44 protein-coding genes, 1 tRNA gene and 1 riboswitch (1 of these 46 only partly in view) are annotated in these 43,062 nt (G+C 37.8%); of the genes, 19 read left to right on the forward strand and 26 right to left on the reverse strand.

What is annotated here, in order from left to right; all coding sequences use genetic code 11:
* The 5 genes from CH354_RS13720 to CH354_RS13740 all read left to right on the forward strand — a co-directional run.
* Positions 1 to 350, forward strand: partial view of a hypothetical protein gene (locus tag CH354_RS13720; RefSeq protein WP_238761721.1) — the 3' portion only. It extends 169 nt beyond the left edge of the window; 350 of the gene's 519 nt are visible here — the last part of the coding sequence; the start codon falls outside the window, past its left edge; it ends in the stop codon at positions 348 to 350.
* A 61-nt stretch (positions 351 to 411) separates the two neighbouring features.
* Positions 412 to 485, forward strand: a tRNA-Ile gene (locus CH354_RS13725).
* Positions 486 to 511: 26 nt separating this feature from the next.
* A complete protein-coding gene (locus CH354_RS13730) occupies positions 512 to 1,087 on the forward strand; it encodes a bifunctional nuclease family protein (protein ID WP_100727504.1) in 576 nt (191 codons plus the stop codon).
* Between the two features lie 189 nt (positions 1,088 to 1,276).
* Positions 1,277 to 1,642 (forward strand): phasin-related domain-containing protein, encoded by a 366-nt coding sequence (locus CH354_RS13735; RefSeq protein WP_100727505.1) that lies wholly within the window; start codon positions 1,277 to 1,279, stop codon positions 1,640 to 1,642.
* 83 nt (positions 1,643 to 1,725) lie between these two features.
* Positions 1,726 to 3,006 carry an MFS transporter gene (locus tag CH354_RS13740; protein ID WP_100728737.1) on the forward strand — a complete coding sequence of 427 codons (1,281 nt, stop codon included), beginning with the start codon at positions 1,726 to 1,728 and terminating at the stop codon, positions 3,004 to 3,006.
* Here the strand turns inward: CH354_RS13740 and CH354_RS13745 are convergent.
* Both CH354_RS13745 and CH354_RS13750 read right to left on the reverse strand, forming a co-directional pair.
* A complete protein-coding gene (locus tag CH354_RS13745) occupies positions 3,003 to 3,626 on the reverse strand; it encodes a hypothetical protein (RefSeq protein WP_100727507.1) in 624 nt (207 codons plus the stop codon). The genes CH354_RS13740 and CH354_RS13745 overlap by 4 nt on opposite strands.
* 121 nt (positions 3,627 to 3,747) lie before the next feature.
* Positions 3,748 to 4,905, reverse strand: a complete 1,158-nt coding sequence (locus tag CH354_RS13750; protein WP_100727508.1) for an Lsa36 family surface (lipo)protein — start codon at positions 4,903 to 4,905, stop codon at positions 3,748 to 3,750.
* Positions 4,906 to 5,014: 109 nt separating this feature from the next.
* On the opposite strand from CH354_RS13750, the gene CH354_RS13755 reads away from it, so the two are divergent.
* Complete coding sequence (locus tag CH354_RS13755; protein WP_100727557.1) at positions 5,015 to 5,386, forward strand: PilZ domain-containing protein; 372 nt, start codon at positions 5,015 to 5,017, stop codon at positions 5,384 to 5,386.
* Between the two features lie 44 nt (positions 5,387 to 5,430).
* Positions 5,431 to 5,543, forward strand: a riboswitch (TPP riboswitch).
* Positions 5,544 to 5,651: 108 nt separating this feature from the next.
* On the forward strand, positions 5,652 to 7,160 hold the full coding sequence (thiC, locus tag CH354_RS13760; protein WP_100728736.1) for a phosphomethylpyrimidine synthase ThiC: 1,509 nt from the start codon (positions 5,652 to 5,654) through the stop codon (positions 7,158 to 7,160).
* 138 nt (positions 7,161 to 7,298) lie between these two features.
* Here thiC and CH354_RS13765 read toward each other — a convergent pair whose 3' ends face one another.
* The 6 genes from CH354_RS13765 to CH354_RS13790 form a co-directional block, all read right to left on the reverse strand.
* The gene (locus CH354_RS13765; protein WP_100728735.1) at positions 7,299 to 7,661 is read right to left on the reverse strand and encodes a DUF5615 family PIN-like protein; all 363 of its coding nucleotides are present in this window, start codon (positions 7,659 to 7,661) and stop codon (positions 7,299 to 7,301) included.
* Entirely contained in the window at positions 7,651 to 7,875 is a 225-nt protein-coding gene (locus tag CH354_RS13770) for a DUF433 domain-containing protein (RefSeq protein ID WP_100727511.1), read from the reverse strand. Before CH354_RS13770 ends, CH354_RS13765 begins: the two co-directional genes overlap by 11 nt.
* A gap of 266 nt (positions 7,876 to 8,141) precedes the next feature.
* Complete coding sequence (locus CH354_RS13775) at positions 8,142 to 9,272, reverse strand: acyl-CoA dehydrogenase family protein (RefSeq protein WP_100727512.1); 1,131 nt, start codon at positions 9,270 to 9,272, stop codon at positions 8,142 to 8,144.
* A gap of 51 nt (positions 9,273 to 9,323) precedes the next feature.
* Positions 9,324 to 11,477 carry a cAMP/cGMP-dependent 3',5'-cyclic-AMP/GMP phosphodiesterase gene (locus CH354_RS13780; protein WP_100727513.1) on the reverse strand — a complete coding sequence of 718 codons (2,154 nt, stop codon included), beginning with the start codon at positions 11,475 to 11,477 and terminating at the stop codon, positions 9,324 to 9,326.
* 18 nt (positions 11,478 to 11,495) lie between these two features.
* Positions 11,496 to 11,834 (reverse strand): thioredoxin, encoded by a 339-nt coding sequence (gene trxA, locus CH354_RS13785; protein ID WP_083930036.1) that lies wholly within the window; start codon positions 11,832 to 11,834, stop codon positions 11,496 to 11,498.
* 45 nt (positions 11,835 to 11,879) lie between these two features.
* On the reverse strand, positions 11,880 to 12,689 hold the full coding sequence (locus CH354_RS13790; RefSeq protein ID WP_100727514.1) for a hypothetical protein: 810 nt from the start codon (positions 12,687 to 12,689) through the stop codon (positions 11,880 to 11,882).
* A gap of 84 nt (positions 12,690 to 12,773) precedes the next feature.
* Between CH354_RS13790 and CH354_RS13795 the strand changes: the two genes are divergently transcribed.
* Positions 12,774 to 12,986: a hypothetical protein gene (locus CH354_RS13795; RefSeq protein WP_100727515.1), complete on the forward strand. Its 213-nt coding sequence runs from the start codon at positions 12,774 to 12,776 to the stop codon at positions 12,984 to 12,986.
* A gap of 220 nt (positions 12,987 to 13,206) precedes the next feature.
* Here CH354_RS13795 and CH354_RS13800 read toward each other — a convergent pair whose 3' ends face one another.
* The 3 genes from CH354_RS13800 to CH354_RS13810 all read right to left on the reverse strand — a co-directional run bounded on the left by CH354_RS13800 (position 13,207) and on the right by CH354_RS13810 (position 15,013).
* Positions 13,207 to 14,061, reverse strand: a complete 855-nt coding sequence (locus CH354_RS13800) for a hypothetical protein (protein WP_100766515.1) — start codon at positions 14,059 to 14,061, stop codon at positions 13,207 to 13,209.
* Between the two features lie 65 nt (positions 14,062 to 14,126).
* Positions 14,127 to 14,483 (reverse strand): aspartate 1-decarboxylase, encoded by a 357-nt coding sequence (gene panD / locus CH354_RS13805; RefSeq protein ID WP_100727517.1) that lies wholly within the window; start codon positions 14,481 to 14,483, stop codon positions 14,127 to 14,129.
* Positions 14,480 to 15,013, reverse strand: a complete 534-nt coding sequence (locus CH354_RS13810; protein WP_100766516.1) for a type II toxin-antitoxin system antitoxin SocA domain-containing protein — start codon at positions 15,011 to 15,013, stop codon at positions 14,480 to 14,482. The genes panD and CH354_RS13810 overlap by 4 nt, the downstream gene beginning before the upstream one ends.
* Between CH354_RS13810 and lipB the strand changes: the two genes are divergently transcribed.
* From lipB to murJ, 4 genes are read left to right on the forward strand one after another with little or no spacing between them, the layout of a single operon-like run.
* Complete coding sequence (gene lipB / locus CH354_RS13815; protein WP_100766517.1) at positions 14,996 to 15,652, forward strand: lipoyl(octanoyl) transferase LipB; 657 nt, start codon at positions 14,996 to 14,998, stop codon at positions 15,650 to 15,652. The genes CH354_RS13810 and lipB overlap by 18 nt on opposite strands.
* Positions 15,653 to 15,708: 56 nt before the next feature.
* Entirely contained in the window at positions 15,709 to 16,698 is a 990-nt protein-coding gene (locus CH354_RS13820) for an LIC_12071 family protein (protein WP_100766518.1), read from the forward strand.
* Positions 16,699 to 16,701: 3 nt separating this feature from the next.
* A complete protein-coding gene (locus CH354_RS13825) occupies positions 16,702 to 17,577 on the forward strand; it encodes an STAS domain-containing protein (protein ID WP_100766519.1) in 876 nt (291 codons plus the stop codon).
* 11 nt (positions 17,578 to 17,588) lie between these two features.
* Entirely contained in the window at positions 17,589 to 19,220 is a 1,632-nt protein-coding gene (murJ, locus tag CH354_RS13830) for a murein biosynthesis integral membrane protein MurJ (RefSeq protein WP_100727521.1), read from the forward strand.
* Positions 19,221 to 19,303: 83 nt separating this feature from the next.
* Here murJ and ileS read toward each other — a convergent pair whose 3' ends face one another.
* The 3 genes from ileS to CH354_RS13845 are packed head-to-tail and all read right to left on the reverse strand — an operon-like array spanning position 19,304 to position 24,928.
* Positions 19,304 to 22,054 (reverse strand): isoleucine--tRNA ligase, encoded by a 2,751-nt coding sequence (ileS, locus tag CH354_RS13835; protein ID WP_100727522.1) that lies wholly within the window; start codon positions 22,052 to 22,054, stop codon positions 19,304 to 19,306.
* A 59-nt stretch (positions 22,055 to 22,113) separates the two neighbouring features.
* Positions 22,114 to 22,743, reverse strand: a complete 630-nt coding sequence (locus tag CH354_RS13840; protein ID WP_100727523.1) for a leucine-rich repeat domain-containing protein — start codon at positions 22,741 to 22,743, stop codon at positions 22,114 to 22,116.
* A 13-nt stretch (positions 22,744 to 22,756) separates the two neighbouring features.
* Positions 22,757 to 24,928, reverse strand: a complete 2,172-nt coding sequence (locus CH354_RS13845; protein WP_100727524.1) for a ligand-binding sensor domain-containing protein — start codon at positions 24,926 to 24,928, stop codon at positions 22,757 to 22,759.
* Positions 24,929 to 25,207: 279 nt separating this feature from the next.
* Here CH354_RS13845 and CH354_RS13850 point away from each other — a divergent pair, with 279 nt between their 5' ends.
* A complete protein-coding gene (locus CH354_RS13850; RefSeq protein ID WP_207762707.1) occupies positions 25,208 to 26,740 on the forward strand; it encodes a methyl-accepting chemotaxis protein in 1,533 nt (510 codons plus the stop codon).
* Positions 26,730 to 27,281, forward strand: a complete 552-nt coding sequence (locus CH354_RS13855; protein ID WP_100727526.1) for an SCO family protein — start codon at positions 26,730 to 26,732, stop codon at positions 27,279 to 27,281. Before CH354_RS13850 ends, CH354_RS13855 begins: the two co-directional genes overlap by 11 nt.
* Positions 27,282 to 27,292: 11 nt before the next feature.
* On the opposite strand, the gene speD is transcribed toward CH354_RS13855, so the two are convergent.
* Positions 27,293 to 28,054: an adenosylmethionine decarboxylase gene (gene speD / locus CH354_RS13860; protein WP_100727527.1), complete on the reverse strand. Its 762-nt coding sequence runs from the start codon at positions 28,052 to 28,054 to the stop codon at positions 27,293 to 27,295.
* 81 nt (positions 28,055 to 28,135) lie between these two features.
* On the opposite strand from speD, the gene CH354_RS13865 reads away from it, so the two are divergent.
* Entirely contained in the window at positions 28,136 to 29,755 is a 1,620-nt protein-coding gene (locus tag CH354_RS13865; protein WP_207762708.1) for a glycoside hydrolase family 13 protein, read from the forward strand.
* Positions 29,756 to 29,767: 12 nt separating this feature from the next.
* Here the strand turns inward: CH354_RS13865 and CH354_RS13870 are convergent, their stop codons facing one another.
* From CH354_RS13870 to CH354_RS13885, 4 genes are all read right to left on the reverse strand, one after another.
* Positions 29,768 to 30,061, reverse strand: a complete 294-nt coding sequence (locus CH354_RS13870) for an STAS domain-containing protein (RefSeq protein ID WP_165780363.1) — start codon at positions 30,059 to 30,061, stop codon at positions 29,768 to 29,770.
* A 120-nt stretch (positions 30,062 to 30,181) separates the two neighbouring features.
* The gene (locus CH354_RS13875; protein WP_100727529.1) at positions 30,182 to 30,940 is read right to left on the reverse strand and encodes a polyprenol monophosphomannose synthase; all 759 of its coding nucleotides are present in this window, start codon (positions 30,938 to 30,940) and stop codon (positions 30,182 to 30,184) included.
* Positions 30,941 to 30,964: 24 nt separating this feature from the next.
* On the reverse strand, positions 30,965 to 31,279 hold the full coding sequence (locus tag CH354_RS13880; RefSeq protein WP_100727560.1) for a hypothetical protein: 315 nt from the start codon (positions 31,277 to 31,279) through the stop codon (positions 30,965 to 30,967).
* The gene (locus tag CH354_RS13885) at positions 31,276 to 32,883 is read right to left on the reverse strand and encodes an ArnT family glycosyltransferase (protein WP_100727530.1); all 1,608 of its coding nucleotides are present in this window, start codon (positions 32,881 to 32,883) and stop codon (positions 31,276 to 31,278) included. Before CH354_RS13885 ends, CH354_RS13880 begins: the two co-directional genes overlap by 4 nt.
* A 271-nt stretch (positions 32,884 to 33,154) precedes the next feature.
* Between CH354_RS13885 and CH354_RS13890 the strand changes: the two genes are divergently transcribed.
* Together CH354_RS13890 and CH354_RS13895 are read left to right on the forward strand one after the other, a co-directional pair.
* Positions 33,155 to 33,622, forward strand: a complete 468-nt coding sequence (locus tag CH354_RS13890; RefSeq protein ID WP_243396093.1) for a DinB family protein — start codon at positions 33,155 to 33,157, stop codon at positions 33,620 to 33,622.
* Positions 33,623 to 34,105: 483 nt separating this feature from the next.
* A complete protein-coding gene (locus tag CH354_RS13895) occupies positions 34,106 to 34,909 on the forward strand; it encodes a transposase (RefSeq protein ID WP_243396094.1) in 804 nt (267 codons plus the stop codon).
* Here the strand turns inward: CH354_RS13895 and CH354_RS13900 are convergent.
* From CH354_RS13900 to CH354_RS13920, 5 genes are read right to left on the reverse strand one after another with little or no spacing between them, the layout of a single operon-like run.
* Positions 34,896 to 36,416 carry an SDR family oxidoreductase gene (locus tag CH354_RS13900; protein WP_100727532.1) on the reverse strand — a complete coding sequence of 507 codons (1,521 nt, stop codon included), beginning with the start codon at positions 36,414 to 36,416 and terminating at the stop codon, positions 34,896 to 34,898. The two genes, CH354_RS13895 and CH354_RS13900, sit on opposite strands and share 14 nt — an antisense overlap.
* Positions 36,417 to 36,462: 46 nt before the next feature.
* Positions 36,463 to 37,143 carry a hypothetical protein gene (locus CH354_RS13905; protein ID WP_100727533.1) on the reverse strand — a complete coding sequence of 227 codons (681 nt, stop codon included), beginning with the start codon at positions 37,141 to 37,143 and terminating at the stop codon, positions 36,463 to 36,465.
* Between the two features lie 7 nt (positions 37,144 to 37,150).
* Positions 37,151 to 37,408: a hypothetical protein gene (locus CH354_RS13910; RefSeq protein ID WP_100727534.1), complete on the reverse strand. Its 258-nt coding sequence runs from the start codon at positions 37,406 to 37,408 to the stop codon at positions 37,151 to 37,153.
* A 15-nt stretch (positions 37,409 to 37,423) separates the two neighbouring features.
* Positions 37,424 to 38,548, reverse strand: coding sequence for a methyl-accepting chemotaxis protein (locus CH354_RS13915; RefSeq protein ID WP_100727535.1), 1,125 nt, complete (start codon positions 38,546 to 38,548; stop codon positions 37,424 to 37,426).
* Positions 38,549 to 38,608: 60 nt separating this feature from the next.
* A complete protein-coding gene (locus CH354_RS13920) occupies positions 38,609 to 40,411 on the reverse strand; it encodes an ABC transporter ATP-binding protein (protein WP_100727536.1) in 1,803 nt (600 codons plus the stop codon).
* Between the two features lie 113 nt (positions 40,412 to 40,524).
* Between CH354_RS13920 and CH354_RS13925 the strand changes: the two genes are divergently transcribed.
* On the forward strand, positions 40,525 to 41,256 hold the full coding sequence (locus CH354_RS13925) for a pseudouridine synthase (RefSeq protein ID WP_100727537.1): 732 nt from the start codon (positions 40,525 to 40,527) through the stop codon (positions 41,254 to 41,256).
* Here CH354_RS13925 and CH354_RS13930 read toward each other — a convergent pair.
* Together CH354_RS13930 and CH354_RS13935 are read right to left on the reverse strand one after the other, a co-directional pair.
* Positions 41,246 to 42,076 (reverse strand): acyl-CoA thioesterase, encoded by an 831-nt coding sequence (locus CH354_RS13930; RefSeq protein ID WP_100727561.1) that lies wholly within the window; start codon positions 42,074 to 42,076, stop codon positions 41,246 to 41,248. The two genes, CH354_RS13925 and CH354_RS13930, sit on opposite strands and share 11 nt — an antisense overlap.
* A 75-nt stretch (positions 42,077 to 42,151) precedes the next feature.
* A complete protein-coding gene (locus CH354_RS13935) occupies positions 42,152 to 42,592 on the reverse strand; it encodes an LIC_13387 family protein (RefSeq protein WP_100727538.1) in 441 nt (146 codons plus the stop codon).
* Positions 42,593 to 42,680: 88 nt separating this feature from the next.
* Here CH354_RS13935 and CH354_RS13940 point away from each other — a divergent pair.
* A partial coding sequence (locus tag CH354_RS13940) for a DUF6597 domain-containing transcriptional factor (RefSeq protein ID WP_338092390.1) occupies positions 42,681 to 43,062 on the forward strand: 382 nt, incomplete at its 3' end.

The following is a 43,062-nucleotide window of genomic DNA, read 5'->3' on the forward strand; positions in this document are numbered from 1 at the left end:
TCAAAACAGAGTCCACTAGCCAAAAAAAACTCACGATTTATCCAGCCAAACGAGATGGATTTTTTATGGTAGTCAGGATATTGCCCTGGAGTGAACCGATGACTGACAAAAACCTTTGGGTTGGGTCCGTTTTTCATAATCCGATCGAGCCAAAACAATATGAAAGAGTCATACTAGGCAAAACCTTCCAAGTATATGAGGCAGGCCAAGTTCGAAACCAAAATGCGTTGCGTAACCAAGTTTGGGTGCGAATGGATGCGAAACCATACCTTTGGATTTGGATCCAATGGAAATCCGATCGTAAGGACCTTGCCGATTTTTTTGAATCCAACCGCTTTCTTACGCTTTAATGACCAGTCACTTGTTTTGTGCTTGTCTCTCCTTATTTCCTCGAAAGATTGGAAGTCAGTGGGGCCTATAGCTCAGTTGGTTAGAGCAGCAGACTCATAATCTGCGGGTCGAAGGTTCGAGCCCTTCTGGGCCCACAAAACAGGAAAGGGAACGATATTGTATGGAGTTTTATGAAGTAAAAATTTCTGATATCAGCCTGACCAATGTTGGTTTTGCCGTTTTCCTACGCCCAAAGGATTCGGAAGACAAACGTGTGGTTCCGATTTTCATTGGACCCCTCGAAACCCATTCGATCACTACCGTCATTGATGGTACAAAACCACCACGACCTATGACACATGATTTGATGTTGTACATGTTAACTTCACTTGGTGCCACAGTTCTAAAAATCACAATTGAAGAGATTGTAGATAGTACGTTTTATGCAAAAATCCAACTGCGCCGAGATGAAGAAATCATCACTTTGGATGCAAGGCCTTCTGACTCAATTGCCCTTGCTTTACGAGCGAATGCACCGATCTTTATCGCAAAATCTGTGTTAGATGAGACGGGAATCATCATGAAAGAAGATGAAATCCAAGGGGAAAACATCTCTTCTGAGAAAAAAATCCAAGCCCTTCCTAAATCGAACCTTCAGATTTTAGAAGAGACTTTGGAAAATGCTCTCAAAACCGAAGATTATGAAACTGCCGCAAAAATTCGCGACCAAATCAAAAAACTCATCGAAAACAGTTGATTCGGTATAACTGAATCAACCTGACCATCATCTTGGTCGTCAATCAGACCAAAAGCCAAGTCAATGAACCGATTTAACTATGTCCCATAGAAATCGAAAGAGGTGGAATTTTTTTATTGTAATCCCCGTTTTTCCTTCGTAAACTTGGAATCCAAAATCTAGGGTTTATCCCTTCGATAGGAATGTTGTATGGAAAAATTGGTTATGGATGTCGTAAACGCTGGAATCGCATTGTTTCGTTCTGGTGAAGAAAAATTAAAAACTGCAGTTGTGGATTTAGAAAAAGTCTATAATGAGTTAAAATCAAAAGGGGAACTTGATAAATCAGCGGAAACTCAAAAAATCCGTGACCTATTGAGTAAAACCATTGCTGATGCGCAAGGTGCGCTTGGAAAAACTAACGCAAGTTATGATGAAATTGTGACAAAATTACAAACAAACTACCAATCAATTTACCAACAAATTGATACTGCAATCCCTCCTCAAGTGAAAGAGAAGTTGAAACAAACGTTAGATGAACTAAAAGTTCTAATCGACAAAGCAAAATCAAAATAGTAGTTTCAAGAAATTGATGAAAATCACCAAAAGCCACAGAGTTTTCTGTGGCTTTTTTTATTTGTTCTCAGAGAGTAGCCCTGATGAGTCAGTCTCCTAGAAAAATACAATTCATTCTGTTTTTAATTGTTTTTACCGATATGATGGGGTTTTCCCTTTTGTTTCCTCTGTTCCCAAAGACCTTAGAGTTTTTTCTATCAAAAGGAGACGATAGTTTCTTTCGAACATTTTATTCATTCGCAAATATCTTATCATTTGGTGGTGAAACCAAATACACCTTTGTATTGTTTGGTGGAATTTTAGGAAGTATTTATAGTTTTTTACAATTTTTAGCGGCACCTGTTTGGGGTAGGTTGTCAGACCATTCTGGAAGGCGTGCCATATTACTTTTAACAACCTTTGGAAATACCTTAGGGTATGTGTTATGGTTGTTTTCTTCCCAATTTTGGATGTTTGTGGTAAGCCGAGTCATCACAGGGATGATGGGAGGAAATTTATCTGTCGCATCTGCTGCAATGGCTGACCAAACGGACGAAAAATCAAGGGCCGCTGGAATGGGATTTTTAGGAGCAGGGATTGGCCTTGGTTTTGTGATGGGCCCACTTCTTGGTGGCATTAGTTCCCAATGGACGTTTATGGATTCACTCTACCAGGAAGGGACCTTTGTGATTTTCCCTGCGTCTGCATTTTTTTCCATTTTAGTTTCATTAGTTTCTATGGTGCTTGTGTATTTGTTTTTACCTGCCACCAAACCAGAGAAAGTTCAAGAAAAAGAGATCCATCCATTTTTATCCTTAAAGAAAATCGAATCTAGAAATTTGGTTCGGATTTCCTTACTCAATCTTTTGTTTGTATTAAGTTTTTCTGGATTTGAATTTGTTGTGAATTTTTTTCTTTCCGATACCTTTCAGTTTTCCCCCAAACAAATCGGATTTACGTTTTTGTACATTGGAATCATCATCATACTGGTGCAAGGTGGTGTTGTGCGACGTTTGTCTGGCAAAATTTCAGAAAAGAAAATTTCACTTTATGGTGGGGTTTTAGTGGTATTGGGAATGGCCCTTCTCGTGTTTTTTGGAACTGAATCTATCGGGTTATTTGTTTCGCTTTTCTTTTTAGCATTTGGAAGTGCCCTAGTGAATCCAGGGCTTTCTTCTTTTGCTTCTTTAGAGAGTGGTAAAGGGGATCTAGGAAGGTCACTTGGACTCTTTCGGAGTTTTGGATCCTTGGGTAGAGCCGTTTCTCCAATCGTCTTTTCTTTGTTATACTTTCAGAAAGGACCTAGTTTTGCCTTTTTTGTTTCCTTACTCCTTCTCTGTGGGTTTACGATTTTACTCGGGAAACAAAAAGAACGAACCACTTAGAGAAAAGATTCTAATTTAGCACGTAACATGGGGAACATGAGTTTTTCATCTAACTTCTCTCCTGTGAGAGAAGTACGGAGTAAAAAACTATCTCGAATTTTCCCATCAAAACTATTTGCAGTAAAACTAATGATATCAATTCCCAAATGATACAACGCTTCTGTAATTTGGAATAAAATCCCAGGAGTGTCTTTCATTCGTAAATCCATGACTGTAAAGTCAGAAGAAATGGGATTGTAGAGTTTAAGAGAGGCTTCTGAGTCTCCAATTTTACGAACAAGGATTTCTTCTTTTGCATTTTCACGCAGGTACATCGCTACCGATTTGCCTTCATAAAATAGAGCATATAAATCAGAACGAATCTGGGACAGGAGACTTTCTGTCATCTCAGCACCATCCCAACTGCGGATCACAAATAAGTCCTGGACATGCCCATCACTAGCGGTCTCTGCGACGGCTTCCAAAATATCCCAGCGGTGGTTGAAAAGAACCGAAGTCACTCGGTACAAAATCCCCAAATCATCTTGGGAAAGGGAGATTTTCAGGAGAGTTGTGTCCTTTCTTGGGACACAGGATATATGGAGGATCGGTTTTTTGATTTCTTGTATGACTTGTGCCATAACGCTCTCCTAAAATTTTTGCATTTTGCTTAGAACTTAAACAATCCGTGCCAGGAAATGCCTGCACTGGTTCTAAAACGGAATCAATCCATAAGATGCAAAAAGAATGCCAAAGACTCGTTTAAAAGGTAAATTTTGCCCCTACCATTACGGATTGGACATTTTGTGCGACAACTGCTTCTACCGTGAGTTTGGTGATGAGTGCATTGATTTCCACACCGGCAATGAGAAAGTTTGTGGTGTTAGGTGCTTGTGCCTTTCCACTGATATCCATTGATAAGGTCCCCGTCTTTGTTTGGCCAAGAGCAGAGGTTGGAATGAGAGCAGCGATCTCTGGAGAGAGGGAAGCCGTGATCGCATTGGAATCAAGAGCTAGGACAAGTGGTCCCGAACGAGTTAAGTTCAGAGAGGAACTTCCAAAATTCATGGATGTTCCCCCTCCTGCAAATAGGGTAAAAAAGTAAAACAAACGAAATCCTGTACGGATGTCTATGGGAACACTTGTGACGGTACTCGAATAATTAAAGGTAGTTGAGCCACCCCAAGTACCAACAGCGGGACCTAATGTGAGTGATTGTGTTTTATTGTCGTTATAAGTGACATCAATGACTTGCCTTTGGTAATGTAACCCAAGTCCCATGGAGATTCCTGAAAATTCAAAGAGTCCAATTCCGTCAGAATAGTTTTCAATTAAATGGTAACGAAGGGTAAATCCACCAGAAGTGATGTCTCCCCCTAAATCTACATTTTTGTTTTGTGCTTCAATTGCTTTTTGTACATCACCTTGGGCAAAATTAAATTTAAAACCATGCAAATACAAATTAAATCGGTGTAAAAAGGTTTTGAGTTCTGGTTCGGTGTCAGAAGGTCCACCACCCATAAGCCAACCTAGGTTGACCGCAACAACAAAGTTAGGTGCAAGTGATGCACCCACATTTGGTAATTTTTGAAAACTTAAGTTTTGGTAAGCTACGTTGATGTCTTCTTTTTGTTGACCTGCAAGTGCAACACCAAGTCCCACTTGGAATCTGTTCACAAGCCCTGGCCCCATCATGGAGGAATTGATATTAGAGACAACCGCTGCTTCTGACATTGTTGCTAGCACTTTGTCTGTGTATTGTAATTTTAAAGCTTGGTCTAAGTTGTTGATTTGGGATTGGATGGAGGCTGGTAAAATCGTACAGGCATCCCCTGAACAGGTAACACCTGCATCCATTCGGTTAGGAGAAACCAAAGATGTTCCCAGAATTAGAAGGATTGTCAGCGTACGATTTCTCATGAGGGTCCTATTTTACCATATATCGGAGTCTGGTCTACGTTTTCTTAACAAGTGGGAAGCAGAGAATTTCCGAGTTTACAAGGAAGAAAATCCATGCCAAATTTCCCATATGGCTCCTATCCAAGAAAAACGGAAATATGTCCGCGTAAAACCCCTAGAAAACGAACCCATTGAGATCCATTTAATGGGAACGGCGTTATTAGATGTTTTGCATGCAAGTGACATCAGTATGGGTGGGGTGGGGATTGTGGCTCCTAACCATTTTGATGAATGGGATATGAATGAAACTGTGGAAATCCTTGTGGCACTCCCTGGAGATTTGGCAGACTTTTTGGCAAAAGGTGTGATCAAACAAATTGGCAAAAAATCAAAAGAATCAGGAGTATACGGTGTCCAGTTTACTGCCATGGGCCCCAAAGGCAAACAAGACTTACAAGTGTACATCAACCGCATGGTAAGGCAAAATCGTGTTTTGAATTAAACATATATTTTGTTGTCAAAAAATTTGAATCTCATAGGATAAGAGATAACCGTTAGGGGTGCCTAAGGTTTTTGGTTTACCAAAAATTCGGCTGAGAAATACCCTTTTTGAACCTGATCTTGGTAATGCTTGCGAAGGGAAACGGAAAGTAACTTTGCAATAGCCAAATTCGTTTGGTGGATTGATCCAAGATCAATGAACAAAAGTTACATGCCATTTCTCCTTCAAGAATCCAAACATCAGAGATACCGGCCAAGGAAGTCTCATGAATCCAAACCAAATCGAAGAAATCAAAGTCCCTGAAACAACCATTCCTTTATCGAATGGGACCGAATACAAAGGTTACCGCACAGAAGGAATGTTTTGTATCCACGAAGAAACATACGATTATAAACAAGGCATCCCCAAATTGCGCAAATCCTGGATCAGTTCTCGTGAATCTAGGGGAGATCAAAATTTTTCCCAACTCTATTATGCAAAACGAGATATCATCACAGAAGAGATGTTATACGTGGCAAAACGAGAAGGAATGTCACCAGAATTTGTAATGAATGAAGTAAAAATTGGTAGAGCGATTATCCCATCGAACAAACGCCATCTGGAACTCGAACCCATGATCATTGGGAAAAAGTTTTTAGTGAAAATTAATGCCAATATAGGTAACTCTGCGATTCTTTCTTCGATAGAAGATGAGGTGGAAAAACTCCGTTGGGCATTACATTGGGGAGCTGACACTGTGATGGATTTGTCTACAGGCAAAAACATCCACGAAACAAGAGAATGGATCATTCGAAATTCTCCTGTTCCCATCGGAACCGTTCCATTGTACCAAACCTTAGAGAAGGTAAAAGGGAAAGTAGAAGATTTAAATATCAATGTATTTTTAGAAACACTGGAAGAACAAGCAGAACAAGGTGTTGATTATTTTACCATCCATGCTGGAGTATTACGCGATTACGTTAGACTGACTGAAAAACGAATCACAGGCATTGTCTCCAGAGGTGGTTCTATTTTAGCGAAATGGTGTAACCACCATAAGAAGGAAAACTTTCTGTATGAACATTTTGATGCCATTTCCAAAGTGATGCAAAAATATGGAGTCTCTTATTCATTAGGTGATGGTTTGCGACCAGGTTGTATCAACGATGCAAACGATGCAGCTCAATTTGCAGAATTAAAAACCTTAGGTGAGCTGACAAAAAGAGCTTGGGCAGACGACATCCAAGTGATGGTGGAAGGACCAGGCCATGTTCCTATGCATCTCATCCAAGAAAACGTACGTCTGCAAGAAGAGATTTGTATGGAAGCACCATTTTATACGCTTGGACCACTGGTGACTGACATTGCTCCTGGATACGACCATATCACATCTGCCATTGGTGCAGCGATGATTGCTTGGTATGGAACGGCTATGCTTTGTTATGTGACGCCAAAAGAACATTTGGGACTTCCAAATAAACAAGATGTAAAAGATGGAGTGATTGCTTATAAAATTGCAGCCCATGCTGCCGATCTTGCCAAAGGTCACCCTGGTGCCAAAGAACGAGATGATTTACTGAGCAAAGCTCGTTTTGAATTTCGTTGGGAAGACCAGTTTGCTCTTTCTCTTGATCCAGAACTAGCTAGGTCGTATCATGATGAATCTCTTCCACAAGATGGAATGAAAAAAGCTCATTTCTGTTCGATGTGTGGACCTCATTTTTGTTCTATGCGACTCACTTCAGATTTACGGAAAGATTCGGTGGGAGTTGGTGTGGAAGATTTGAATGGTTAATTTGTAGAGATAGTTTTACAGGTGTAAGCAAATCAATCTTTACAACCCGAAGTTCCTCATGGAACTTCGGGGCTTTGCTACGATCTTTTATATAGAATCTACGTTGAAGAAAACTGATTTAACTTTCAGATTTTTATACTATAAATGAATATCTCTGATTCTAAGTTTATTTTTAGAGAGAACTACGAATTTTCCAATTAAATCACTGAATCTTTCTTTTAAAATTAAGTTAAGAGATTGAAAAATAGCGAATAATTCTTTTGAGTTGTAGCGAAGGAGATAAATCCCTTTGGAGTATTCTTTGTGAGCAAAAACCCATTCGCCAAAATCCTTATCCAATGTAAGGAGAATGGAATCAAGTTTCATTGCAAGATTGATCACTTCTAAATCTGTAATGCCATGGTGTTCTTCTAAAACAGAGAAAACATTGTGACCTTCTTGTCTAAGGAGTTTGATCAGACGAAAGTCGATGTTTTCGTCAGCAAGGATCTTAACTTGCAAGTAAACTTTCTCTGCTTATCACCTGGCTAGAATAGGAAATACAAGCTAGAATATCCTCTCTCTCGATTCCTGGAGTAGCCTCAAGGATTTCTTCGATAGACATTCCATCACCTAATCTTTCAAGAATCAAATCTACTGGAATTCTTGTATTTTTAATCACTGGCTTTCCGAGTAAGATATCAGGTGAGGAAGAAAGTCGAGATTTATAGTCCATACCTTGGATTTAACCGAATTTTTGTTCAAAAGTCAAGTGTTCTTATCCATGAAGTTATATGAAATTAGTGATCTTTCTTATTTTGCAAGTTTAGTTCTTGGTTTAAAATTTAATTCCAAGGTTAACTGAGAGACAGTAATTGAATATTCCCTGCAAAGTTTCCATTCCAATAGCTAACAAAAAACCCGGGCATTCGCACCGGGTTCCCATAAAAGACTCTCGCCTGATTTGAATTTGAAACTAGTAAAGTGTGGATGAGCGAAACACTATAAACCCAAACTTCTACCAATGATTTCTTTCATGATCTCAGTGGTCCCTGCATAAATGGTTTGTATCCTTGCATCGAGGTATGCTCTTGCAATTGGATACTCCATCATATAACCATAACCACCAAAGAATTGTAGGCATTCGTCTGTATGGCGTTTTTGCATCTCTGTCGCATACCATTTGCACATAGATGCTTCTGCAGTCGTGTTTTCACCTTTCATGTGTTCCATGACTACTTTGTCACAGAATACTTGTGCCATTTCTAACTCAGTTGCCATTTCTGCCATTTTGAATTTTGTGTTTTGGAAAGACCCAATTTTTTGACCGAATGCTTTTCTTTCTTTGATGTATTGGAGGGTAATGGTTTGGACAAGTCTTGTTGCTTCCACTGCTGCCACTGCAAGAACCAATCGTTCTTGTGCCAATTTTTGCATGAGGTAACGAAACCCTTGCCCTTGTTTTCCGATGAGGTTTTCTTTCGGAACAATTACATCATTAAAATACAATTCAGATGTATCTTGTGCTTTGAGACCAATTTTATCTAAGTTACGACCACGTTCGAAACCCTTCATCCCTTCTTCAATCATCACTAGGGAAATGGTTCCGTTATCATGTTTCACTGCTGTGATGATGAGGTCTGCCAATTGTCCGTTCGAGATAAAGGTCTTTTGTCCATTTACAACAAAGTGATCACCCTTATCAACTGCACTGGTGCGAAGGGATTTTAAATCGGATCCCGCACCTGGCTCAGTCATTGCAACTGCAAGGATGGATTCCCCTGAGGCACATTTTGGCAACCAACGTTTTTTTTGTTCGTCACTCGCATAGGTCGAAATGTACGGAGCGATCACATCATTGTGAAGGGAGATAAAAAATCCGCTGTTCCCGACACGAGAGGATTCTTCGATGATGATGATGTTGTAAAGAAAGTCTGCTCCAGACCCGCCATATTCAGTTGGGACATCGGGGCAGAGTAGTCCGTTTTCTCCGGCCTTTCTCCATACTTCTTTTGGTACGATATGGTTTTTTTCCCATGTTTCGTGGTGAGGTTTTACTTCTGTTTCAAAAAATTTCCGAGCCATCTCGCGGAATTGGTGGTGTTCTTCAGTAAAGGGGAGGATACGCTCCATAAAATTTGTGACTCCTTGATATGGAAATGTTACAGAAATGGCGAAATGAGGTCAATTATAAACAGTGTTCAGCTTCATGTAGACACCAGGATTTTTCTTGATGTACTGGATGGCATCTTCTTGGGAAAGGACGTAGAGTTCTGTCCCTGGCCAAGCAATGAAACTAAAATGAGATGGAAGGCCTTTGGTAAGGGAATAAATTTCTCCCACAAAATCGCCAGCACCGAGTTCTCGGATCGTTTTGTGGTTTTGCATGACGACAACCGTTCCTGAACGAACAATGTAGGCATTTTGAAAGGTTTGCCCTTCTTCAATCAGAACCGCTTCCTTTTTCACTGTTTCCAGTTTGAGTATGAGTTCCAGTTGGGTGACTTGGTAACTGGTGAGGCCTCGGAAGGTTTGGGATTCCGTGAGGGTTTTCCAAGTATTGGTCTCTCGGATGCTATTCAGTTTGATTAGGTTTTCGTGGAGTTTTGATCCGCGGATGAACTGAAAAAATCGTGTTTTTTCAATGGTGAGGGCGAGTACATCGGTTTCTGCATACACATCAGCTTGGCGTACGGTGTCGAGGATGAGAGAGGCTTCTCCAAAATACTCATAAGTTCCGTAACGTTTCACTGCGGAATTGTCACTGGAAAGTCCTTCAAATCGTACATTCCCAGAAGCGATGATAAAAAATCTGTCACCATGGGTTCCTTTTTTGATGATTTGTTCCCCACGCCGGAATCGTTCTTCTTTGACAATTTGTAAGAACTCTTTTGCCTTTTCGATGGGGAATCCTGAGAAAATATCAATCTGCGATAAAATTTCTAACAGTTGGAATGCTTCTTGGTGTTTAGGAGGAGTGATTTCCGGATACAAAGTATTTTCGATACCAAACTTTGCAAGCGTTAGGTGGTTTCCAGTGGGCATATCTTTTGCGGCAATGTGATAAACCGTAATTCGTTTTTGCACTTCTTCCGGAAGGGATGCTAAATAACTGATTTTGGTATGAAGGGGAGGGACTCCTGCTTCGTGGTAAATGATTTTACGATCCCAAGGAAAGTCTTTTAGGAATTGGTATCTTGTTTCTGGCAAAACACCTTTTTTGTACATATCTTCAAAAGCTTCTGGGTCATTTAAATGGTCTGAAGTGTAATAAAAAGATTGGTCTTGGAAAAAGAATTCAAAACCGACGGATGGAATGGAATGTAGAGCATAATGAAAATAAAACTCACCACCATTGATGATGGTGGGTCTACCAATGACAACTGGGATAAAATCAAATAAGTCAGTGATCTCTTTTCGCGGAATCTTTGTTAGACTGCAGTATTTTTTGAGGAAAGATTCCATCACAGTCGCGGTCGCATAAATTGTGATCTTAGATTCTTCTAAGATTTTTTGGAAGGTTCCCGCATCATGGTCTGCATGGCAGTGGGTGAGAATGATGGAGTTGATGAACTTGGGATTTACATTTGATTCTCGTAACCACTCAGTTGAGTTTACAGGAGGATCGACCATGATCCCTTGGCCATTCAGCCAAATGATAAACCCTGATGTGTTGTCAGATGGATCAAAACCATGAGAGGGTCCAAGGCATGTGATTCCAATGAGAGGTGGTTGGAATGGTTCTTCCAATCGTTTTCCAATATCATATTTGACATGGAAGTCCACTTCACCCGGAATTTTGATTTTTTTCTCTCCATCCACAACAAGGAATTCGTTTGAAGGCAGTTGTTCGATGGTGATCCCACCAAACTTTGCTTTGTGGGAGTCATCAAACAAAACAAACTCCACCACTTCTTCCATCGTTTTATAACTTCGAAAGTATGCCATTTCTGCTTTGATATCAGGGAATCCAAAACTTTCTGCACCATCGATGAATTCGGAAGATAAGTTTACTTCTTGTGGTCCCATAAGAGATTCCCCAAGAACAATGGTTAGCTGCTCTTTTTGTTCAGCTGAACAGATGATGAAGGTTTTTTTGCCACCACGAAAGAAAAAATTGAAATAAATGGGGAATTCAAGTTCGGCAATGGAGATGCCTTTTTCAACATGAAAGAACTTATTAGGGAGGACAAACACCAAAGGGGTCTTTTTTTCGAGCCCCATGGTGTCCTTAATTGTCTCAGGAGGGGATCCAAATTGGATGTACCCTTCTGAAGTATCGACTAAATATCCCCCTCTAGGGAGTGCTGTAAAACCATTCGGTTCGGAACTGACCATTAGGGGATAATTTATTTCCTACTTGTGATTTTCTATAAATTTTTTAATTTGCGGTTTTGGTAAAGCACCAATTGCTTTGTCTACTAAAACTCCATCTTTATAGAGTAGAAGGGTAGGGATGGATTGGATTCCCAACTCTTGCGCTGTCTTTTGGTTGAAATCAACATTGAGTTTTGTAATTTTGATATCCGCCATTTCTTGCGAAAGTTCGTCAAGAACCGGAGCCACCATTCTGCATGGTCCACACCATTCTGCCCAACAATCTACTAAAACCACGCCATTTGCAGTTTCTTGTTTGAAATTGGCGTCATTGATTTCTGTAAGTGCCATATTTCGAAATCTCCTTTTGAAACGTATAACCTTTCTATAAACTAGACTGGATATTCTAGGGAAAAACGTCGATTATTGTTTCTTTTTTTTCTTTTTATCGTCGGATTCGAGGTCGGCGATCTTTTGTTGGAAGGACTCAATCAGTGTTTTGGTTTTTTCCAAATCCTCTGTTTCGCCTGTAATTTGGAATATTTTACGGTTCATCTCCAACATTTCCACAGAATGTTTCAAATCTGTGGAATCTTGTGTTGACATTTCAAATTTGGAACGATAGTCCTGCGCTGCTTGGTTGGCAAGTTCGATGATGAGATTAAAATGTTCCTTACGGATATAATAATAAGGATTTTCTAAATCTTGTTCTTTTTCGTAGGCAATAAAATCAAATAAATTCTTTGTACAAGCGGCAACACGGAAATTGATATCGGGCCAAGACCATTTCCATTTCGAATTGGAACCAAAGGCAGTTACTGTTTTTTTCATTGCTTGCAGTAATCCTTTGATGAGATTCAAACGTTGGGTAGGTGTGAATCTTTCGATTTTGGAAAGTTGTTCTTTGTTTTCGGATAAAGAACCATCCACATTATTCCCTACTGTTTTTTCAATGTAGGAAATACAGTTATAAATTTCTTTTCTGGCAGTCTCTAAGTAGTTGTTATTGTTGATCTCTAAAATAGCTGTGGATAGTTCATTGATCACAATACACGTGTTAATTGTTTTGATGGAATTAATCGCGAGGGAAATATTAAAATAAGGTTCCATGTCCTTACTTTTTTTGGCTTGTACTTTGAAAATATTGGCTTCTTTTTTTAACTCTTCCAGGTAGTTTTTGAAATCTACCAATTTGTCATTGAAGTCAGCTTTTTTTTCCTTCGTGATTGCCATGTCTGTTTCATTTTCGGCAGAAAGACCTGGTTTTGTCCATAAAAAACGTCGACCTGGACTAGAGTTTGCCGAAACTGGAATAGAATGGACAATACCCCCCGCAAACGAAGGGACCTGCTCGATTTACTCGACACCTACAAATACATGAACCAGGCCATTTTCTGGGATTTTTTGGATTTGGACGGTCGTTGGGACTTTGCCAATGGTTGGTTGCACCTAAACCACCCTGAGGACGAGTGGAGGGTTCGTGCATCGGAACAATTCCCACCTATCCGCCCAGAAGGCACAGACCACTAAATTCTATTTTTTTCTAGATTCGGTTCAATCAATCTCTCGAACGTAACGATATCTCTGTCTTCTGGAACTCTTGATTCCAATTCTACTTGGAAATCTAAAAATTCGCTTTTCTCTCATGGGATTTTTTCTGAATCAGAATGATTGGAAAAAGAGTGGGGCAGGTGTCCTCTCCAAGACTAGAGTTTAGCCTTGGAGGTCTGGAACAGAATACAAAGTGTGCTTAGTAGGTAATCTTTAAATCAGAAATATCAATGAACTTACGGAATAACAAACTGTTTGTTGGTTTTTTTGTATCAAACACGAGAACCGCTACTTTGTTAAAACTGAGGAAATTTGGTCTATACTGAGTGTAGTGGGGGCTTGTGATGGTTGTTTTGTATTTATTATTATAAATTGTATACGTGTGTTTTGGTAACGTTTCGTGTACTTGGCGCTTTTTTTCATCTGCAGTTTGAGCCACGTAGTTATAAATCACTTGTTTTTCTTTTGAAGGTCCTGTTTCACCAAACAGAGTGAAGGGGAGTGCTTTTGCGTTGTTTTTGCAAAGATAATCTACCACTTCTGTGAAAGTAGGTTCTGGCATTTCTGCTTCAAATCCAGCATAATGGCGTTTTTCCATTTCTGCTTTTTTCTTTGCATACGTTTCTTCACCCCAAATTTCTTTTGCAGTGAAAGGAGTTGGCATGATGTTAGAGAAGTATAATGTTCGTTCGTCTTTTTCGGGGTCTGCTTTACGCCAAGCAGGGTAAGGAACAAGTCTTCTTTCGTCCTGATTCACACGGTCCCCTTCAAAACCAGCTAAGACAAAAATCGAATATTCATTGTCTTCTGGAACTCTTGATTCCAATTCAACTTGGACATCTAAAAATTCGCCTTTCCCTGTGTCAGCATGTCGTCTAACAAAACTTACGTTTTTTAAACGGATCCTTGCATCATACATGGAAAGAGGGTAAAGATCCCTGTTGTCCTTGGAAGAAGTCGCGGAAACTTGTGTCCCTTGTTGGTTCCCTGATTCTTGGGCAAAAAGTGCACAAGTGAGGAGGGTGAATGAAAGAGCGAATATTGTTTTGTTCATGTTCCGACTACCAATTTGGTTTATACAGTTAGTATCGAAGAAATGCCTTAGAAAAATTAGGGAATTTAGGCTTTTTTCGGCCGATTGTTCTCATCCACGAAGACAACTTTCGGTTTGTAGTCACTTGGGAGGTCCTTTTCTTCCACTTGGCCATAAGTGATGATGATGACCTTGTCTCCTTTCATCCCAAGCCGAGCTGCAGCTCCATTCAAACAAATGGTCCCCGAACCCCTTTCTCCGACGATCAGGTAGGTTTCGAACCTGGCACCGTTATTCACGTTCACCACACTCACTTGTTCATACGGTTTCATTCCGGCCATTTCCATTAAGTCTAGGTCAACAGTGAGACTACCTTCGTAGTGGAGTTCAGCCTCGGTAACGACGGCTCTATGGATTTTGCCTTTGCAAACAGTGATGATCATTCTGACCTCTCAAATAAAACTCTAAACATTTTGCCCGATAGATTCAAAAGGCTTTTTTGTACAAGGACGTGGATTTTCGTATTGATCCTTGCGACCGAAAACGGAATGGAATCAAATAAGGGTGTAACGACATAATTTTCATATAAATTGGGATAATGGCGGTTTTCGTCTACCACTCGTCCCCGGAAGGCTTCCACAACTTTCATCATCACTCGTTTTTCTTCCTTAGAAATGATGAGTCCATCGATTGGTTTTAGAAAACGTAAGGCAAAACCTTGGATGCCATTCCCCTCAATTTTCGGGACCACCTCAATATGGCCTTTCTCTTTTAAATACAAAAGGGCTTCGTTCAGTTTGACGGGGTAGGGAGAGTCTTCTAAGTGGATATAGTCTCCTCTTGTGATCATTTCCGCATGTTTTTGGAAATGAACACCATCCGAATAGTAGAGGAGCTTCGCCAAATCCAAGCGGGCTCTTCCATTCGGTGATTTTTCGAGGATCCAAAGGATCGCATGCAAAAGTTTCTCCATCAAAAAGGACTACCTTCCTATCTGTTTCCTTCGATTGTTTCGTACCAACGATACTTGGATTTCCAGGAAAATGCCAGGAAAAATCGAAGAGAATCCATGCTCTTTTTAGAACACAGTCCATGTTTGACAGGGGGCATAGGTGCGAAAGCGGAAAATCTTTTGGTACCAGAGGTGAGACTTACGGAACTTGGTGTGGACTTTGTCAGTCTGCCTAGAGGTGGGGATTTTACAGCCCATGAACCAGGGCAAATTGTCGGTTACCTCCACATTGACTTAAAAAAAAGGGGCTTAAGTTTAGGAGATTTTTTGCGAAACTTAAACGAAAGTTTGGTGGTAGCTGTTAAAGATACTTGGGGTTTAGATGTGGAAGAGAATCCAAAATCTCCTGGTTTGTATACAAAGGATTCGAAGAAAAAACTGATCTCAGAAGGGATTTATGCGAAATCCTATTTTACGAGTTTTGGTTTTGCCTTAAACGGAATCAATTCTCTCTTTACTTTCTCTCTCATCAACCCATGTGGGGCAAGGTCTGAAGACATGGTTTCCTTATCAGCCTTGGGACTTTCCGCAGGCTATCCCGAGAAACGAAAAGAATTTGTGTTCCGATTTTCAAAACACTTCCTTTCCCTTCTCCCATAACCTCGAATTTCTTATGTCCTTTTTGTGGATTTGGCCGAAAAGTAAAAGGGGGATCCATGAAATATTCACGTTTTTTTCTATCCTTTATACTCTTTTTTATCCTCTCGGAAACCCTTGCGCTGAGTGGGGTGGTTTGGACATTTTATGAGTCCTTACAAAATGCTCTTATCCAGGAACAGTTTATTTCTGACCACAGAGCAAGGGACTTAAGCCTTGCACTTGCAAAAAGTGCAGAACAAAGGTTGAATAACGATGGTTATGTGGAAATCGAAAAGATGTTCCATCGTTATGTAGAACAATCCAAAAAGGATCCAGAAGAGTTTCGTTTTTTAAAGATAAGTTTGTATGCTCCAGATGCCACGTTACTTGTTTCTACTGATACTATTTATACTTTGGAAGAACTCCGAAAACGAAAACCTGATGATGAGTTAGCAAAATCTACATTCTTTCGCAAAGGCATTCGGTTGAAAAAATGGGAATGGTCTGAACCAGAAAATGGTGAGAATCCCATTCTCAATTCCAAACGAGATCCAAAGGTTCGGGATGGTTTTGAATGGGTATTAAATTACCTTCCATTAGCAAAATCAAATACGGTTCGTCTGACAACACCATTGTACAAACCAGGGACATTGGATGTATCTGGCCTTGTGATCCTTGTCTATGAACGAGGGAACTTAGGTTTATTATTCCAAAACCAATGGAAACTTGTGGAATGGATGGTATTGAATTACCTATTGATTGCACTTGTTGTGAGTTTACTCCTTACATGGGCATTTGTTGTGTATTCCTTAGTCCTCACAAAAGACCAGTTAACGGAAAAAGAATCAGGTGAAACCTTACCACTGGTTCAGAAAAAAACATTAGAACCAATGGAAAGTTCCATCCAAGCTGTGAGTGAGTTGAAAGAACAAAATCCATCAACAGAAGCGAATCAAACAAACCTTTCAACGGACGTTGAAGTATTACCTGGTGGTCCCGTGTTTGACCAAATGAATGCAGAACCCAAAGAAACTAATACAGTAAGAGATGCAATTTTCTTAGGATAAATTATGGAATCAAAAGACAAAGTATTTTCTATTCAATTAAAAGGTGGTTTAGACGGAAGTAGTGCTGATGATTTTTATCGTTACTTCGAATCACAATTGAACAAAGGGTATCGAAAATTTTTATTCCAGTTAGGATCACTTGAATTCATTACATCCAATGGAATTAGTACCCTTGTCAAAATTCACAAACAAATTGTGAAATCAAACGCAGTGTATGCAATTTATGGATTAAAATCGGAAGTGGAAGATGTATTAAAATTGGTAGGTCTTTTTGATAAATTTCCTATCTTTCGTAACCACAACTCTGCTGAATCCTTTTTGTTACAAATGGATGTTTCTGGAATGGAACCAAGTACAAAGGAAACTTCTTCCCTTTCCGAAACCTCGGATCACAATAAAAGAGGAGAGGAATCAAAATCAGACAGTAACAAAATTCGATTTTATTTTTCAGGTAAGTCCAGGGAAGAAGGAAAACCGAACCTAAGAAAAGAACCTGTTTCTATTTTAGAATCATTGAAAGACGAAACAACGGACTCAAAACCCACTCCTTCTCCCATGGAAGTTGTGCTCGAAGAAAAAATAAACCAACTCCGTCTGGAAATCAAAGAATCATTGAGTTCCGAATTGGAAAGGCGATTCTCTCATTATAAATCAGGGGCATCTGCTCAAGAATCGGCTCAATTGGATAAAATTCCAAATTACATCCAATCGAAAACCAAACAATTGGAAACAGTCGAAAGGATCATCCAATGTGAAGTGTGTGGGACACGGCTACGGCTTTTTAAATTTGGTAAACATGAATGTCCAAGTTGTAAAACGCAGTTCCAGTTGAGTCCCAATGGTTCTATCCGTTTTCTTGAAAAATTAAATCCCATCTAAAATCTGGTCGTATGACAAACAAAGTCCCAGGGAACGAATCGAGTACAAAACGATCCCTTGCTTTATCTTTTTATACATTCTTATCAAGAATTTTAGGGCTCATTCGTGACCACTTTATGGCTGTTAGTTTTGGAACAGGAATGGTGGCATCCGCCTTTAGTGTTGCCTACAGACTTCCCAATATGTTCCGAAATCTCCTGGCAGAAGGAACCTTAAGCCAGTCCTTTATGCCAATATTCTCCGAGTATGAAAAAATGGGTGTGATGGAAGCTCGTGTGATGGCAGGAACTGTCCTTAGTTTTCTTTTCCTTTGTTTGTCTATTTTTGTGACTTTTTTTTGGCTGTTTGCAGCTCAGTTTTTGCCTACTCTTGTTGGTGGTACACCCGAATATGGGAATTTAGTCGTAGAACTTTCGTTAGTTCTATTTTTTCTCATCATGACGGCCAGTCTCTCTTCGATTTTTATGTCGATTTCCAATTCCCATCACAAATATTTTGTTCCGTCATTATCCCCAATCATCCTTAACTTTAGTTATCTGGCAGTGTTTCTCTTTGTGTTTCCTTTTTACCATGAAATTAAGGACAGAGTTTTTTACCTGGCATATGGAATTGTATGTGGTGGGGTATTACAACTTATAGTGCAAGGATGGTTTGTTTACAAGAATGGATTTGGACCCATCTTTCGGTTGGATTTTAAACACCCTGCGATCAAAAAAATTTTTAAACTCATGTTACCTGCGGCCCTAGGAGGTAGTTTTTACCAAATTGGACTTCTTGTGGATATCTTTCTTGCCAATTACATCCAAAATCAAAACCCAGGTCTTGGTGCCGTTGTCAGTTTGGATTATTCCCAGAGACTCGTCCAACTCCCTACAGGGATCATTGGAGTTGCACTTGCGACTACAATCCTTCCTTCTCTTTTGAAGGATTTACGAGAAGGAAGGGAAGAAAATGTTCCTAAAGAAATAGCAGATGTATTGTCATTTGCGTTTTTTTTAACACTGCCAGCAAGCATTGGTTTGGCGGTTCTTGGGGAAACGGTTTTGGATTCCATTTACTACGGTGGACGTTGGGACCATCTTGCTACACTGACAGCATTTTTCCCACTTGTGTTTTATTCACTTGCGATCCCTTTTTATAGTATCAATAAGGTACTTGTTTCTTCTTATTATGCATTTTCTGATACAAAAACTCCACTTCGTATCCAGTTGATATCCTTTGTCCTTAGTGTTGTTGTGAGTATTAGTTTGATGTTTTTTTTGAAACACTCTGCCATTGCCCTTGCTTCAGCCCTCAGTGCCATAGTCACTTCATCATTATTACTATTTTATTTAAAAGCACACCAAGTAAGAATTCCTTTTGCCACTGTGGGAAAACGGGTATTGAAAATGGTGCCTGCACTTTTTGGACTATTCTTTTGGCTTGTGTTTTCAGAATGGGTGATCAAACCAAACTTACAAAATTGGGGAACGAATACACTTGGTCTTAGTTATGCCAATCTCAGTCGGTTGAGTTTATCTCTTTCGATGCTTCCAGCGGTTATTTTGTATTTTGCAATTGCTACCTACACAGGCCTTTCTGAATCCGAAATTATCTTAGGAAGGTTTTTACGAAAGTGGAAACAGAAAAAGGAAAACAAATAAAAAACCTGTCTCCCGCATGACAGTAGACAGGTTTCACTTCCAACTGAACTTATGATAGTGATTCTAAATTCAGTCCCCTAACTTTACTTAGGGGATAGTTTGGAAACCACTTCCTCACAACGTTTGCAAAGAATTCCTTCTTTTTCCGAAACATGGCGCCAGCAACGTGGGCATTCTTCGTGGTGAGGTTTTCGAATTTGGATGGAACCTGATTCTCCTTTCCATTCCGAAAATACTTCACTGATTTCTTTCTGATCAAAGGAGACTTCCGATACCACAAAAAATAAACTCAGGTCGTCTTTGGAAAACTTTGAATTTTGTAAGGAGTTTCCAGGGATGAACACTTCCGCTTCCAGAGATTTACCCAGTTTTCCTAATTTCCTTGCTTCTTCTAATGCTTTTTGTACGTCTTCCTTTGTTGCAAACACAGGTTTGAATTCGGATTCGAGTGACTCATCCACCCATTCTGTTAGGTCTGAAAAATCAGCATAATACACAGAATCTTTTTTCCCAAAGGTAGACCATACTTCTTCCGTTGTGAACGAAAGGATTGGAGCCAGAAGTTTGGAGAGAACTTCCAAAATCACAGCAAGTGTGTATTCGGAAGAACGTCTTGTTTTGGATTCTTTCGCATCACAATACATACGATCACGAATGATTTCGAAGTAATCTTGTGATAAATCGACCGTACAGAACACAAGTATCTTGTGGTAGACTTGGTGGAACTGGTAGGTTTCATAAAGTTTTTTCACTTCTTCATTGAGTTTTGCCAGTTTGTGAAGGTAGTACCTGTCAATGGTTTCTAGGTCATCTTTTTTCAGATTCCATTCAAGTGTTGTCGCACTTGTATTTCCTAGTAAATACCGGAAGGTATTTCGGATCTTTCGATAGGCTTCGGAGACAGTTTTAATGGAATCTTTTCCAATTTTGACATCATCACGAAAGTCTTGTGTGCTCACCCAAAGTCGTAAAATATCAGCACCGTATTGGTTGATGATATCTGTTGTTGGATTGATCACGTTTCCAAGAGACTTGGACATGGCATGTCCTTTTTCATCTAACACATAACCATGAGTGAGAACGGACTTATAAGGTGGGGTTTTACGGATTGCCATCGATGGCCAAAGCGAAGATTGGAACCAACCTCTGTGTTGGTCCGATCCTTCCAAATACAAATCGGCAGGTTCTTTTCCTATAGAATCGCCAAACACGGCAAAGCTGGAAACTCCTGAATCAAACCAAACATCTAAAATGTCTTTGTCTTGTTTGAGGTCATCGGATCCACATTTGATACACTTGGTTCCTTGTGGTAGTAAGTCTTTGGCATCTTTTTCATACCAAACTTCGATCCCTTCTTTTTTTACAATTTGGATGAAGTGTTGGATGGTTTTGTCATCCAAATGGGTCTGTCCACAAGACTTACAAGTAAAGGAAGGGATGGGCACACCCCAGTTTCTTTGTCTCGACAAACACCAGTCAGGTCTTGATTCCACCATAGATCGAATCCTAGTGATCCCCCAATCTGGAATCCATTGCACTTTGTCGATTGCTTTCAGTGATTCTTCACGGAGACCATTGTGGTCGATGGAAAAAAACCATTGTGGTGTAGCACGGAAGATGAGTGGTTTTTTACTCCTCCAACTATGAGGATAGGAGTGAGTGAATTCTGAAAAATGGACAAGAGCATTTTTTTCTCTTAGGAGTTCTACAATCTTTGGATTTGCGTCCCAAATTTTGATGCCCTTCATCATCTCAAACTCGTCCGTATAACGGCCGTAATCGTCTACTGGAGAAAGTGTTGGAAGTCCCGCTGCAGTTCCCACACGATAATCATCTGTTCCGTGTCCTGGTGCAGTGTGTACACAACCAGTTCCTGCATCCAGTGTGACATGGTTTCCAAAAAGGGGAATGGACTCACGTTCTAAAAATGGATGGAGGAATACCATTTGTTTTAGGTCGGCATTTGATAGGGATTTGATTTTGGTAAGAGTGATCCCTGTTTTTTGTTCTACTGCTTCTTTTAATCCATCGGCAAGGATGAGACGGCCATGACTATCTGATTGGAAAAGGGAATAAGGAAGTTCTTCATTAAAACAAATGGCAAGGTTTGCTGGAAGTGTCCAAGGAGTTGTAGTCCAGATGAGGCAATAGGTATCTGTTTCCCCTTTAACAGCAAACTTTACATAGATAGAAGGTGAAACATGGTTTTGGTATTCGATTTCTGCTTCCGCATGAGCCGTTGCTAAATCAATACACCAATACACAGGTTTTTTCCCTTTGTAGATGTAACCTTTTTCAAAAAGAGAACCAAATACTTCGACTATCCTTGCTTCAAATTCAGGAGCCATGGTGAGGTATTTGTGATCTTCGTCCCAAAAACAAAGGAAACGATTTAAGTCTTCTCCTTGTTTGCCAACAAACTCAGCGGCATACTCTCTGCATTTTTTTCTCAGTTCACTTGGACTTGTGTTCCTTGCTTCTTTTCCAAGATTCTTTAACACCTGTACTTCGATTGGAAGTCCATGGCAATCCCAACCAGGGATCATATCTGTTTGGAATCCAGAAAGAGTTTTGGATTTAATGATGATGTCTTTTAGAATTTTATTGAGTGAATGACCAACATGGAAATTTCCATTCGCATACGGTGGCCCGTCATGTAAAACAAAGGATGGTTTGTTTTTTCGAATTTCTCTCATCTTTTGGAAAACTTTTTCTGTTTTCCAAATTTGGATTTGGCCCGGCTCACGTTTTGCCAGGTCGGCTTTCATGGGAAAATTGGTCTCAGGAAGGAGAACTGTTTTAGAATAAGGATTTTCCGTTTCTGGTTTGGCCATAGTAAGACCAGTGTTTGAACTCTAGGCCAAAGAGAAAACGGAAAAAATAATCAAATTGTTTATAGTTTTACGCGAACTTTCGGTAACTCGTCTCGCAGTCGTGCAACGTCCGATTTTTCCAAAAGAGTTTTTTGTAAGATGAGTTGTTTCAGAAAGGAAAGTTTTGCCAAGTTTTTAGGGAGAGTTTTGTATTCTCTCATAAGGCTTAAGTCAAGGATTTCCAAAGACGGGAGGTTTGCGATCACTTCGACGTCCGCTTCTGTTAGTTGCACTTTGGTTTCATCAAGGGCAAGGGTTCTCAGATGTTTCAACTTTGCTAAAACGGGGGGGATCTCTTTTAATTCGGTTCTGCCTAGAAGTAATACTTCCAAGTTTTCCAGATTTCCCAATTCTTCTGGAAGAGTTGTAAGGGGGTTTCCAAAAAGATTTAGGATTTTCAGTTGTTTTAAGTTTCCAATTTCTTTTGGTAACGTAGTGAGTGAATCGTATTGCAGGGTGAGTTCTTCTACCTTGTTTAAGTTTCCAACCGAAGTTGGTAAAACTCCCACTTCTTTATTGGAAAGATTGAGGACTCTATCTTCTTTGTGTTCTTCAAACCAAATGTTTGCATCCACCACTTCCTTTTTACAACCAAAGGAAAACAAAACGACGAAGGACAAAAAACAAATGGGAGAAACAATCAACTTCATAAGACCAGAATTTTTACTTCAAATATTTATTATAGCCAAATTCCAATTCGCGGATGATAAACTGAATGTAATCCATCTGGGCGCGGTCCGATTTATACAAACTGGCTTCTTTACGATAGTATTCTGCCAGTTGGGTGCGAAATAAAATTGTACGAAAGTCTGCTTTGGAAAGGATGAGTTCCTTGGACCTGTTTTTTAATTGGATGGCATCTGGAATTTTGATCACCACAGAGATTTGTAAAATAGCATGTTCGATTTCTGCGACGATTTTATTTGTGTCTTTTTTTTGGTCCGCTGGTGAAAGTTCCAATTTGATATCTTCCACACATTCTTCTATGTGGTTACGCAAACGTTTTGTATCGTATACTTTTTCTGCGATGCTATTGAATTTTTTTGGATAAATAAAGGCTTCTGCCACCTTGGCAATGTTCAGTGATCGGTTCTCTTTTTGTTTTCCCGTCGTTTGTTTCTCTATCTTTGGTTTTGGTTTTCCGTCTTTTCTGTACAAATAACCTAAAATCAGTCCTAAGAAAAAACTGAATAAAAATCCACTCCCTATGTATTCTAAACTTCCAAGGAGTAGGGAAATGATTGTGACAACGGAGGCCAGTGTTAAGAAACTAAAAACTCCAATGGGAACATGGAATTTTTCTTGCAGAGCAGAGAACGAAATTCTTGGTTCTTTTGGAGTCTCAGTGATTTCTTCCTTATCTTCTTCTTTGGAAAAATCTTCTATTTCAACTTTGTCAATGGATATGTCTGATCTATTTTTTAAGATGATTCGAATTTGGTCGAGTATGGGCAGTTCATTTCGATACTCAGAATTTGTTTTTGCTAAGATAAGAGTGTTTTCTTCCACTTTGGAAAGATATTTTTGGTCAAGAGCAAAGAGGACATGGTAATCTTCTTCTTTCATCTCCAAACAACCGTAAGTGTCAGATAAAGTTTTGACTATTTTTTCGATGGCTCTTTTTTTTTCTGAATCGGATTTTAAATTTAATGTTTTGATTTCAGCGAATAAGTTCAGTTTGGTGAGGGTAAGAGTGTTTTTTGTGTTTTCTTCTATTTTTGTACTCAAAAGTTGAATTAGAGAAAATAATTCGTCTTCTGCATCTTCTTTTTTTTGTTCTGTTAAAAATCGAGAAAGTTTGTTCAAAATGATGATGCTATCTTGGATTCCATTTTTGATTCGAATTGATTCTTCGTTTGTTATTTTATCAAATGGAAATTCTCCGAGTAAGGAACTGATTTCTTGGATGTAGTTTTGAGCTGAACTCAATAGTTCTTCTGTTTTTTTAGGAAGTTTTGTTTCGAGTTCGGTTAGTTTTTCTAAGTAACCTTCGTATTTGTTTTCTTTTGCAAATCGTTTTAAGTAGGGAAAGGCAAATTGTTTGAGTCCATCTAATTGTACTGCTAGATGTTTTATGTATTCAGGATGAGAAGAACTACTCGGTAATACAAAATGGTAACCAGGTACGATCTCTACCAATTTGGCAGTTTCTTTCCCTCTTGTCACAACATCTAAAATAAAATCTTTTGTTGGTAAGGGTCCAAAAGGTTCCATACTCGAACGAAGGATCATTTCTAATTCCGATTCAAAACTCAGTTTAGTTGGAAAAAAATATACGTTTCCCTTTTGGTCGGTTCGCAGTAAAGTACTTCCTGGGTTTTCTTCTTCTAAGATAAGATCTCGATTGGATCGATTCTTAAGTAAAATATCCACCAAATCAATGCTATATTTAAAACAGGACCTTCGAAAAGGAACTACATCTGTTTTTTCTTTCGATTGCGGAGAGATCATACTCAATCGAAAAACTAATTTTTGGTCCACAAGTAGGATAAAAGGATAAAAATAAACGACAGGTTCTTTATTATGTTCTGTGAGTCCTGCTAATTCTTTTAGAGCTTCTTTGATTGCACCATTGGTTTTGTGTGTTTCCGTTAATTGGACTTGTTTGGATAATAGTTCTGGAATGGATTCCAAAGTGAGAAATAAGGTAGGAGTGATTTCGGCACTACCATGCATCTCCAGTCGTCTGTGGCGCACACGTAACTCTTCTAAAATTGCTTGGGAGGTGAGGGAATAACTCGCTATATTTTTTGGTAATGAGATAAAGTATGAAGGTTCTGAAACATTGTTTGAAAGAGAACTTTCTGTTTCGCCGAAATCTGAGATTGGTTCCAAAATGTACCTGCTAAGACACTAGTTTACAGGAGATTTTCCGAACGGCAAGAGAGAAAGTAGAAACTAAGGATGGAAAAAGTAAGAATTTGAAAAATTCTACGACTTAATTCGTAAGCCATCATAAGACCCTTTCGTGTCAGATATACCACTCAATCCTTCCCGTACATTCACCGATATCGAATATAATTAATTTACCGAAAGGTAAAAAGATGGATCTATCTACATTTATTGACTCGTTTTTATTTAGAATATTTCGTCTAATGACTAATGGATTTAAGATTGGCAGCGGTTCTATTGGAACGCCAAAAAAAAGTTGATACGTTTTTTGTCTGGGCAATTTTTGCTCACATTCCCCTCGTTTTTTTACTCTCTCTTGGTTATGGTGCTACTTTAGTTGTCACAATCTCTGCTGTCATCATTGCCACTCTTTCGTTTTTGTTCTATCGATTTTTACGTGGAAGTTTTTTCTTAAGAGCTTGGAATGGAGCTGCTCTTATGTTATTCAGTGCTCTACTCATCCAAGCACAATTTGGGCGCATCGAAATGCATTTTCATGTGTTTAGTGCCCTTGCAGTTTTGTTTGTGTATGAGGACTGGCGTGTATTACTAGTTGCTGCTTTGACAATCGCCATACACCACTTAGTTGGAAATTACCTCCAAGAGTTTGGTGTTGAATTTCTGAATACCAAAGTAATTGTTTATAGTTATGGAACGGGATTAGAAATTGTGATCACACATGCACTTTTTGTTGTGATGGAAACGGGAATTCTAATTTATTTTTCTTATCTTTCTGTTTTAGACCTAAGGTTACAGATAGAAACCCAAACAAATTTAGAAACGGTGATGGCGGGTGTCACTGCTGCCATCGACGAAGTTTCGCAAGGAACAAAATCCTATATTGAAAATTCGAATTTGATCACAACTGCTGTCAGAAAGTTTGAATCTTCCTTCCAAGATCAATCCTCTTCCATCGAAGCAATTTCAGCAGCAACAGAAGAAACAACTGCCTCTAGCCAATTGATATTGGAAGGATCCAATCGACAAATTAATGAAGTAAAAACAGTAGAGGAACTCAACCGAAACTTATTCAATTTGAATGAAGGTTTTGTGAAATCTTTGGAAGTGATGAGAGCAAAAATCCAAGAATCTGCTGAGAGTGTCAAAAAAACGGAAACAGAATTTTCTACCTTGTACCAATCAATGGAAGTGGCTGTGGATGACTCTGAAAAAATGGAAGAAATTTTAGATTTGATTTCCGATATTGCTGAAAAGGTCAACTTGCTTTCGTTAAATGCTTCAATTGAAGCTGCAAGAGCAGGTGATGCTGGAAGAGGGTTTGCCGTTGTTGCTTCCGAGATTTCAAAACTTGCTGATTCAACAGCGGATGCCACAAAGAATATTTCTACTATCTCTGGTAAAATTAAATCGGCAATCCAAGTTAGTTTTAAACAATCAAACCAAATCAACCAAACGGTCCAAGGTTTTGTGAAATCTATTTTGGCATCGGAAGTAGGAATGGGTGAGTTAACAGAAAAAATTTCGGGAACTCTTTCTGCTTTTGAAAAACAAGAAAATGCCTTAACCACTCTGGATCAAATTGCACAGGAAATGCAACTTTCTAGCAAAGAACAATCATCAAGTATGCTTGAAATTTCAGATTCGATAATGGATTTAAATTTGAAAACACAAACCAATTTGAATACAAGTTCGGAAATGATTTCTTTTATCGATAAAGGCAATGTAATCTTTGAAAATTTAAAAGATTCAGTCGAAACACTTTCTGCTATGATTGAAACAGGGAATGGAACTTAAAAGATGGATCCAAAGACTACTTTGGGTCTTTGTTGTTTTTCTTTTTGTAGGAATTAGTTCCTTACTCCATTTTTTTTCCAGTACATACCGAAAGATCCCTTGTGAGATCTGTGAGTTCCAATTTGATTCGGTACCTAAACCAAATTGGATAGTCATTTATCCTGGGTTAGTTGGTTGTGGTAAAAAATGTCCGATTGCCTTGGAAAATCTCAGGCAATTTCAATCGCGATTCCCAAATACAAAATTTTCATTTTATTTTTTGGTTACTGATCCTAAAGAAACAGAAGAAGGTATCCAAAATTATTTGGCGTACTATCAAACGTCTTTAGCAATCCAAGCCTTACGGCCAAAATCAGCGGAAGAAGTACAGTTTTATAGAAGGCTCGGAGCGTATTTACCAGAACATCCCGTTCTCAAACAAAAAGACGAACATGGGACTCAATTTTTTCTCATCCCACCAAATCGGAAAGTTGTGTATGCACTTCCCAAACTTGGTGAAGATGATTGGATCCAAATTCAAAAAGAAATGAACAAAGAGTAAAAAAAATCCAATTAATGGATCATATGATACACTTCTTTCATTTCCTCTCTTAGAAGTTTCATTTTGTTCGGAACATCTGGATGAGAGATGTCCTCAGGGTTTAACAAATAATTTTCAGGTCCAAGTTCTCGGATCATCATTTTAGTTTGCCAAGTGTTATCTTGAGGCATATTGATGTCAGAGAGGTAAGTATAATTTCTTTTCACTTCTGGTTTGATAAAATCCAAGATCGAATTAAAGTGATGATCGTTATAGATCTTTTTACCATCTGCAAGTCTGGTATAACCTCTTACCACATAGTCAATATAAACCACATCACATTCAAATGCTTCAAATAAGAAATTGATGGAGTCAAGTGGGATGATCTCTCCGCAGGTCGAAATGTCAATGTCCACTCGGAAAGAACAGATTCCATCTGGATCTGCCGCATCAGGGTAGGTGTGAACAGTGATGTGCGATTTGTCCAAATGCATACTAACCTGTGTCGATGGGATTGGATTTCCTCCACCCTTCACATCACTCATAAGAACCATAGCAGAGGCACCCACAGGATCGTAATCTTGTGCGGAAACAGAGAGGATATTGGCATCAATGCGTTTCACAATCTCTTTGGAGATTTCTGTAATTTTACTCGCATTGTACTTGTCGTGGATATATGTTACATATCTACCTTTTTGTTCGTCATCGAGTGTGATGCAAAAATCGTAGAGGTTAAAACTCAAAACTTTTGTCAGATTGTTAAAACCGGAAAGTTTGATTTTTTCTTTATCCATTGCTACCTGCTTGTATAAAGAACAGAAATTTGGTATTTAGGTAAGAGGCAACTGAAATAACAAGGCAGTTTTAGAAAAGTCATGGAAAACAAAATGGAATGGTGGAAACAAACTTCAATTTATCAAATTTACCCTTGGTCCTTCCAGGATTCCAATGGAGATGGGATCGGTGATTTAAAGGGAATCCTCAGACGTTTGGACGAGATCCAATCCTTAGGCGTTGAAACCATTTGGTTTTCCCCTTTTTACGTTAGCCCAGGCGAAGATTTTGGTTATGATATCGCAGATTATACAAACATTGATCCCAGATTCGGGACGATGGCCGATTGTGAACAATTGATTCGAGAAATCCATAAACGTAAAATGAGAGTGGTTTTGGATATGGTGATGAACCATACTTCTGACAAACACCCATGGTTTTTAGAATCAAAATCATCCACTTCGAATCCCAAACGAGATTTTTACATTTGGAAAAAGGGAACTAAAAAACCACCGAATAACTGGATTTCGATGGTTGGTAAATCAGGTTGGAATTATGACAAAGGAACTGATGAATACTATTATAGTAACTTTTTATCTTTCCAACCAGACTTAAATTACAGGAATCCAAAAGTCAAAAAAACCATGTTTGGAGTTTTGGATTTTTGGTTAAAAAAAGGAGTCGATGGGTTTCGTCTGGATATCTTCAATTCCATCTATAAAGATGATAGTTTTCGTGATAATCCTTTTAGTCTAAGATTTTTCCCAACACCAGATAACCATGATGAGGCGTTTTTCCAAAAAAAACAGTATAACCTCAATCTTCCAGAATCATTTTCGTTTGCAAAAGAAGTAAGAAAACACATTTCCAAATACAAACAAAAACCTTTTCTCATCGGCGAAGTGAGTGGAAGTGACCAAGTTTTAAAATCATTTTTAGGTGAAAAATCAGATGGTCTCAATTTGGTATTTCAGTTTGAGTTAATTCACTTTTCTTACAATGCAGATTTTTTTCGAAAACTGCTCCAAAAAAATGAAGAAGTTTTCCCAAGTCCTTTTACGCCTACTTATGTATTAGGTAACCATGACCAAAGGAGATATATTGATCGGTTAGGTGGAGACATACGCAAAGCAAAACTTCTTGTTTGTTTTCAATTTATGGCAAGAGGAGTTCCGATTGTTTATTATGGAGAAGAAATTGGTAGAAAGGAAGGAAAACTCTCCAACTTTTTTGGGAAAGATCCCATTGCCAAGATGAATCGATTTGTTCCTTTGTTTTTAACGAAACTTTTGGGAATTTACATCAATCGAGATAATTGCCGACTCCCCATGTTATGGGATGATTCAAAAAATGCTGGGTTTACAAATGGCAAACCTTGGTTACCGGTTGAATCCTTTCAATCTGGGGATACTGTATTCGGACAAAAAAATGATCCAAATTCCTTGTGGAAACATTACCAAACAATGTTTCATTTACGAAAAAATTTCGATGTCGTTAGAGTTGGTAGTTTAGAAATCAATCGTACAGATGAACCAACTATTTTGAGTTTTGAAAGAAGGTTTAAGAAACAACGACTTCAAGTATTCCTCAACTTTGGTGAAAGTCAGAAGGATTTGAATGTGGATCTAAAGGGAAAAATAATCTATGGTTTTGGCGGAGCGGATTGGGATGGGAAAAAATTGCACTTACCAGCACATTCTGGTATCATCATTGGTATGTAATTTGTAGTGAGTTCATGCTAGTAAATGACAACTCAGGTTTAAAATTTTTAAGATTTTTTGAATCTGAGGTTTTACATTTGTAAGAAAAAGTCTCACACCTTGTTTTTGAAACATCATTTTTTTGTATAAGAGGAGTCCAAGTACGGCAGAGGAAACTTCTTCCACATTGGAGAAATCAATATAAATCACACTCAAATCATTTTGAAAGAGTTTTGTCATGTCCTCTTCTAAGTTTTGCGCAGAATACAAATCCAAACTACTCACTTCGATTCGGTAATTTTTTTCTTTTGTAAGTTCTGAAACCATTTTGTCCCTCACAGAAAGATATACGGAATCCAATCGAAATACATTAGAGTACAAGCGAAAAAAACGGTTTTTAAATTTTTTCTTTTCCCATATATTTTTGATCCAATTGCTAAAGTTTGCTTAGGGATGGATGTGGGAATTCCTTCCTTTTGATCCAAAGAAAAAGTGATGAGATTGCCTCCATTGGTACCATTTGATCGATATCAAATCCCAAAGGAAATAAAAGATCACACCTGAATCTAATTTGGAATGGCCCCAAGTGCGAAGTCCAAATGTATAACCAATTTCTGCGATTTTATCTGTTTTCACGACACCCAATATTTCAAAAAGAATTTTGTAACCCCTTGGGTGTAGTTTATCTTTTGTGTCCAAGTAAACTGTTTTTCGAATTCCAAAAAACCCACTCATAGGGTCTGAAATTTTTACTGGAAATAACCATTCTGATATTTTTGTTGCAAATAGACTTGCTAACTTTCGTAAGACGGGAAAATTTCCATATCCGCCATCTTGACTCCTTCGTGTCGCAACTACAATATCATTATCTCTCAAAAGCCGTATCACATCTGGAATTTTGGAGTAATCGTGTTGGAAATCGGCATCAACAACTACAAATTTGTCTCCTTCCGCTTTGTTATAACCAAAGGTAACTGCTGAACTTAATCCTTTTTCCGTGAGCCTAACAAATGGTTTCACGCGAGAATCATATTTTGCTAAAACTTTGGAAACTTCAAAAGTTCCATCAGGTGAATTATCATCAACAATGATGATTTCAAATGGAAGGCCATCTTTTTCTAAGACTTTCGTGATGGTTTCAACACAGTTTTTAATATTTCCTGCTTCGTTATATGTTGGGAGTATGATACTTGTTTTATCTTTCATGACCGGTCATTCAACTTTATACTTTTAAAAAAGCCCCTTGGTTAAGTTTTTAATACACACCTCTCCTGCATGGCAGGAAGTAAGAATTGCATTGGAACATCCGTTAAACAATTGGTATTGTTTGGAACAGAGAATTTCACAGGCAAATTGAACTAATTTTGGATCTTGTTGTTTTTTTTGTTCTTTACTTAAACAGTTGTTAATCTTTTCGCACATGTATTTGCATTGAGGTGCTTCCATTTTAGTTACTTTTTGTCCGAACTTGGGAAGGTTATCTTTGGAAAAATCCCAAATCGAAACAAAAAATAAGAGTAATATCAGTATTCCGTATTTTTTCATTCCAAACTTCCTTTTTTCCATAAACTGATTTCCGTTTGGAATTTCTGTTTTTCCATTTTAAAAACAGAAGTTAATAATGACCTTACATTCATTTGTAGGTGTTGTTTCCATTGGAACCAGGAGCTCACTCGGCTAAATTCTTTGGGAACGTTTGTTTCCACAAAACTTATCAAATAAATTGCTTCGGAACAATTCTCTTCAATTGTCAGTGGCAATGCAAATTTGATCTTTGCACTCATGAGTTTGTTTTGAACGTCCATTGCGGTCCAAGGATTCTCAGCCACAACACAGACAGAATTTTCACCAACCACTTTTGCCACCTCACGTAGATCTGGATCGGAAAGTGGTTTGAGTAGGAAAAAAATGATCATTGGGATCACAAGGATTTGTGTGATCAGTATAGCTCTCCATTGGTTATTAACACTTTGAAAAAAACATAGTGAGCTAACGATGATAAGAACTCCTACTATAGAAAAAATAAACAAAGTATGTAATCGTAAGACAATCGAAAGGAATAATAAGATAAAATAAATTACGAGTATACTGTATCGATTTATCTTTGAAAGAAGAAGAGTTTGCCATGATACTCTTTGCATGGACGTAAGTAAGAATAAAAAACTAATAAATGGAGTTACATAGTATGGATCTTTTCTGTTTGGGAGAAGATGTAAACAGGTAACCAATAAGAAAAAAACAAGTAATGTTGATACATAAATCTTGTGTTTGTTTTGTTTTGGGAAACGGATTGAATTCCAAACCAACTGCATAAACGGAATGGTAAATGGAATTGTGTAAATGAACCAACCCATCCAAATTCGTAATCCCGATTGGTTGGAAGAATAAAACTTTCCAATGTTTTCAGTGATAAAGAAAAAACGAAGCAAATCCTTTCCAGAGGGTATTTGGAAATACAAAAAGGATATCCAAAGTAGTGGGATAACAAAGGTCAAAACAGATGAAAATAGTAGGAATTTTTCTCGGACGATCTGGTTCCACTGGAATGTGATTTTGCCATTTCGAAGGCGAATCACTTTCACATAAAAATAACTGAGAAGTATAAAAAAGACATACACATGGATGATTGGTCCTTTTAATAAATACCCTATGCCTGTAACCAAACTCCCTATAATGAGATAAGAAGTTTGTTTTGTTTGTTTGTAAAAATAAAAAGAATAAAAATAAAAAAGTAAAAAGAAGACCATTGGCCCTTCCATCATGAGAAGCCCAAAAAATTTGAGTGATAAAAAGGAAAAACCAAAGAGTAAAGTAGTCAGTAAAGTTTCTGATTTGGATTTAGTAATGGCAAATACCAAACGATACAGTAACACTATTGTACCGATTCCAAAAGCGAAACTCACCAATCGTTCCGACAGGTAATGGACTCCAAAGAAAGAATCTGAGACCATTCCCATCCAGAAAAGAAGGGGTGGTTTGTATGGATTCGGTAAACCAGATAGGGAAGGTAAAAGGTAACTTCCTAGTTCTAAACTCTCACGAACGGATCTTATGTGCATGATTTCATCCCCTTGTGGGAATGGGGCATCAGGGACACCTAATAAGGATCCAAAAATTACGAGAAGTAATCCAAAAAGAAGATAAACCATAATCCTATTAAATTCCATAAACAAAGATACTGACTAGTCAGTCAATATAATAAAACTCAAGAATTCGCAAAAAGATTTAGAATCCAGAGAGAAGGGTTGGAGATTTGATTCTACTTGTTTGGTATTAGGGTTTTTTGTTTCGGATCCAATTGAATCTTCACAGAAAAAATAGAAAAAATTAAAAAATGAGAGAAATTACACTTTTCATCCAATCAAAAAGCAGTCTAAACTCATTAGCATGTCATCAATGGGAAACGACAATGGAATTCTTTTGGAACAAGGAATCGCCTTACTCTCTTCCCTTTCTGATCGAATGTATCTTCAAAAACAAAATAATTCTGAATCGAGTGTTGGTGAACATATTCGCCACGTAATTGAACATTACCAAATGTTTCTTGAGGGGATTCAGATGGGTCACATTGATTATGATAAGAGAAAACGTGACCCTTCGCTGGAAGAGAACCGACTTCATGCAATCAATCGTTTGCACGAGTTATTCACTTTTTTCGAAACAAAATATTTGCCACTTGGGCAAATACTAGTTTCGCAAAACTATAATCCAGACTTTCCAACTCCGATTGTCACATCCACAATTGAAAGGGAACTTTTATTCTTGGTTTCCCACACGGTTCATCACTATGCAATCATTGCACTCGTATTAAAAGATGAGGTAGGTGTAATTCCACCATATTTTGGTTATTCACCTGCTACATTGTATGCAAAATTACAAAGCAAATAAATTGAATTTCACCGAAGTCTATCTCGAACACCCACAAACGGAGCAGACACCTCACCGCCGCTAGATTCTCCAGCGTCTTCAGAGGATGTCACTCCTGCCTCTCGCTACGCTTCCCCTGACTCCGCAGAAGGCTACGCACAGGGAAAACTCCGCCCACGTCCCACTCGTAATACATCATCTCTTCTAACACCACTCAAAACACCTTACTCCGACTACATAAACCCTCTAAAATCTACTCCTGAATTAGATCACCATTACTCTATTAGAACCCTTACGATCCTATCCACCTTATTTCCAAAGTCTTGCAATTGCCCTAAGCCTAACCTTAGATTCTTAAAAGTAAAAAATAGACCAACAGTTGCGAGGTGTAGTAGTTGCCATAAGCAAATCAGCATTACAGCACATACACCATTAGAGGATTATAAATTACCACTTAGTTATTTCTCATACATTTTAGAGGATCAGATTTTACAATACCCTAAGATGGTTACTTCTAAAGAGATTAGTAAAAAGTTAAATATTCCATACAAGTCAGCATATTACTTAAAGCGTAGAATCCAGATTGTATTTAGCCTTATAAATGAGAAGTTACAGAAACAATTGTATGAAGAGTTAAAAGATCATAATGAGAAAAACCCAATAAAATTAAGCAAAAATGGTGATCTAAGGGAAGTGATTAAGAATGAACCAGTTGCGGTGGCAGATAGCGTAGTGCTCTATAGTTCCAGTTTGAGAGCCAACAAACACCGAAGTAGGCGGTATAAAACTGGCTCCAGTAGCATCTATCTTTCTAATAGTTTGGGAGGAGATCAGAAGGGAGTATTAGTCCACACAGTTGGCATCAATCATGGAATGACTTTTTATAAATCCATACCTTTGAATAATCAGAGTTACTTAGGCAAGGACTTAGATGAGAAGATACCTAGAGATACTATCTTGTTCACAGATGAGGGTTACACATTTATTTGGGACAGGAAGAACCATAGGATGGTGAATCACAGTAAGCGTAGTGGTGATCCTCGTTATAATATGAGCAGAGAGAGGTGGATTACAAAGGAAGGCGTTTCTAGTAATGGTGCAGAAGCTCGTAATAATATTTTGAAGCAAAGTTTTAGAAGCTATAGTTATATAAGTCCTAAGTGGAGTCAGTTGTACCTCGATGAGATGAGTCTGCTGGGAAATGTAAGATATAGTGAACCTTTGAGGAAGCTACTTTTGGGAAGTAGGGAGGTTGAGGGGAAAGGGTTTGTGGGTGTTCGAGATAAGGACTATTTCACCAGTCGATAGGGAAATAGTCCTTTAAAAACTTACCAATCCAATGTTTGCCCGTATTGACTCCGTCAAACAAAGGATCAACGACCCTTGCTGCCCCATCCACAATATCCAGAGGAGGTTGGAAATCATGAAGGTCTTGTTTTCGTTTTGCAAGTTCTATTGGATCTTCATCAGTAACCCAACCAGTATCAACAGCGTTCATAAAAATGCCATCTTTTGCAAAGTCTTCTGCTGAGGTATGAGTCATCATATTAAGCGCCGCTTTTGCCATGTTTGTGTGTGGGTGACGGTCTTCTTTTTTAAATCGATGGAATTTTCCTTCCATTGCTGAGACATTGATGATATGTTTTTTGCCAGTAATATCCTTACGCATAATACCCACCAATCGATTGCATAGAACAAAAGGTGCTACAGCATTTACAAGTTGGACTTCTATCATTTCAGATGTATTAATTTCCCCAAGTTTTAGTCGCCAACTATTTGTTTTTCGGAGGTCCACCTGTTGTAAATCAGCATCTAATTTTCCTTCTGGGAATACGGATTCCAACTCATGTGAATTGTCATGTGAGTACGGGATTTGCGAAAGTACAGCAGAAGAACGGATCCCAACACCTGGAGTTTTATGATTCCAGCTAACGGCTAACGCAGTTGCAGTGTCTTTCATTTCTGAGTCAGAACGGTAGGAATCTAATTCATTTTTACAGTGTTGGTAAAAACTTAATAGTTTTTGTACTTCAGAAGGTAAGTCGGCAATTGAAATTTTTTCTGTTTCGAGCAAATGAGAATAAAAGCCAGGTGGTCTTCTTACGGTTTGTGCAGCATTATTGATCAGGATATCCAATCTTTCCAGGTGGTTTTCCAAAAATTTACAAAATATTTCCACACTTGGTGTATGCCTTAAATCCAAACCAAAGATTTGTAATCGGTCTTTCCATAAATGAAAATCAGATTCCTTTGAAAATCGAATCGCTGAATCGTTCGGAAATCTTGTCGTCGCGATCACTCGAGCACCTGCTCGTAATAATAATAATGTGGCTTGGTATCCAATTTTTAATCGCGAACCAGTGATAACGGCTACGGTCCCTCTTAAATCAGCTGTTTGGTATCGTTTGGAGTAATTGAGTTCCGCACAATTAGGGCACATCGAGTCATAAAAAAAATGTAATTTTGTAAAGGGAGTTTTGCAAATATAACAAGGCTTAGGTTGGGATAATTCGGTGGCATTTTCCCATGACCATCCAGCTGAATTGGAAATTTGGAGTGGTGCTTTGAAGACTGCGGATTCCCTTGCTCTTCTGATTCCTGTCAATGCAGTCTTTTGTTTTTCTTGGGTTTTTAAACTTTCTTTTTTTTCAATGCGAACAGTTCGATTCCGTTTACGAACTTCATTTCGATCCGGCCTTGAAATTTTCCCACATAGGATCATTAGTTCAAGGCGTTTTTCTTCTGGTATGGTAACGAGATCTTTTGGTGAATCTAAAAGTGTTTTTAATTCACGAATCAAAGAGTCTATGTCCATAAAACCAGAATTTTAGGAACAATGGGGTAAGCAACTCTCTTTGGATTTAGATTTTTTGAATTCTAATCCTACGATTGCCGGTAAACCGAATGGTACCATCCAAAATGCATGAATTTTCCATTTCAGCATGAAGGCTTTTTACCTGCTCTCTCATATTTTGAAGGAGAGCAATCACTTCAAGCGTACTATTGCATTGTAATTGAGTGAACAATTTTTCTTTGTCGTAATAGAGTGTCTGTAACTGTTGTTCCAAGAGGTTTGATAGAGAATCCTCATGAATGTTTTGACGGCTATCAACCGAAGTTTCCTCTATCATCAATTCACGAATTGGCTTGGTTAAGAATTCTTGGATTTCATTTAGGTCCTCATCATGAATGAGTGGTTCTAATGCGATAAGAATGTAGGTTGTTAAAGATGCTTTAATGATTAGATTTGGATCAGCTTCTCCAGTGTTAAAATTTTGGTATTGGATTTGAGTGTTGAGTTGTTTCCAATAACATTTGAGTTCAACATATTTAGAGAAAATTAGAACACTCAATTCTTCTTTGATTTCAACATCATCCAATATATCCAAAAATTGATGTATCATCGAATCAAACCAAAGGTGAATATTGGTATTTTGTTCTTCGGATTGCTCAAATCCAATCATCCATTCAGTTATGTTTTCGGAGACTGAATTTTTAAAGTTTTGGTTAGAAAGTTTTTCTTTAATAAATTGTAATTCCATATGCTCTCTATTGGTTTGAATTTTTATGGAATCTATGATTCGGGATGTAGGCTTTAGAAATTGATTCAATTTGAATTCGATTTGTGTCTACTGTTCTGTAATTTTCTTTAAAAGAGTAGAGGTAAGTTAATTCCTTTTGTAAGTTTTGGAATTCATGAATGATTGCGTCTATGTCAGAAGAACCCAATTCTAATTCCAGTTCTTCTTTTTCCTTGTATAGCGCGACTATTTGAGATTCTAGTTGTTCTTCTAAAGTTGGATCCATTAACCATTAGACGAATTACTTTTTCAAAACAGAAATAATATTGAATTCGACGAGTATACTCCAAGGACGTTTACTTTGGCCAATTCTCACTGGTTTCAAAATGCGAACCAAATTGTTTGTTTCCATTTGTGTATAGGAGTGTCCTTTTTGGATGGCTAGCAGTGCTTCTGTGTCAAGTCCCTCTACCTTGGAACCCAATTGATCAATTTCTGGATGTGAAGCAAAATTACCCTCATACGTTACAAGAGAGGTTGTTCCAATCCCAAATATCTTTTTGGGTGATAATTCTTTTTGGAGTTGTTCCAATGAAAAATCTGCGCCTAAAATTCCAGCAAATTTTGAATGTAAATACAAATTAGTCATCAAACTGGTCATCTTGACTGTTTTACCTTCGATAGGATAGTCGTAAGGTTCCATCATCACATCTTCACCTAAATCTCGAGGTAAGATATACCATTCATTTTCACCGGGAACATCATAACCTTGTAATGGTTCAATTGAAATACGACCAGTGTGGCGATGGCAATAGGGAACAAATCGACCTTTTGCATCATGACCTTCTTTGTTTATGTATTCATGGTCCTTTTCATCGATAACATTTGGCTCACAACAAATAGCATAAGCTAACTGTTGTTCATTTTGTATTAAATATTCTTGTAGGATGAGTAGGAGGTGTTCTCTTTTCATACCTATATTTGCATGTACCAAACTTTGGATTAAAAATTTTAAGCCATACAATGAGGTTGCCATGATATAGAATTTTGATTCTAATTCTTTTGCAATGTTATTTGCCCATAAATCTGCGTATTCTATGATGGATTGTTTTTCCATTTCGAGAACATCAGCATTGGCTTCTGAGTTTTCTAGATTGATTCTAGATAAAATTTCTGAGATTTTTTTAGTCGCTTCCGATGTTTGGAAGGACAATTTTGTGACTTCGTTTGCGACAATTTCAAAACCACGTCCGTGTTCACCGGCTCTAGCTGCTTCAATCGATGCATTTAATGCAAGTAAGTTGGTTTGTTTTGCGACTTGTTGAATGGAGGATGCAACCGAACCTATTTCTTTTGATCTTTCACCAAATGAATCAATAAGTTCTTTGAGTTTTTTCATACCCAAATTTGAATATTTGTCATCCATCCTTACGCCATCCTTAAATCAGATTCTGTTCTTTAATGAGTATCGGAGTTACCAGTAATCTTATTGATATCCTGCCTGTTGCAATCGAAATAGTTTTTCATATTTTCCTTTTTTTGAAAGTAAGGTTTCGTGATCTCCCCATTCCGTTTTTTTACCCTGTTCTAAAACCAAAATTTTATCTGCCATTCTTACTGTTGAAAATCGATGAGAAATCAGAATGACTGTTTTTCCCATTGTGTGTTCCCTAAAGTGTTCGAATACTTTCATTTCTGCTTCGGCATCGATAGCAGACGTTGGTTCATCCAAGATTAAAATATCTGCCTTTGATCTCATAAATGCTCTCGACAAAGCAATCTTTTGCCATTGTCCACCGGAAAGTTCTCTACCATCTTGGAACCATTTTCCTAAACGTGTTTGGTATCCCAAATCCAAACGTGTGACAAATTCGTGTGCCATACCTAATTTTGCTGCACTTATCCATTTTGATTCTGATTGAATTTGATTTACATCGCCCATTCCAATATTGTCACCAACCTTAAATTGGTATTGGACAAAATTTTGAAAAATAACTCCAAATCTTTCTCTTAATGATTCTTCTTCCCAATCAACAAGATTGATTCCATCTAAATAAATATTTCCTTTAGTTGGGGAATACAAACGAGTCAACAATTTGATTAATGTAGTTTTTCCCGATCCATTTTCGCCAACGATTGCTAGTTTTTCACCCGCAGGAATTTCGAAACTAATATCTGTTAGAGAATCATTTGTTGACCCAGGGTATAAAAAGGAAACTTGATCAAATACGATACCGGTTTTGCTGTTTGTATTTTTATAGACGCCTGTTTTTTTGGGTACTGGTAAGTTTAAGAAATCCATAAGGTTATCTATATATAAATGATCCTCGTAAATTCCACCGAAGGCAGATAATGCATTTGCAAAAGTAGATTGTCCTTGGCGAAATATGACCAAATACATTGTCATTTCACCTAGAGTGATTTGTTTTTGTAAGGCAAGGCTGACAATCCAAATGTAAGATCCATAAAAGGCTAACTGGCTGATTAATCCTAAGAAAAAACTCACCACACTTTTTTTAATTGTTAGTTTTTTATCTTCTGCATAAATCTTCTGAAAATTGTTTTTGTATCGATTTAAAAATTCTTTTCCTAAGTTAAAGAGTAAAATTTCTTTTGCGTTATCTTCTCTTGCCATTAATGTTTCGAGATAAACTTGTTCTCTAGTTTCTTTTGCTTTCCATCGAAAGAGCCTGAAATTATGTGTAGAGAACTTTGTTTCGGCGATGAAAGTTGGTATAGCGGCTATGATCAAAATGATGGAAGCCAATGGAGACAATTTTACAAGTAATCCAAAAAAACTAACAATTGTGATAGAGGATTGTGCAATTGTAAAGAATCGATTTACCATCGATAGAGGTTTGGATGAAGCCTCTGACCTTGCTTGGGTCATCTGATCATAAGTTTCTGAATTTTCAAATTGTGAAAGTTCTAACGTGATTGCTTTAGAAAGAATCCTTTCATTGACTTCTTGACCAAGTTTAATGCGTAGTAAGGTTGTGCAAAGATAGTATAACTTTTGAGCACCAAAATAAAATACCGTAATGAATCCTTCAATGTAAACATAAGTAGCCGTTTCAGAATAAAATAATTCATACCAATTTCCGGATTCAATTTTTGAATGTAAGATGGAATCGATTATGAGTTTTCCGATCCAGACCAAAGTTGAAGGAAACAATCCATTTAAGATGGTTAAAATCGAAATGAGTAATGTTAAAGTAGGGGAACTATAATAGGCAAGACTAAACGCTATTTTGGATGATTGAACGATACGGAAAAAAGTACCCAACATACTGGTTAGATTGTTTTTGGAAGGATGTTTCGATAGCTTTTTTTAAGAAAATCCAATGAAAACATTTAATTCCACTTTCCGAAATTTAATTCACTTGTTTCGATGTTTATCGTATGTCAAAGGAAAGATTGGATAAAGTTCTAGGAAATTTTGGATTAGGATCTAGGTCCGATGTAAAAAAGGAAATTTACCAAGGTAATGTAAAAGTCAATGGAATCGTAGTGAAAGACCCTGGTTTTAAAATCACTTTAAATGATGTTGTTGTTTTTTATGAGGAAACTTTGATACGCAAAGAATTTTATTATTTCATGATGAATAAAGCTCCTGATTGTATTACCGCTACGGAAGACCCAAGAGAAAAGACTGTTATGGATTATCTAAGTGAAAGGCATAGAAACATGAATTTGTTTCCTGTTGGAAGATTGGATAAAGAAACAGAAGGGCTTTTACTTTTTACCACAGATGGAACTTTGGCTCATTATTATACTTCTCCTAAACATTTTGTTGAGAAAGAATACTATGCAGAAATTTCAGAACCAGTAACAAAAGATGACATCATGAATTTTGAAACTGGAATTGTGTTAGATGATGGATACAAAACATTACCTGCTCGTCTTGCGATACCTGATGATACAAAACCTCACATAGTCACAGTTTGGTTAAAAGAAGGGAAGTATCGTCAAATCAGGAGAATGTTCCAAAGTTTGAGTAAAGAAGTTATGTATTTAAAACGAGTGAAGATGGGTAATTTAAAGTTAGATCCGTCAATTCCGCTAGGAAGTTACAGAGAGTTGACAAATGAAGAAGAATCCCTTCTCAAACAAAAAATTCCGATCATTCAATAAATCTTTCTATTTTGTCAAAAAATGCTGCAGGTGCTCGCCTTGGCCTTGAGTTTGAAAGAGAGACAAATAGCTGTTCGTCTTTCATGCTTGCAAGTAGGTTTCCTTTTGAATCCAAAATATCTTGTCTGAAATAAAAACGGATTTTTTCAAAACTTTCGATCCAACTTAAGATTTTTACGTGTGTTCCGGGATCTATTGGTTTATAAATTTGTATTTCCCCGCCCATAAAAAAAGTGGTAGAGTCTGTTTCTTTGATTAAGTTTAGATCGACAATTTCTTTAAAAAATAGGAAACGACCTTCTTCGAAAATTTTCCAAATAGAATCAGAAGGTAAATTCCAAAAACAATTCATATCACTGAAAGGAATGTAGTAATCATGTTCTACTGTGTTTTGATTTGTTGGTTTTGGGTGGATCGTAAATTGATAGGGTATGACACTTAATTTGGGAAGATTCGGAATTTTGATGATATTTCCATCCTTCAGCAATGTTGAGGTGGTTTCAATTTCGCATGCTTTTTTGCCATTGGAACCTACTATCGATTGTTTCCACAAGAGAGTTCCAGTATCCATGCCATAAACTTCCGATTCAACTGTCATTTCCGAATTTACAAATTGTTGGTTGAGGAATCTTACATTAGTCGAACCAGGAACATAACTAATATTAGTGTTTAACATTAGTTCAATGGGATAACCAAATTCCCTTAAAACTTCACATCGTGCATCATAAGCAAACCGTTCATAGGTTCTGCTAGTAACATGTCGATTCCAATCCAAATCAAAGTGACGAGTAGACAAAGTTTTGCGGAAAATTTGATCCATTCCACCTTTCTTTCCATTTGAATGGAATGGTAAAGAAAAAATCTGGATTGAATGTACCAATCCATTCGTAATTTGTTAATTGTAATTTTTCTGGAAATGGGTTTGGTACCACTGGCCAAATAAGAGCAATGAAGCTAATAAACATGTAATTGCAGGTACTGGAAAGATATAGATAAAACTCAAAGCTGAAATGGATGTGGTCCAAAAAATAACGAATAACAATAATTGTTCTTTAGAAGAACGTGTTAAATCATCATCCTTTATACATATCATCAATATTCCTATGACAAGTAGAATTGATGCATCCAGAGCTAAACTCATTCCTTGGTAAAATTCATCAATAGTGTGATGTGAAATTCCATTTGGGAGTTCGACAAAAGTGCTTTCCATTGCAAGTATTGTTTGCTTTGTTTTTTCATTTGTTACGTTTTTTCTTGTTAGAGTTCCGATTGTATGTCCGACGAGAAAAAATAACATCAGACCAAGAGCTAAAAAAAGTTTCCATTTTTCTTTCATTTGTTTCAATCATCCATTGCGATTTTAAATTCTAATTGCATATTACGAGAAAAATTGTAAAACATATTGTAAAAAAGGGAACTATTTCTTGAAAATAAATACTTTAAAAATAAAGCCAGAACTATCTGAGATAGTTGAAAGTATTTGGTTCTTTGAAAGCAATTTGGGAATACCACGTTCCGAAAATTCCATTGTTGTTCCCCATAGTAGTGTAAAATTGATAGTTCCAATTTTTGGCAAATTGACAGCAGAAAATTCGAGATTATCTCATGAATATCCTGAATCGAAAATTTTAGTAACTGGAATATGGGATCATCCAGTCTCAATATATTCTTCAAAAGTTAAAATTCAGACTCTCATTTTTCGTTTTACAACAACAGGCGGATATCGTATATTTCCTTTTCCATTAAGTGAAATTACCAATCGAATATTGTATTTTTCTAATATTTTTGGGGAAGATGTGATAAAAA

It is taken from the genome of Leptospira levettii (genome assembly GCF_002812085.1).
Lineage (GTDB): Bacteria > Spirochaetota > Leptospiria > Leptospirales > Leptospiraceae > Leptospira_A > Leptospira_A levettii.

Excerpts from the sequence above, each read along its gene's own strand:
- CH354_RS13730 (WP_100727504.1), top strand. The coding sequence starts at position 512 with ATGGAGTTTTATGAAGTAAAAATTTCTGATATCAGCCTGACCAATGTT.
- CH354_RS13735 (WP_100727505.1), top strand. The coding sequence starts at position 1,277 with ATGGAAAAATTGGTTATGGATGTCGTAAACGCTGGAATCGCATTGTTT.
- CH354_RS13740 (WP_100728737.1), top strand. The coding sequence starts at position 1,726 with ATGAGTCAGTCTCCTAGAAAAATACAATTCATTCTGTTTTTAATTGTT.
- CH354_RS13745 (WP_100727507.1), bottom strand. The coding sequence starts at position 3,626 with ATGGCACAAGTCATACAAGAAATCAAAAAACCGATCCTCCATATATCC.
- CH354_RS13750 (WP_100727508.1), bottom strand. The coding sequence starts at position 4,905 with ATGAGAAATCGTACGCTGACAATCCTTCTAATTCTGGGAACATCTTTG.
- CH354_RS13755 (WP_100727557.1), top strand. The coding sequence starts at position 5,015 with ATGGCTCCTATCCAAGAAAAACGGAAATATGTCCGCGTAAAACCCCTA.
- thiC (WP_100728736.1), top strand. The coding sequence starts at position 5,652 with ATGAATCCAAACCAAATCGAAGAAATCAAAGTCCCTGAAACAACCATT.
- CH354_RS13770 (WP_100727511.1), bottom strand. The coding sequence starts at position 7,875 with ATGGACTATAAATCTCGACTTTCTTCCTCACCTGATATCTTACTCGGA.
- CH354_RS13775 (WP_100727512.1), bottom strand. The coding sequence starts at position 9,272 with ATGGAGCGTATCCTCCCCTTTACTGAAGAACACCACCAATTCCGCGAG.
- CH354_RS13780 (WP_100727513.1), bottom strand. The coding sequence starts at position 11,477 with ATGGTCAGTTCCGAACCGAATGGTTTTACAGCACTCCCTAGAGGGGGA.
- CH354_RS13790 (WP_100727514.1), bottom strand. The coding sequence starts at position 12,689 with ATGGCAATCACGAAGGAAAAAAAAGCTGACTTCAATGACAAATTGGTA.
- CH354_RS13795 (WP_100727515.1), top strand. The coding sequence starts at position 12,774 with ATGGACAATACCCCCCGCAAACGAAGGGACCTGCTCGATTTACTCGAC.
- CH354_RS13800 (WP_100766515.1), bottom strand. The coding sequence starts at position 14,061 with ATGAACAAAACAATATTCGCTCTTTCATTCACCCTCCTCACTTGTGCA.
- panD (WP_100727517.1), bottom strand. The coding sequence starts at position 14,483 with ATGATCATCACTGTTTGCAAAGGCAAAATCCATAGAGCCGTCGTTACC.
- lipB (WP_100766517.1), top strand. The coding sequence starts at position 14,996 with ATGCAAAAGTTTCTCCATCAAAAAGGACTACCTTCCTATCTGTTTCCT.
- CH354_RS13810 (WP_100766516.1), bottom strand. The coding sequence starts at position 15,013 with ATGGAGAAACTTTTGCATGCGATCCTTTGGATCCTCGAAAAATCACCG.
- CH354_RS13820 (WP_100766518.1), top strand. The coding sequence starts at position 15,709 with ATGAAATATTCACGTTTTTTTCTATCCTTTATACTCTTTTTTATCCTC.
- CH354_RS13825 (WP_100766519.1), top strand. The coding sequence starts at position 16,702 with ATGGAATCAAAAGACAAAGTATTTTCTATTCAATTAAAAGGTGGTTTA.
- murJ (WP_100727521.1), top strand. The coding sequence starts at position 17,589 with ATGACAAACAAAGTCCCAGGGAACGAATCGAGTACAAAACGATCCCTT.
- ileS (WP_100727522.1), bottom strand. The coding sequence starts at position 22,054 with ATGGCCAAACCAGAAACGGAAAATCCTTATTCTAAAACAGTTCTCCTT.
- CH354_RS13840 (WP_100727523.1), bottom strand. The coding sequence starts at position 22,743 with ATGAAGTTGATTGTTTCTCCCATTTGTTTTTTGTCCTTCGTCGTTTTG.
- CH354_RS13855 (WP_100727526.1), top strand. The coding sequence starts at position 26,730 with ATGGAACTTAAAAGATGGATCCAAAGACTACTTTGGGTCTTTGTTGTT.
- speD (WP_100727527.1), bottom strand. The coding sequence starts at position 28,054 with ATGGATAAAGAAAAAATCAAACTTTCCGGTTTTAACAATCTGACAAAA.
- CH354_RS13865 (WP_207762708.1), top strand. The coding sequence starts at position 28,136 with ATGGAAAACAAAATGGAATGGTGGAAACAAACTTCAATTTATCAAATT.
- CH354_RS13870 (WP_165780363.1), bottom strand. The coding sequence starts at position 30,061 with ATGGTTTCAGAACTTACAAAAGAAAAAAATTACCGAATCGAAGTGAGT.
- CH354_RS13875 (WP_100727529.1), bottom strand. The coding sequence starts at position 30,940 with ATGAAAGATAAAACAAGTATCATACTCCCAACATATAACGAAGCAGGA.
- CH354_RS13880 (WP_100727560.1), bottom strand. The coding sequence starts at position 31,279 with ATGAAAAAATACGGAATACTGATATTACTCTTATTTTTTGTTTCGATT.
- CH354_RS13885 (WP_100727530.1), bottom strand. The coding sequence starts at position 32,883 with ATGGTTTATCTTCTTTTTGGATTACTTCTCGTAATTTTTGGATCCTTA.
- CH354_RS13895 (WP_243396094.1), top strand. The coding sequence starts at position 34,106 with ATGGTTACTTCTAAAGAGATTAGTAAAAAGTTAAATATTCCATACAAG.
- CH354_RS13900 (WP_100727532.1), bottom strand. The coding sequence starts at position 36,416 with ATGGACATAGACTCTTTGATTCGTGAATTAAAAACACTTTTAGATTCA.
- CH354_RS13905 (WP_100727533.1), bottom strand. The coding sequence starts at position 37,143 with ATGGAATTACAATTTATTAAAGAAAAACTTTCTAACCAAAACTTTAAA.
- CH354_RS13910 (WP_100727534.1), bottom strand. The coding sequence starts at position 37,408 with ATGGATCCAACTTTAGAAGAACAACTAGAATCTCAAATAGTCGCGCTA.
- CH354_RS13915 (WP_100727535.1), bottom strand. The coding sequence starts at position 38,548 with ATGGATGACAAATATTCAAATTTGGGTATGAAAAAACTCAAAGAACTT.
- CH354_RS13920 (WP_100727536.1), bottom strand. The coding sequence starts at position 40,411 with ATGTTGGGTACTTTTTTCCGTATCGTTCAATCATCCAAAATAGCGTTT.
- CH354_RS13925 (WP_100727537.1), top strand. The coding sequence starts at position 40,525 with ATGTCAAAGGAAAGATTGGATAAAGTTCTAGGAAATTTTGGATTAGGA.
- CH354_RS13930 (WP_100727561.1), bottom strand. The coding sequence starts at position 42,076 with ATGGATCAAATTTTCCGCAAAACTTTGTCTACTCGTCACTTTGATTTG.
- CH354_RS13935 (WP_100727538.1), bottom strand. The coding sequence starts at position 42,592 with ATGAAAGAAAAATGGAAACTTTTTTTAGCTCTTGGTCTGATGTTATTT.